Source organism: Bacillus sp. FJAT-25509 (assembly GCF_001420605.1).
In the GTDB taxonomy this organism is placed as follows: domain Bacteria; phylum Bacillota; class Bacilli; order Bacillales; family Bacillaceae_G; genus Gottfriedia.
In genome coordinates, this window is sequence record NZ_LJIZ01000007.1 from 1 (window position 1) to 57,671 (window position 57,671).

The following is a 57,671-nucleotide window of genomic DNA, read 5'->3' on the forward strand; positions in this document are numbered from 1 at the left end:
CAATCATCGGTATTACAACTGTATTAATCGTAATGATGTTTGGACAAACTCGTCTATTCTATGCAATCAGTAAAGACGGTTTATTACCAGGTAAATTATCAAAAGTTAACAAGAAAACTGCAGTTCCTGTAACAAGTACTTGGGTAACTGGCGGGCTAGTTGCTTTATTCGCTGGCTTAATTCCATTAAACAAATTAGCTGAATTAACAAATATCGGTACTCTATTCGCTTTCTCTGCTGTTTCTCTTGGTGTACTAGTATTAAGAAAAACTCGCCCAGACTTAAAGCGTGGATTCAAAACTCCTTGGGTACCAGTAGTACCAGTATTAGCTGTTGTATTCTGTGTATATTTAATGCTACAACTTTCAACATTTACTTGGAAAGGTTTCGTAGTTTGGTTAGTAATCGGTTTAGTAATTTATATAACATACGGATATAAAAATTCTAAACTAAACGGTAAAAATAAGATTGATAAAGATTCAAATCAAACTGCATAAGTAATTAAATGAGGCTGTCTCAAAAGGTCGTTAAATGTCGACATTTTGAGACAGTTTTTTTATTTTTTGGGGGATTTTTATAAAATTGTAAGCTTTAAAGGAGAGATTTTTTCTTTAGCCCTCTTGTTCTTACAATCTTGTCCTAGTCTTTTAACTAGATTTTTCACAGTTAGCTTAAAATTCATTTTTTTATATTTATTAACAATTTTATGTTTCCAATAACACTAGTAAGTTTTTTTTCAGAAGTTAAAAATATTATGAGCTAATTTTTTCGAAAAACAAATTCAATTCATTAGTTTATTAATTAATGTTCGATATTAATTGACTTACAAACTGATTAATAAACAACAGTTAGGATACTCTTAGTAAAGGCTATTTGATTAGGATTTATTGCAGACTTTTTTTGATGAATAAGTTGATTGGAACGGAAGGTTGCTCGACTCCTATGGGATAAGCGGGAAGGCTGAGACCCCGCCGGCTTGCCGAGGAGGCTAAAGAATCTCGCCCCATGGAAAGCGAGCATCCTGTAGTGGAAATCAACATCACTCTACTCCTTTTACGAAAATTTAGTTATTATTTGACAAGGTTGTTTTTCAACAGTGTGAAAAAAATCCCACTATAATAATCTATAGTGGGATTTTTTTGTTAGTTACATATTTCCCTCAACAAACTAGAATAATGATAAATATCCACAGCTACAAACTTTACAAAAACAGATTTACTTTATGATATGATACGACTTAAGAAATTTTATTTTCGAATGAACAGGAGCTGTTAAAATGTTCCCATTAAAAAATTATTATGAATCATTTATAAAAAAAGATCTAATTGGAGTGAAAAGAGAGATTGCATTAAAACGACTAAGTAATTTACTTGCTTGTCAAAAGATTAGTAAAGATACGAAGGAAGTTGTACATATTCGTTATTTTACTTGTACCGAAACACTTCAGCCTACTGACACTTATTTAGGTACAATTGCTGTGAAGTTTCAAAATGGTTATGTAGTTGAAACAGCAATTTCACTTCCTAAGGAAAAATAATTCATTTATTAAAACTTACTTCTAGGTAAAAGCCTAATTACATTATAGACTAGTTTCATAGTTGGCAAAAAAACATACGATACATTATCCACCTCTCCTAATTGAAATTTTTCAATTAGCCGCATGACCCTAAGGGAGTTTTCCCTTAAATATCGTATGAAGGAGGTCACATGTATGAGTACTGGACATCACGGACACCATCTTAACGGTTTTGCTTTAATCGTTGTTCTATTTATCCTATTAATCATTGTTGGAGCAGCTTGCTGGTCTGGATATGACGGATATGGATATGGACATGGACATCACTGGTAATCATTAAAAACTATAAAACTCCTGTTAAGTTTTAACAGGAGTTTTTTTATTTTTAAAAAAGCTTGTACTTAATTATGAATACTCAAGTATACCTCTGTTAATAATATGTTAGGTTTCAATTATTAATGTAGAGGAGGTTATGTATGAATAAACAACGAGCTCAAGAAATTGCTTCTTCACCTGAAATGGCTAATGTGACATATAATGGAGTGCCAATTTACATTCAACATGTTGATGAAACAAATGAAACTGCTAGAATCTATCCGCTAGGTCAACCAGATCGAGAGGAAGAAGTTTCAATCAATAGTTTGTCAGAACATTAATTCTAGAATAACAAAAACAAACCTCTTAGCCTGAGGTTTGTTTTTGTTATTACGTATTACCAACATAAGCTCTCAATTAAACTGCATTTAAGACATTCTTGTATCGTATCTTTCTTCAAAAAATCGTGGTCACAATTTTTTTGAATCGTTTTCAGTTCTATTTTTAAGTGTTGCATATATTCTTCCAATAGTTTTATCTCGTTTATGATTTCTTCTACCCTATTCATATAAGGCTCACACCCTTATTGATAGATTTCCCCGCCTTGTTTTCTAAATTCAAGTGCTTTTTCTTTCATTCCTTCTTCAATGATTGAACCATTCTGAAGTTCTTCTTGTTTTACTATATCTCGAATATCTTGTGAAATTCTCATACTACAGAATTTTGGACCACACATTGAACAAAAATGCGCTGTTTTAGCTCCTTCGGCAGGTAATGTTTCATCATGATATTCAATTGCTCTTTCAGGATCAAGAGAAAGATTAAATTGATCACGCCATCTAAATTCAAATCTAGCTTTTGAAAGTGCATCATCTCTTTTTTGTGCACCAGGGTGTCCTTTTGCTAAGTCAGCTGCATGCGCCGCTATTTTGTATGTAATAACTCCTACTCTTACGTCTTCTTTATTTGGAAGACCTAAATGCTCTTTCGGAGTTACATAACAAAGCATTGCAGTACCAAACCAACCAATCATTGCTGCACCGATTGCTGATGTAATATGATCGTATCCAGGTGCAATATCAGTCGTTAGCGGTCCTAAAGTATAAAATGGCGCTTCCTGACAAATTTCTAATTGTTTATCCATATTCTCTTTAATTAAGTGCATTGGTACATGTCCCGGTCCTTCAATCATAACTTGAACATCGTGCTTCCATGCAATTTTCGTTAACTCACCAAGTGTTTCTAACTCAGAAAATTGTGCTTCGTCATTTGCATCGGCGATTGAGCCTGGTCTCAGTCCATCTCCTAAAGAGAATGTTACGTCATAACGCTTCATAATTTCACAAATTTCTTCAAAATGAGTATACAAAAAATTCTCTTTATGATGAGCTAAACACCATTGAGCCAAAATAGACCCTCCACGAGATACTATTCCTGTCACTCGTTTTGCCGTTAATGGAATATAGCGTAATAATACACCCGCGTGAATTGTAAAATAGTCTACACCTTGTTCCGCTTGCTCGATTAGTGTATCTCTAAACACTTCCCAGCTTAAATCTTCAGCGATTCCATTAACCTTTTCAAGCGCTTGATAAATCGGAACTGTCCCTACTGGTACTGGAGAGTTTCGGATAATCCATTCACGTGTTGTATGAATATTCTTACCAGTAGAAAGATCCATCATCGTATCCGCACCCCAGCGAGTAGCCCATGTCATTTTTTCTACTTCTTCTTCGATTGAAGACGTAACCGCTGAATTACCTATATTGGCATTAATTTTCACATGAAAATTACGACCGATGATCATTGGCTCACTTTCAGGGTGATTAATATTCGATGGAATGACAGCTCTTCCCTTAGCAACTTCATCACGAACAAATTCAGCCGAAACATTTTCTCGAATCGCAATAAATTCCATTTCAGGTGTAATAATTCCTTTTCGAGCATAATGCATTTGAGTAATATTTCCATTCTCCTTTGCTCGTAACGGTTTTCTTTTTAACCCTTTAAATACTTCAACATTATGTTGATCTGACTCTTTTCTATATCCATTATCTTCAGGCTTTATTTCGCGCCCTTCATACTCTTCAACATCATTTCGTTCAATTACCCAGTTTTGTCTAATCGCCTTAAGTCCATTTCGAATATCAACTGAGCTAGCTGAATCTGTGTAAGGTCCGCTAGTGTCGTATACTCTAACTGGAGCATTTTCTTCTTCTCCAAAAGTGCCAGTTGTTGGGCTTAATTGAATCTCACGCATTGGCACCTTAATGTCAGGTCTAGATCCTTCAACATATACCTTCTTACTCCCTGAAAAACTAGACATGATGGAAAAATTCATTTCATTTACAGAATTGTTCATTTGATTTCATTCCCCTTTTTAATTAGTTTAAAAAGGACGAAATCCAATCCATTTAAAGCATGAAAAAAAGCCGGAATCTTATGTTTAAGACCCGGCTAAGTGTTAGCAAAACTACATTAATAATTATGTAATCATTAATGAAAATTTCTAACTTCCCCACGCTGGTATGAACCAGATCAGGTCCTGAGGGTTAAGAAACTTAATCACGTTTCTCTCTCAGCCCAATTAATTGGACACCCCTAGTCAATCTATTAAATTGTTCAAACTAAATATAAACCCATAAATTTAAAATGTAAATGTTTTTATTCCCCTAAATTTTTACAGAAACTCCAAACAAAAAAAAATTTGGTTTTTTTATACTACTAAAAACACTTGATTCCACTATACTTCAAGCCCAATTTTTGGTAATAAAATGGGACTAGTAAAAATAAATTTAGTATTGAATATTATTTTTTATATGCTATGCTAAGATTAATTTTCATACATATTCATCACTAGGGGATCCCTTGATAAGGGCTGAGAATAAGGTAGTTACTTTTAAACCCTCAAAACCTGAACAGGCTAGTACCTGCGTAGGAAAGTGGCGCATTTTATACTTTTTTCGCGTGCAATGTAACCACTTTCTTTTTTTTAGGAAAGTGGTTTTTTTGTTTGAAAAAATTTTGCAAATGAAAGAGGCTGGGCCATGGAACTTATTGCAATTACAGATGATCAGCACTCAGTCGAAGTACTTGCTACAAAAATAATTCAAATAATCGATGCAGTCGACTATGTGCATATTCGTGAAAAGTCGAAAACGGCAATCGAGCTACTATCACTCTTAAATCTACTAAAAATAAACAAAGTAGATATGAAAAAAATTGTTTTAAATGATCGTTTAGATATAGCTATTTTCTCTAACCTATCAAATATTCACTTACCGGGACATGGTCTTCCACTTGTTGATGTAAAAGAATATTTTCCTAATTTACGAGTAGGAAAATCAGTTCACACACTTACTGAAGCAATACAGGCAGAAAATGATAAAGCTGACTATATTCTGTACGGTCATTGTTTTGAAACAGAGTGTAAAAATGGATTAACACCTAATGGGATTGAACTAATTCCAGAAATGAAAAAAACGTTAACTATACCAATCTATGCAGTCGGCGGAATATTACCTGAACATATCCAGGTTCTAAAAGAGAACGAAATTGATGGTATAGCTGTCATGTCTGGCATATTTTCTGCCCGAAATCCTCTAGAAGCTGCGCTGCAATATTTTGAAAGGTGTAAATTCGCTTATGAACAAGAAATTTGATGTTGTAGTAATTGGTGGTGGAATAATAGGTTGTTCCATTGCTTATTATCTAGCGAAAGAAAACATTAATGTCGCAGTTCTTGAAGAACAGCAAGTTGGACAGAAAACAACTAAGGCAGCTGCAGGAATGCTTGGTGCCCATTCAGAGTGGGATCAGTCCGAGTCATTTTTTACTTTTGCTAGAAACAGTCAATTAACTTATTTTCAACTTCAAGAAGAATTAAAAGAGTTATGTGGAATCGATATTGAACTAAAAAAAGGTGGCATTTTCAAACTAGCTTATACCGATTTAGAAAAAAAACAATTAACTCCACTACTCACTCAAACTTCGGCACTTTGGTATAACCATGAGGAGTTAAAAAAACAGATACCTGGTGTCCATCCAAACATAATTGGAGCAGCTTATATTGAAGACGACGTGAATGTATTACCTGTTTCTGTCTGTAACGCGTTTTGCAAGAGTGCTCAAATTTTAGGTGCATCTATATTTGAATATACTCATGTATTTCAGATTCAAAAAAATGATTCACATTATTTAATTAAAACTACAAATGGCAATTTTGAAGCAAAAACTCTTGTAGTTGCAAGTGGTGTTTGGAGTAATTCATTGTTTGGGCAGCTTGGATTACATCATGAAATTATTCCCGTTAAAGGTGAATGCATCGCGGTCAGAAGTGAAAAGGTTGCATTAAAACATACTCTTTTCCATGAACAAAATTATATTGTTCCAAGGAATGACGGTCGCCTTGTCATCGGAGCTACGATGATCGATAACGAATGGAATGAGAACCCTAGCTTAAGGGGGATTGAGTCATTAATACAAAGCGCTAAAAAAATGCTTCCCGAAATTGAAGACATGAAAATTGATTCATTTTGGGCAGGATTACGACCGCGAACTCTCGACTATAATCCCTTTATTGGAATTCATCCCGAAGAAGATCAAATCTTATTTGCGACCGGCCATTTTCGAAATGGTATTTTGCTTGCACCAGCAACTGGAAAATTAATTCGAGATTTAATCCTTAAACGAAAAGTCGATCGTAACTGGATCGAAGCATTTAAAATCAATCGTTAATTTTTATGTTTTGGAGGTGTAAACACTTGGAAATAAGATTAAACGGAAAGAACATCAACATTTCCAGCAAAACCTGTACAATTCAGGATTTGCTTAATGAATATCAATTAGAAAACCGAATTGTTATTGTCGAGGTTAATAAAGAAATTATTTATAAAGAACAGTATTCATTAACTCATCTCTCTAACGGAGATTCTGTAGAATTAATACATTTTGTAGGTGGTGGCTAATCATGTTAAAAGTAGGAAATCATACATTTCATTCAAGATTATTATTAGGAACAGGAAAATACCCTTCATTTGAAGTCCAGAAAGAAGCTGTTGAAGTATCGAAAGCCGAGATCCTAACTTTTGCTGTTAGAAGAATGAATATTTTTGAGGAATCTCAACCAAATTTTCTAGAACAACTAGATTTAACAAAGTATAAATTATTGCCTAATACTGCTGGTGCAAAAACTGCCGAAGAGGCTGTTAGAATTGCAAGATTGGCAAAAGCATCTGGCTTATGCGATATGATCAAGGTAGAAGTAATTGGGTGTGATAAATCATTATTACCTGATCCAATCGAAACATTGAAAGCATCAGAAATGCTATTAAACGAAGGATTTGTTGTATTACCTTATACTTCCGATGATGTTGTGCTAGCAAGAAGACTAGAAGAACTTGGTGTACATGCGATTATGCCAGGTGCATCTCCTATCGGTTCCGGAAAAGGAATTATTAATCCACTTAATCTTAAATTTATCATTGAGCAATCGAATGTACCTGTTATAGTAGATGCCGGTATCGGGTCGCCAAAAGATGCAGCTTTTGCAATGGAGCTAGGTGCTGATGGAGTCCTTTTAAATACTGCGGTTTCTAATGCAAAAGATCCTGTAAAAATGGCAGTTGCGATGAAGCTTGCTATTGAAGCTGGAAGACTTGGTTATGAGGCAGGAAGAATTGAAGAAAAAAATTATGGTGAAGCTAGTAGCCCAATCACAGGGTTGGTGAATTCTTGACAAACCGCTATGCAAAGCAAGAATTATTTTTAGGAAAAGATCGTCAATCAAACTTACAAAAAGCCAGTGCCATTATTATTGGTGTTGGTGCATTAGGCTCATCAATAGCAGAAATGCTTGTAAGAGCAGGCATTGGAAATATAACAATTGTTGACCGTGATTACGTTGAATGGAGTAATTTACAAAGGCAGTCTCTTTACACAGAAGAGGATGCTAGAAATAAACTACCTAAAGTAATTGCAGCTAAATATCGACTTCAACAAATTAATAGTGAAGTTTCGATTACTAGTTTAATAAAAGATATTACTAGTCTTAATATTGAAGAGTTGATTAAAGGCCAAACAATCATTCTCGATGCAACAGATAATTTTGAAACTAGAATGGTTGTGAATGATGCAGCAATTAAGCATGGGATCCCCTTTATTTTTGGTGCGTGTGTTGGAAGCTATGGCCTCTCGTTTCCAATTATTCCAGGGAAAACTCCTTGTCTTAACTGTTTATTAAATCATATACCAACTTTAAATATGACTTGCGATACAGTAGGAGTAATCAGTCCAATTGTGCAAATGATTGCTGCCTACCAAGTAACCTATGCCCTGCAATATCTTACTAACCATGAACTTTCACCAATCTTACAATCGATTGATGTTTGGAAGTATGAAAAGTCAGATATAAACATCGAAAAATTAAAAAATAATAATTGTGCAACATGTGGCTCTATAAGAAGTTACCCATTTTTAAAAGATGATGACCATATGAAATCATATGTTTTATGTGGAAGAGATGCAGTCCAATTAAGAGTATCATCTCCTAAAATTCCAACACTAACTAACCTTTCTGAAAGATTACAAGGGTTAGTAAATGATTTGATCGTAAATCCTTATTTATTATCATGTACTTATGAAGATCATCGCATTGTTTTATTTAAAGACGGTCGAGCAATTATTCACGGTACAAAAGAAGCATCTGTTGCTAAAGAACTCTATCGCAAAGTTTTAGGTTGAAATAGAAAAATACCCTTTCGAAGACTAATAATATAATAGTCTTTGAAAGGGTCAATTATAAACCTTCCAACATTAATACAGCAACTATCATGGAAGGAAATTATGGCACCTCAACTATAAATGGCACAATAAACACATCTCCATTTTGTTTAAACTGTCCCCATATTTTATATAATCCTTTTTCAGGAAAACTAGTCATAAACTCTGCGTCAGGTCCACTTGATTTTTCATTCATTGGATGGACATGTAAGTAAGTATTTGTATCCCCACTAATCGCAACAACGTGACCAATAGCACCCAAATAAGGCTGTAAATCAGTAATACCTTTTTTGGTTTTAGCATCTTTAATCGTAAATGTCATTTTAACTTCATTATTTGTCATCAATTTATCAAATTTTAAAGTAACCTCTTTTCCATCAATTACTTTTGTTAATATTTTATCTGGTATTAGCGAAACCGGTTTGGCTTGCTCACCTGCCACTTGTACTAATTTTGTTTTTACGTTTTTATCAGAGCCCTCAGGTATAAAATCTGCAAATAATTTATATTCACCACCATTTGGAAAATCCGGTGTGACTGTAAATAATCCTTTCCCTTTATATACTGGATGCACATGATCAAAAAATGATAAATCCTTACTTACAACAATTAAATGCATTAATTTTTCGTGCTCGAGCTCAAATTTGTTTACTGTTTTCCCCATCAAATCATTGACTTGAATGTTTAAGTTTACTTTTTTACCACTTTCAGGATTACCGTTAAACGTAAATTGTACTTTGGTTGAATCTTTTTCTTCTTTTGTTTTTTCATGATTCATACTTTCATGAGTAGAAGCTGTATGAGTCATATTTCCACAGCCACTTAAACCGATCACAGTAATGAAACTTAGTAATAATAAAAAGTATTTCATCCAATTTCTCCCCTGTATAGTTATTTTTCGTCAAATAAAAAGCGAACCAATAAGTTCGCTTTTTTATTTAGATAATGTCATACCCTTGATCTTCAATAGCCTCTTTCACTTTATCAATTGTTTCTGCGTTTGAAGTATTGAATGTTACTTCTTTATTTTCTAAACTTACGATAATATTATTTGTACCAGACACTCCTTCTACCGCTTTCATAACTGCAGCTTTGCAGTGCCCACATGTCATACCTTCTACTTTTAAAATTGTTTCCATTACTAAATCCTCCTAAATTTTTATACGTTTTAATCGTAATGCATTTATGACTACCGATACGGAGCTAAATGCCATTGCTGCACCTGCAATCCAAGGCTGCAATAACCCTAAAGCTGCAATCGGTATACCTAAACTGTTATAAAATAACGCCCAAAATAAATTTTGGCGGATATTATTCATTGTTTTCTTACTTAAGCTAATCGCTTTCGGAATATGTGATAAGTCGCCACCTACTAGCGTAACATCCGCTGTTTCTATCGCTACATCAGCACCAGTACCGATTGCCATTCCAATATCAGCTTTTGCAAGAGCTGGAGCATCATTAATCCCATCTCCAACCATCGCAACAATTTTCCCTTGTTTTTGTAATTCTGCCACTATATCTGCTTTTTTCTCTGGAAGAACTTCAGCAAATACATTTTCAATCCCAACTTGATCTGCAATCGCCTGTGCAGTGTGTTTATTATCACCAGTAACCATAAAAACTTCTATTTTTAAATCCTTTAATGCTTTTATCGCATTTCTTGAAGATTCTTTAATTGTATCGGCTACAGCAATAATCCCTTCAAGCTTATCGTCAATTGCTACTAACATCCCTGTCTTTCCTGCAGATTCAAATACAATTAATTGTTCATCAACTGAAGAAAAATCGATATTCTTTTCATTCATTAACTTTCGAGTACCGATATATACCTTTTTATTTTCAATCATGGCTTCTACCCCATGTCCAGGTATGGCAATAAACTCTGTAATATCAGTTAGTTTCAGTTCCTGCTTAAGAGCGTATTGAACAATTGCTTGTGCTAGAGGATGCTCTGACATTTTCTCTACACTTGCAACGAGCTTCAATAAATCCTCTCGATGATTTAAATTAATGATATCTGTTACTTCAGGCTTTCCTTTTGTAACAGTTCCTGTTTTATCAAGAATGATTGTATTAATTTTTTGGGTAGTTTCTAAAAATTCTCCGCCTTTGTATAAAATTCCGTTTTCGGCACCTTTTCCACTTCCAACCATAATCGAAGTTGGTGTAGCAAGCCCTAAAGCACAAGGACATGCGATGACTAAAACAGCTATTGCTACTTCAATTGACTTAGGCAAATTTTGAGGATCGATTACAAAAAACCAAATGATAAATGTTAAAATGGCTATGCCAATTACAATTGGAACAAATATATTCGAAATTCGATCTGCTAATCTTTGAATTGGAGCTTTTGAACCTTGTGCCTCTTCAACTATTTTCACAATATTTGCTAATGCAGTATCCTTACCAACCTTCTCAGCTAGAATCGTTAAAATACCATTGCCATTAACAGTTGCTCCAACAACTTTATCATCAGCCTTTTTATCAACTGGTAAAGACTCACCAGTAATCATTGATTCATCAACTGTAGAAACTCCCGAAACAATAACACCATCCACTGGAATTTTCTCACCTGGTTTAACAAGTAGTAGATCTCCAACTTTTACAGCTTCCAATGGTACATAAATTTCATTTCCATTTTCTAAAATGATTGCTTCCTTAGCTTGTAATTCCATTAGTTTAGAAATTGCTTCAGTTGTTTTTCCTTTAGCAATATGTTCAAAATATTTTCCAAGTAAAACTAATGTTATTAATACTGCACTTGTCTCAAAATAAAGATGCGGCATATACATACTATTATTTATTGTCTTAATTGACTCGACTAAGCTATAAAAGTAAGCAGCCGATGTTCCAAGGACAACAAGAACATCCATATTCGCACTATAATTTCGAATTGCTTTAAATGCTCCAACGTAAAAATGCCAACCTATAATAAACTGAACCGGAGTTGCAAACAAAAGTTGAAACCATGGATTCATTAATAAATGTGGCATCCATATATTTGTACTAAATGGCAGATGAGATACCATCGTATACAATAGTGGAATTGAAAGTAAGATTGAAACGATTAATTGAATCCGTTTGTTTCTTGTTGTGTCTTTTTCTTTAACTGCATTTTCTTCTTTTATAGCTGCTGCATAACCAATATGACTAATTTTATCTATTATCGATTGAAGTGATCGTACTTCAGGTAAATAAGAAATCGTTGCTATATTCATAGCCAGATTGACATTGATTTGAACGATTCCATCCATTTTCCCTATTACTTTTTCGATTCGAGCTGAACAAGCAGCACATGTCATTCCCTCAATATTTAAGGTAACTTTTTCAACTGCAACCTCATAACCAATCGTATGGATTTTTTCTATTAAATCAGAAGTTTGATATTGCCCTTTATCATATATAATAGTAGCTTTTTCTAATGCAAGATTCACATTCGCTTGTAAGCCATCCATTCGATTTAAGCTTTTTTCGATTCGGGTTGCACATGCGGCGCAGGTCATACCCTCTATACCAAGGGTTAACTGCTTTGCATCATTCATTCTAATCAACCCCCTTTACTTTACGTAACGCTTAATAACCTCCATTAATTCGTTTACCGATTCTGCGCCATTGTTTTCTTTAACTGCCTTAACCATACAATGATTCGCATGTCTTTCAATTAATGAGAAACTTACCTTTTTCATAGCAGCTTCAACTGCCATAATTTGCGTCAAAATATCTATACAATATCGGTCCTCTTCGACCATTTTTTGAATACCTCTTACTTGCCCCTCTATTCTACGAAGACGTTTCATTAAATCGTTAATTTCGTCTTCACTTCTTGGAACCATTTGATCATCATGGCAATTTTCCATTTTATCACCTCACCATTATTATATACTCATAGGGGGTATAGGTGTCAATTTTTTTCACTTTAAAAAAGTATAAATTGGCAACGAGGAATCGTACTCGACGTGGTAGCCAATTTTAGGAATAAAGTATAAGTGCAACTACGCCTCTAACTTCACCTAAAAGGCTTGTCAGTCGACGAGTTTTCTTTATTCTATTTATTTTAAGTTGTCCATATGATGATAAAAAGCGAATAGTTAGGGGGTATCATATATGTTCACCAGTTGGGTATGTATTTGCATAATGCTCTTTATAACAATTATTTCAATCCACCTTAAACCAACAAAAAATGACCAGATGCATCAAATGATGTATATGATGATGATCAGTATGACTACTGGTTTAACAATAGGTGTGCTCATTACACTTTCATATCACCAACAATTTTTCCATTCCTTACTCATTTCGATGGGCGTATCTGCACCTATTGGATTACTTATCGGTTTTCGATTACATTTCCTTGCGCTAATTGAGGGGATCTTTACTGGAATGATGGCCGGTATGATGGGGAGCATGATCGTCGTTATGATTTCAATAACAGAAGCACATGCTTTATTATTAATTTGTTTATTATTATTAACTTGTTCAGCCCTATTTTGTTCTACTATGTTTTTAAGTCAGCGATTCCCAAAACTACTATCATCATTCTTTCCAGTAATTATTATTTCTAGCCTATTGCTCATCTTAACTGTGTTTTATTCTTTTACTCATTTTGGAACTACTACGGTTTCCCAGAGCTATAAAATTAATGTGTTAAAATAATAACAACGATTAAACATCTAAATTAAAAGCCCGTATCATAATTACTACGTAATTGTCGATACAGGCTTTTTTAAGTTGCTTTAACATAGCAAAGGAAAAATTGGTACTTGAAGAAGAGAATCAGATTTATTTTACCTATGGAGGGTATACAAAAGAACAGAATAAATGTGGTTTAAAACCAATACACATAAAAAAAGGGACTTCAAAAAAAGAAGTCCCCTAAAAAAAAAGAAAGAAAAATTATCAGTAAAAAGATATCATTTAAACCTTAAAATTAGCTTAACTTTATCACCAAATTGTTTACTTCAAGTTGAAAATTCCCTTACCAGTTTCCATATTTATAGGTAATGATGAATGTTCATGAACAATGACCCAAGTTTCATTCACTTTTTTTAAACCAAATGTGAACCGATTAGTCATTTGACGAAGTTTCTCACCAGATTCTTCTTGGTGAGCAGCAAAAGTAACCGCACAATGTGCAAATGCCAGATTTGAATTTTCTTCAACTACTAGATCATTAAATTCAACTTTAAGTAAAACACCGTCCTCACTCAAACCATTAAACCACTCTACTACATTTTCATTCCATGAAGAAATACCTTTGCTCTCCCAGTTCCCCCAGCAATCATATAGATGAATTTCAGGAGCATACAAGGATAGAAATCTTTCAACATCCTTTTCGTAAACTGCTGTTTTGTAATTTTCAAGTACGTCTTGAACTTTGAAAAAACCATCTGACATTAAGTGCATCCCCTTTACTAATTTCAGAAATGTAAGTATGAACTATAGATACATTCTCTATTCAAACAGTTTTCCCTTCTTCCAGTAAAATGACAAATAGTAAAGTAGAAACCACTCATCGTCATCGGCCACCAGTGTTATTAAACTAAGAGGTTGCGTTAGTTTGATTAGTACTGTTCTAATTTAATTAATTAAAAAATGACACAATAATCGCACCAGTACCTACTTAGTGCTGTAGCCTCATAGTAATTTTAGATATCGTAAACCACATAGAAATAAACATCAATATTGCAAAAAAGTCAGAAAGAATAACACTGCGACCTACAAATAAATGTTCATAATGAAATAATGGGGTATTATAAATGGCAATAATTATTGATAGTGCGGCAAAAATAAGACTAAGTTTGTTCTTAATCATTTTATAGAAAAAATAAAAAAGGGTAGCATATGCCCAAAACTGTGAAATAAACCAAGCGTGTGATAGCCTGATCCCTGATTTAGTATGGAAAAAAAATAAAACTAAAACTAATAAAATAATAAAGGCAATAACTGGAGCAAATTTGACTATATTAATAAGTCTAATAAAACGATTATTTAATGTAACCTTTTTTGAATTTACTTTGAATAAATCATCTTTTATAACTAAGTAATTAAAATAAATAAACACTAAACTGCAAGTAAATATTAAAAACTGCATGAATTAAACACTCCCGTTTTTTACATCAACTATTAATAGTATCATAAAATTGGTAAATTTTGTTAAATTTACGATAAAAATATCCTTTATTTTTTGGCATATTAATAGAAAAAAAGATAGTAGGAAAAAACCTCCTTACTATCTTTACTACTGATATATGTGTGCTTTTAATCTAACGAGGTATCTTTATAATCATTTATTTATCGAAACTTTATAGCCAACAATTTCAGCAAAATACTTTAAATGAATTTGTTCTTTATTAATTTCATCTTTAAAATATCGTTCATGGATCAATACTTTTGCGATATACTCTTTTCGAATGTGATCTTTCGCATCTTCAAGAGCAGTAACTGCTTCAACTAAATCTGCCATTTTATTTGCGATTTTCTTTGCATTATATGATTGAGTATTAGCATCTAAAGTAAATGTATAATGAACAATTTCATTTAATTCCTCCAGCTTTTTCTTTACGATTTCACTTTCATCTACTAATGTTTGAGGTGTTTCCACTAATTTTTCTTCAATATATGATTTAAAGACTTGATAACCATTCATTTTTTTAAACAGTCTCAAAATCTCTAAACCTAAAATATTAGCTGTTCCTTCCCAAACTGTAAGTACTTGAGCATCTCTTAAAAGTCGAGGTGTAACAAAATCTTCTATATAACCATTTCCACCATGCATTTCAATCGCTTCGTGGGAGAAATGAATTGCTTCTTCTGCAGTACGCATTTTTAATATAGCAATCAAAATCCTTACTAATGTTTGTTCTTCGGTTGTTCCATTTTCATTACCAACCACTCGATCATATAAGGCCACTAAATTAAATACTGCACTTGTTTGTACTTCCTGAATGGTTGCAAGTTTTGCTAATGTCTCTTGTATCATTGGAAAATTCGTTAATATTTGTCCAAATGCCGGTCTATTTTCAGCATATTTTTTCGCTTCCACATAGGCTCTTCTCATAATTCCAACAGAAGCTACAGCATTACATATTCTAGATAAATTCAATGCTTCCATCATGTAGTTAATTCCTCTGGAAGGATCTCCGATTAGAAATGCTTTCGCTCCATTAAATTCAACTTCTCCTGACGGAACCGCTCTTACACCTAGCTTATCTTTTAAGCGACGAATCGTGAATCCATTATTTGTACCATCATCATTCTTCCAAGGCACTAAAAATAAACTTAATCCCTTACTCCCAGAAGGAGCTCCCTCAATTCTTGCTAAAATCGTTGTAATCCCACATTGACCTGCATTACTAGCAAAATATTTTTCTCCATAAATGCGATAATAATCTCCTTCTTTAACTGCTTTAACTACATTAGCTCCAACATCTGAACCACCTTGTCTTTCAGTTAAAAAAGTTGCTCCTTCATATAATTCTATTTCTCCAGTCGATAGTAAATGAGGGAGATATTTTTCTTTTATTGCTTCATCTGCATATCTTTCAACTAAAAACGTAGCAGCCATTGATAATGTTACCGGACAATAAAAACCAGCTTCAGTCTGTGATAATAAATAACCTTGGGCATAGGAATAAATGTAATTCCCCTTAATACTAAGCTCTGGTATTGGCTTATGAATATAGCTAACAATCCCTCTATTATAAGTATCTTCTACAGTTTGTTTATAACCTTCATTTACCCAAACATGTGAAATATCATTTCCATATGCATCATATTTGATTAAACGTGGTTGACCTTCTCGGTCTGTGTGTATTGCACGCTGATCAAACTCTTTCGCGCAAAGCTCACCAAATTCTTCTAATTCTCCATTAGCCCATGCAAAAAAATCTTCTTTAAAATATTTTCTTAAAATTATTTGTAAATTAAGATCTTCTTTATAAAAATTCATGTACTTCTCCCTCCAAATATTTTTACTGAATCTCTAATAAATTCCGCTCAAGTCTACCCTTCATTTGAATAATTTCTTTTTTTAATTGGATTAGATCGTTTATTTTTTTATCTAGCTCTATTATCTTCTGATTTCCATATTCAATTGTTTTTTGTAATTGTTTTTCACCTGTTCGATCAATCGTAAATAAATCAATCATTTCTTTTATTTCTTGTAAATTAAAGCCTAAATTTTTGCCCCTTTGAATTAAATAAAGACGTGTACAATCCTTTTGAGAGTACCTTCTTCTACCACTTTCAGTATAGGTAGGCATTAATAATCCGATTTCCTCATAATATCTAAGGGTTCTATGAGTCGTATTAAATTCATTCGTCATCTCTCGAATCGAATAAAACTTCAAAATGCCCTCCTCCTTCTAGCTATAGATTTATTATAAATCTTACGTAACCGTAAGTTTCAAGATGGATTCCTTCGACAAAAAATCCGAGGATAAGTGACTTTTTAAAGTATTTATTCTTAATGCCTCCTACTTTTCCTGCCTTTTTTTGGTATAACGTTTTAAAGTTCTGCAAAACATAACTTTATCTGTAGCTTAAGGCTTAACAAATAGAATTAGTTCCATAATAGTGAACTAGAAGGAGATTACAATGAGGAAAACAATTGCAGATTTACTGATCGATTCATTGATTCAAGCGGGGGTTACTAGAATTTATGGTATTGTTGGCGATTCTTTAAATGCTGTTTTAGATTCAATTAAGAGCTCTAAAAGAATTGAATGGATCGGCGTTCGCCATGAGGAAGTTGCAGCTTTTGCTGCAGGTTCCGATTCACTTATGAGTGGAAGTATCGCAGTTTGTGCGGGAAGCAGTGGACCGGGAAACCTTCATCTTATCAATGGATTATACGATTGTCATCGAAGTCGTATTCCTGTACTTGCAATTGCGGCTCAAATTCCAAGCATCGAAATTGGAAGTGAATATTTTCAACAAACTCGACCTGAGCAATTATTTAAAGATTGCAGTCACTTCTGTGAAACAGTATATAGAGCAGAGCAAATGCCTCGTCTAGCAACGATTGCTATGCAGCACGCAATTGCTAGAAAGGGTGTATCTGTACTTGTATTACCTGGAGACATAGCTGCGCTAGAAGATCGACAAACTGTACCAGAACAAGTTATTCATGTTACGAATCCACTGATTAGTCCATCTAAACCTGAATTGGAAAAACTCGCTGGGTTCCTAAATGATGGTAAGAAGGTTACTTTACTTTGCGGAGCAGGCTGTGAAGGTGCACATTCTCATTTAATGCTTCTTTGTGAAAAGTTAAAATCTCCAATGGTTATTGCGCTTAGAGGTAAAGAATTCTTAGAATACGATAATCCATATAATGCAGGTTTAACTGGTTTAATCGGCTATTCATCCGGGTATCATGCCATAATGGACTGTGATGTACTATTGATGCTCGGCACAGATTTTCCATACCGACAATTTTATCCAGATGATGCAGTTATTTTACAAGTAGATGTTCGAGCTGAGCATTTAGGACGACGCGCTGCACTTACTTATGGACTATGTGGAGATGTAAAAGAGACAATAAGTCAGTTATTACCGCTCTTAACAGATGTGAAAGATTCAAGCCATCTTGAAAAATATGTTTCAGCATACAAAGATGTACGTGAAGATTTAGATAAATTTGCTGTCGGAAAACCTGGACGCACACCAATCCACCCTCAGTATTTAACTAAAGTTGTAAGTGATCTTGCAAATGAAGATACGATCTTTACATGCGATGTCGGAACGCCAACATTATGGTCTGCAAGATATTTACAAATGAATGGAAAAAGAAGATTACTTGGATCATTTAATCACGGAACGATGGCTAATGCCATGCCTCAAGCAATTGGTGCTCAAGTTTCTCAACCTGGACGTCAAGTAGTCGCATTATGCGGAGATGGTGGATTATCAATGTTATTGGGTGATTTATTAACGATCCATCAGCATAAATTACCTATAAAAATGGTTGTATTTAACAATAGCGCACTAAGTTTTGTGGAATTAGAAATGAAAGCTGCTGGTTACCTAGAAACTGGAACAACTTTAGAAAACCCTAACTTTGCGTCATTAGCTCAATCGATGGGGATCGAAGGAATTCGTGTAGAAGATCCCGCTGATTTAGAATCTGCAGTGCAACGTGCGTTTGAGCACAATGGACCGGCATTAATAGATGTTTTAGTTAACCGACAAGAATTAGCAATGCCTCCTAAAGTGAGTATTGAACAAGCACACGGATTTACACTATGGACATTGAAAGCAGTATTAAATGGTCATGCTAATGATGTAATTGATCTTGCTAAAACTAATCTTTTAGATCGATTCCATCTATAACAAAAGAACCCGTTCGAATTGAACGGGTTCTTTTGTTTATTTAGAAAATTAGTAGTCAATTTTCCATACCCACAACGGGTTTATGAGTCACTTAAATATCTTGATGATTCAAAATAACTTACTCATAAGCAATATCAAAAAGCCCGTTTATTAAAACGGGCTCTTCCTTAAATTTGTTCAGTAAGTTTTCCATTTTCAATATAAACAACACGGTCACATAAATCTAGCATCCTTTTATCATGAGTGACCATTATCGCAGCTTTTTGTCTTTGTTTCACTTCTTTAGACAGCATTTCAACAACAGATCTTCCTCTTTCAGAATCAAGACTAGCTGTAGGTTCATCCGCAAAGATTACTTCTGGATCATTCATTAGTGCTCTTGCAATGGCTACTCGTTGTCTCTCTCCACCTGATAATTTTTCTGGATAGTTTCTCATCCTCTTTGATAATCCTAATTGTTCGAGGAGTTCATTCGCTTTCTTCTCTGCAATTTTGTTTTTTATTCCAGCTAATTCGGCAATTAATAGAAGCTGATCTTTAACTGTTAAATACGGGATTAAATTAGACATTTGAAAAATAAATCCGATTTTAGATAATCTAAATTCATTTAGTTTATTTGCTGGGAGATTACTAATATCAGTATCATCAATTAAAATTCTCCCACTAGTCGGAGATAGTAATGCTCCAGCTATTGAAAGGAAGGTACTTTTACCAGAGCCTGATGGACCTACAACTGCTACTAGTTCACCAGCCTTTACTTGAATGGAAACTTGATCTAATACAGTTGTTGCTAAAGAATCTCCGTCATTATATATTTTGCTAATATTATCTAGCACTAATTTATTACTCATTAAAAGGCCCTCCCGATCGCTTCAATCGCATCAATTTTTACTACTTTTAATAAAGAAATTAATGAGCCAACAATTGCTACAATTAAGAATAATAATGAACTTCCAATGATTAACTGAGCATCAAATACAAAAGGTAAGCTTGCTGGTAATACTTTAGATAATCCAAATGTGATCGAAATACTTACAATTAGACTTAAAAGTGTAAGTGTTAAAACTTGAAAAATAATATTCTTAGCCAAATAACTAGTTTTTGAACCAATTGCTTTTAGCACGCCAAATTGATTTATTTTTTGAATCGTAATGATATAGAAAAAGACTGCTAACACAAATGCTCCGATAAAGAATAGAAATACAATCATCATTAGTAAAGAGCCCTGTTCTTCTTTATAACCAGGTATGCCTTTTAATGCTTGGCTTTTATTAATTACTTCTACTCCTGAGACTTTTTCATTTACCTTTTTTGCAGTACTTGCGTTCGTTTTTAACGCAATTGCATTAAATGAATTCTTGTTATTCACCATAGACCACTCTTTGTAATTCATATGAATCACCGGTGCGTGACTATATGATTGGTTCTCCGTAAATCCAACAATTTTAAAATCTTTTCCCGAGATTTGATCAGAAATCTCGTCACCAAGCTTGATTCCTTTTTCTTTTAAAGAAATATCTCCTACAACTTCATTCTTTGTTGAATTATTAATCATGTCACCTTCTATTACCTTTGGTGCCGCTAAACCATTCACATCAATTCCAAATAAGGTAGCATCAATTTTTTTAGATGTTCCATCCTTTAGAAACGTAGTCATTTGAACTCCTAAAGTAGTAGAATTTTTCTCATCAACAAACTTCTGAACTTCATTTATTTGACTTTCTGTTAACATTGAATGATTAATTTGTTTACCTGATTCTTTTTGTAAAACAAAATAGTTTGAGGCCATACTATCAATAGAAGAAGCATTATCAAAAGATAATCCTTTCGCTAATCCTGAAACGAATAATACTAGGAATGATATAAGGATCATGATTAGACTAATTAATAAAAAACGTAACTTTGCGTGTTTAAACTCCCTTAATGCAAGAAACACCTGTCATTCATCTCCTTTAACATACTAAATTTTAAAGAGTGCAAAAAGTAGAATCACTCTTTGTAATTTAAAGTATAGGAATGTTAGATGAACAACAGGTGAACAGTCGATTACAAATATAAATCAGAACTCTTTAATATTAGGTATAGTTAGATGAAATTTGGTTCCTTCGCCAACTTTACTACTTACTTCTATGTGGCCATTATGTAATTCAATAATTTGTTTAACAATCGCTAAACCTAAGCCACTACTGGATTCCTTTCGATTCCTTGCTTTATCAGCAATAAAAAATCGATTAAATATTTGTTGTAAATCATTTTCGGAAATGCCAATTCCAGTATCTTGAAATTCAATTTGAACATACTCTTCATTACTACTCAGTTTTATTGAGATGGATCCACCTTCATGATTAAATTTTATGCTATTCGTCATTAGATTTGTCCAAACTTGATGCAGTAGATTCTTATCAGCATACACAAAAGTTTGAAGTAATTCCAAATCAATGGCCAAGTCTTTGTTTCTCCAACTCCATTCAGTTGTAAAAACCACTTGTTTAATTTGTTCGGCAACATCAAATGTTGTTTTTTGCAATATACTTTCTTCCTTATCTAATGAGGCTAACGTTAATAATTGTTTACTTAACAAGGACATTCTTTTACTTTCTTCCTCTATGATCGATAAATAATGATTCTTTTGCTCTTCGGTTAATTTTTCAGTTTGAAGTGACTGCGAAAAACCTTGTATCGATGCAAGTGGTGATTGGATTTCATGAGATACATTTGAAACAAACTCCTGACGCATCGCCTCAATTTGTCCTAATTTTTGTGACATATGCGAAAAGTGATTAGCAAGTTTTCCTATTTCGTCTTGGCGTTTAATTTGCAATTGAACATTATATTTTCCTTCTGCAATCTTTTTAGTTGCTTCAGTTAATTTAATAATCGGTTTAACAATATATCTTGTACTAACTAAAACGAATATAATACTTAATACGATTGTCAGTAAAAGGAGTATGGAAAAGAGTATACGCAATTCACCAAATTGAAGCTGTACATTTGGTCGCATAAAAAGAGCCAAATGATTAGTACTCGATTTTATAGGAACACCAACTGTATTACTCAATGTATTATCAAAAAAACCAGTCACAAATAATGATGTTGGAAATTCGGCAATACCATGATATACATTTCCATTTAAAACCGAATCAATTACTTTACGATCAAATTTCTTTTCTCTAAAAGACCCTCCATAAAAGGATTGTTTTCCTTGAGGATCTACTAATAAAATTTGATAACCTAATTTACTAATACTTTTTAAGTAATTGCTTAATTCGATATCATTATTTTTTTCATAAAAAGTACCAACATCTAAAGCCATTTTAGTTAATTTTTTATCATTATAAGGCTTTAGATTATAGTGGTAATACACATTTGAAAAAAAGAAAGCCAATAAACTGCTAAAAATCATAACACCGAGGATTGTAAGAACAATTCTTATGTATAAAGTTTTCACTTTCTGGTGACCTCCAATTTATAACCAACACCTCGAACAGTTTTTATACTAAAGTCATCCGTTAAATTAGAAAATCTTTCACGTAAACGTTTAATATGAACATTTATTGTTCGATCATCACCCTCAAAATCAGCACCCCAAATTAATTGGATCAACTCATCACGAGTAAATATTCGATCCGGATAACTTGCCAATTGAGATAATAATTCAAATTCCTTCATTGGAAGCATAAGTAATTTTCCATTACAGTAAACTTCATAGCTTTTTCGATCGATAACCGTTTCGTTCAGTTTTATTTTTTGAGCACTAATCATATTGTATCTTCTTAGCAATGCCTTAATCCGGAAAAGTATTTCTTTTGGTTCAAAGGGCTTGGTCAAATAATCATCTGTGCCTACTGCAAACCCTTTTTCTTTATCAGAAAGCTCGCTTTTTGCAGTTAACAATATTACCGGAAAATCATAATACTCTCTTATTTCCTCACAAAGCTGGTAACCATCTTTACCTGGCATCATTATATCTACAATCGCTAAATTAATTTGTTGATTTTCAAGCAATCTAGAAGCTTCATCTCCATTAGCCGCTTCAAATGTCGTATAGCCTTCAGTTTGTAAATACATTTTCAGTAACTCTCTTATATGAGAATCATCATCCACAATTAAAATTCGAATCATAATTTATCCCCATTCTTTATAATTAGTACAATTATTTAAAAAATCATATCATATTTTAATTTTAATATCCTTTTTCTATTTTACATTGGCAAAATGCGGATTTTTTATAACGTGAATAAAAAAAGTTTTGTAATATAGTTTGTCCCCCATACATTTCTTTAATTTTAAACATAAAATTAATATATAGTTATAATGGCTGTTTTCGTAAATCTTGTTGCCGTTTTAGAGATGTCTAGTTGAATTTACTTTAGGAGGCATCTCAAATTTTCACTTTTTCTGATACTCCTACAGAAACCCCACACCTTGTTTCTGATCAGCTTCTTTATTTACTCTGTGCTTTAAAAATGATCGGTTTATAAACAACAACCATTTCGAAAAGAGTCAAACATAATAGAATTGTGTTAGAAATAGTAAGATTTGCCCCTATTTTCAATATTATTATTTCAACATAATAAAAACCCCCAAAAAAGTTCCTTTATGGAACTTTTTTACTTTTACACTACTTCTTTAATTTGAAAACATAAATAATAAAAGAACTGTCCAACAACAGTCCTTTAGTTATGTATTTTAATAACACCTATTAAGAAGTTAGACATTTCGACTGCCTTCTCAAACTCTTTTTCTTCCACATAATAATCATACAACTCCTTACCATATCGTTTCATGAATATAGTATGATTGCGTGACTTAAAATATGGAAAAGCAGTTTTTTCTATGTACTGTATATATTCTTTCGTTTTATTTTCTATCGAATAGATTAGTAATGTAAAAAGGATTTGATAATGTTGATTCTTTAAATTTTTTGCGATTGTTAGACCTTTTTGGGCACTATTTAATAAGGCAGATTTGCGCATTAATTTACCTTCAAATGAGCTTTTAAGATAATTATTCAGTCGTTGAAGATAAATTACTGTTGGCTTTTTTTCCAATTGTAATGCTGCTTTATAATACTTTTGCGCTTTTTCATAATCTTTTCTTTTAAAATATTCCAAAGCAAAATTATTTAACAACATCCCTGTTTTATCTGGTGCATTGAGCGTTTCACTATCATGAATCAGATTTTTGTATGATTGTTTCAATTTTTTAAAGTCTAAGTGCCCATCGTTGCTTGATTGTAAAAGCATAATTGATTCAGCATTTATGGCACGTAAATAATTACTTGTATCTTTAAAATATTTAAGCGATTTTTCTGCATATACATAAGCCATTACCTTAGAATCGACCCATCCATATGCTACTGCTAAATGATAGTAGTATTCTGGATTACCGTACTCGTTTATATCAATCTTCTTTAAAGTTTGTATTGCTTTATGATGATTCTCTGTACTTGAATTATTGTAATTATTTAAATAATAAATTCCAATTACATGCAAAAGAAGATTTCTTTCAAAAGGAGGTAGGTCTTTATAGTTTCTTTGTATATTTAGAACAATTGTATAAGTGTTTTTATAGTCATTCATTAAGAGATAATATCTTGCTAGTAGCAATTGATACCAAGCATCATATTTTGGAGAATTAATAAAAGGGCTTTCTTCTAAATCTTTTTTATATGAATCAATTTCCTTCATTCTTAATTTAATAATTGCTGTCTGCCAGTTTAGTAGTTTATTTTCAAGATTTTCAAAGTTAGCAATTTCTTTTCGAATATCAATTTGTAATCGTTCAGAAAACAAGGTAATAATCTCAGATGAGTAGGATGTATTCCCTCTTTCTATTTTTCCTACGTGCTTGGAAGAACAGATTCCTTTTCCTAGTTCTTCTTGAGTTAGTCCAGCTTTAGTACGATAAAATTTTATAACTTCCCCTTCGATCATTGATTGCTCCTCCTATCCTAAAACTTATACTAAATATACAATAGTTCAACTTAGTTTCCATCATGCTATTCACACAATTTATGAGGATAATTTAATGTAAAATTAATAATTATTACTTAGTATTCATTTTAAAAAACATAGGAAAAATTTAACAGGAAATAAGAAAACCATGAACAGGCAAACTAGTTCATGGTTTAATTTTATTATTCGTAAACACCTACAGAAGTATATGCATCCATAACAGCCTTCGTTTGAGCAGAAGGTACTCCATTTTTATCAGGGAAGAAATCACGTGATGCCTGAATTACTGCTGCTCTCATTTCTTTAAAGTTAGAATCAGCTGTTAGATATTTTAAAGCTTGATAGTAAATTTTTTGTCCATTATTTACACCAACTCCAGTGATCGTATAGCCATTATTTGTACCACCTTGAGTAATTAAATATGCAGCTTTGTTGTTGATACCACTATTAATATGCACTCCACCATTATCTTCAGTACCTAAATATCGATCTTGATAAGTATCTGGATAGTAACCTGAAGGCATATATTTCGTGCTTACACGTACTGAACCTGGGTCGCTTAATGAACGTAGACCACCGTCACCTGGTTTAGTTGGAGTGTAAACATCTTCACCCATTTCCCACTCGTTTACTTTTGTTGTATAGATTTGAACGAATGTTCCAAAGATGTCTGCTAATGACTCATTAAGTGCTCCAGACTCTCCTTGATATGTTAAATCAAGTCCAGACTTTTCAATCACACCATGTGTCATTTCATGTCCGATTACATCTAATCCACCAGAAAGTGCACCTAAAACAACACCATCGCCATCTCCGTATAACATTTGTTTTCCATTCCATGCTGCATTATTCCATTTTGCTCCCACGTGAACTGTACTAATTAAAGCCATACCTTTATCATCTAAACTGTTACGTTTGAATACATTTTGATAATATTTGTTTACTTTATCAGCATTAACATGAGCTGATACCGCAGCAGGATCATAGAAGAAGTTAGTTGGGCTATTTGTTGTTACTTCAAAGCCAGTAAATCCTAAAAGTGCTGATAAAATGATAAATGAATTTTCAGGCATGCGATGAGCATCAAATGTTGCTAGTGGTACGATAGTAGGTTTTGTTGTAGAACCAGTAACTGATCCACCATATAAATAGCTAGAACCAGTTGATGCGTCTTTTCCAACTGGGAAAGTTTGCATTTTACCAAATACGTCCAAGCCCTTTCCAGTAGTAACTGTAAGCTTTGACACATCAATATTATCAATTGCATTAAAGCTATTAATGATTTCACCACTTGTAGCGTCTACAAAATAATGGAAATATCCTGGTGCTGGAACAGAAGTTGAAGCCTTAACTAAATACGCTAAGTGATACTTCCCTTCATATGGATAGATCGTTAATTGTGTATCAATTCCATCATAATTTTTAACAACTCCGATTTGTGAATCAATACTTTCTTTCGCAGTTGCTACAGCATCGTCCTCAGAAATTGTAGCTTCAGTCGGAATAATTGCGCGAGATAATGTTTGATTTACATCACCAAATGATGCATATACATTGTTATTTGTGTCTAATGCTACAGTTTGTCCTGAACCATAAATTGGAATTCCTTTATATTGTTCAATTGTTCTTACATGGTAAGTATCAGTCACACTGTTAGCTTCTTCACTAACAATCTTAAATTGTTCCCATGGAGAAGCTGATCTTGCAAGACTTTTTACCTTTGAATTCAGGTACGCTTTTACTACCTCTTCCTTACTTAAAGCTTGATTTACTGTAGCTGCACTAGCTTTTACATTTACAAATGAAGGTAAAGTTGTTAATCCCCCACTAAAAGCCACAGTTAATGCCATTACTGCTGGTATTGCTTTTTTTCTCATTCTTTTCTCTTTTTTCATTTTCAAAACTTTCACCCCTTATTTAATTTTGTTGTGACTGCAATTTTCATTATTGAGAATATTCGAAATTAAATCAATACGTCAAACCCGGGTTCTTTTTATAGTGGTTTTACAGCTTTTCATCCTAAAAATGACTAATTCTGACAAAAAACTACCACAAATCGACTCAAAAATAACCCGGTTTCAATTTTCTGACAACTGAGCAATAATGAATTTCAACAGGGCTTTTGCAAAGGAGTGAAAATTTGAAACAAGCAAGGAAAAAAGTCTCCATCATCGTAAGTTTATGTTCTATTCAATTTTACTTGGCAATGCAAACAGTTGGTCAAACGGAGGCAACCTTTTCTAGTCAAGCATCTTCAGAACAAGTCGTTTCAGCAGCCATTGTGTTTCCTAAAACAATCCAACAACTAGAACTAGCCGCAAAAAATCATTCAACAAGAGCTAATCAATTATATGATTCGATCATGAAGATATCTATTACTGGTACAGACACTGAATTATCAAATTTACTTACTACTGTTCTCAATGAGGAACATGAAATAAATAATGAGATTAAGAGTTTACAAAGTATTCAAGAGCAGTTGAACTCTTATCACAATCAAATTCATGAACTTCCAGAAACTGAACAAAGTAAATATGAATACGAGAGAAAAGGCTATCAGGTTGTTAACCAACTAATCCACCAATTAAATGAGTCAATTAATCTACAAAAGATAGCGTCAATTAAATCTACAATTCAAACCCAGCTCAATGAAAGTAATGAAAAGATTAATAACGATATTAATGAACCTAAAAATAGTACAGGTGCAAGTCAGAGCCAAAGTTCTGATAGTTCAGATACAGATTCAATACTGAGTCAGGATTCTAAAGATTCTAATTCCGAATCGATCCAGAGCCAGGATTCTAATCATTCCAATACAGATTCATCTCCGAGCCGGGATTCTAATCATTCCGATACAGATTCATCTCTGAGCCGGGATTCTAATCATTCCGATACAGATTCATCTCTGAGCCGGGATTCTAATCATTCCGATACCGATTCAATTCCGAACCAGGATTCTGATCATACCAATACGGATACAAAGTCAGATTAAATTTCTAATAATTCAGTAAATAAATTTCAAACGAATAGGTGATCTCTCATGTTGAAGAAAATTTTATCAATTGTAGGTACTATTTTTAAAAGTATTTCTATTATCATCTTGTGTTTCTTAGCTTTTATTGTGATTTCATCAAGGTTTACAGGTGGAGATTCTACCATTTTAGGCTATCAATTAAAAGCTGTTTTATCTGGATCAATGGAACCTACATTTCATACTGGTTCAATAATTGCTGTTAAGCTAGGTGCAAATCCATCATCATATCAAAAAGGCGACATTGTTACCTTTCAAATGGACAATAAGCTGATCACCCACAGAATAGCTGCCGTCCATCATAAAAATGGTGAAACTTCATATAAAACAAAGGGTGATAACAATAACGCCCAAGACTTATGGACTGTGTATCCTCAGAATATTGTAGGAAAATATTCTAATTTCACGGTTCCATATGTTGGCTATGCATTAAATTTTGTAAGCTCAAAAGCTGGATCAGCACTATTGTTAATTGTTCCAGGTATCCTTTTAACTCTTTCAGCGCTACGCAATTTATTCCAATTAAGAAAAGAGTTTGAACAAAAAACTGCAGGATGAAGTTGGTTAGATCTCTTAAGTACAAAATAAAAGCTTAAGAGTTTAATAAATAAACCTTAAGGGGGAAATGAAATGAGTTTTACTAAGAGAATTGGTCAAGTTGTAATGAGTGGAGCAGTCGGTTTGTCATTAATTAGTGGAGGTACTTTTGCATATTTCAGCGATACAGTTAAAACTGATAATACATTTGCAGCAGGTACATTAGACTTAGGGATGAACCCTAATGCTGTTGTTAACATAAGCAATTTAAAACCTGGTGATGAAGTATATCGTGAATTTACGTTAGAAAACAATGGAACTCTAGATATTAACAAAGTTTTATTAAACACTAAATATCAAGTTGAGGACGCAAAAAATAATAACACAGAAGACCTTGCTAAGCATATTAAAGTAACGATTATGTACAACACAAGCAGTGCTACAAATGAAATCGTTGAAACTACATTATATGACTTACAAAATCAAACTCCTGATTTAACGGCAATTAACCAATTTGTAGGTAGTACAAAAGATCCAGACGGCATTGCAGCAGGACAAAAAGAAAAGATTTTTGTATTATTCGAGTTTGTTGATAATGGAAAAGACCAAAACCAATTCCAAGGGGACAAGCTAAAAGTTGATTGGACATTTAATGCTCAAACTGGTGATGGTAAATACTACGACGACACTGATCCTAACAGCAACTAATAAAAAACAAAAAGCCACCTATTTAAATTAGGTGGTTTTTCTATCTTTCTATTAAACCAAGTAAGTCATTCATAACATTTAAATTTTCTTTAACAATTAATCTTTCTTCTCCGCTCTCAATTTATAAATTCTTAATATGTAAAAAAAAGAAGCTGTAAAAACAACTTCCTAAAATTGATAACTTTTTCTAGTTTTTTAATTCCTCTACACTCTTAACAATGTCATTTGCCGTTAACTTATAAAATTCCTTTAAATAGTCTTCCTTGCCAACTTGCCCAAATTGTTCTTTAATCCCGATTCGTCTCATTTTAGTTGGACAATGCTCACTTAATACTTCTGCTACCGCACTACCTAAACCGCCTATAACATTATGATTTTCAGCCGTGACAATTGCCCTTGTTTTGTTAGCATATTTTACGATTAAGTCTTTATCTATTGGCTTTATTGAAAACATATCGATTACACTTGTTTCAATTCCTTTTCCCTGAAGTATGTCAGCAGCCTTCAACGATTCAGCGACCATAATGCCACTTGCAATGATTGTTACATCATCACCATTTCGAAGGACCTTACCTTTACCGGATTCAAATGTTTCGTTTTCATCATAAAGTTTGACAGCTTTTTTACGAATTGTTCGGATATAATGAATCCCGTATTCCTTCTCAACTTTGCGGAGTAAGTACCCAAGTTGATTGGCGTCACTTGCTTCATATACATTTGCATTTGGAATTAAACGAGCAAGTCCTAAGTCTTCAAATGCCATATGTGTCCCACCATTATGCTCTGCAGTAACCCCCGAATCAGAACCTAATATTTTTATATTCAATCTTGCATATGCACCTGAAACGAACAATTGATCAAACGCTCGACGAGTAGCAAATTGCGCAAATGTATGAACATAAGGAATTTTTCCAGTGAGTGATAGACCAGAAGCTACTCCCATCATATTCGCTTCCATAATCCCACAATTTATTAATTGTTTTGGTATTTCACCAATAATTTTACTTGTAGTAATTGCACTCATTAAATCAGCTTCTAGGGCAATTACATTTGGATTTTTCTGCGCCATTTCAAGTAGTGTATTGGCATACATTTGTCTCATTTCTATACGATCTAATTCATAACTCTTAAATGGTGTTTGAATCATGAATTCACGACCCTTCCTAGTTTATTTCCTAGTTCAGTAATTGCTCCTAAAATAGCTTCTTCATCCGCTTGGTTGGGCCGTATATGATGGTTATCAGCTTTCTCTTCTAAATATTTAACACCTTGACCTTTAACCGTATCTAAAATAATTGCAATTGGTTTGTCGCTCTGAAATTTCCCCTTCATAATCGAGGCATAAATTTGTTCAATTGATTTTCCATCGACTTTTAATGTGTAAAAACCAAAAGCCTTAAATTTTTCTACAAAATCAAATGGATCAATAATATCCTTAGTTAACCCATCAAGCTGTTTTTTATTGTCATCAACAAAAACAAATAAGTTGTTTAATTTATGGTGCGCAGCAAATTGAAGTGCCTCCCAACACTGCCCTTCATTAAGCTCTCCATCACCTACTATGCAATAAGTATAATTATCCATTTCAGAAAGTTTATGAGACAAAGCCACTCCAACTGCTGCTGATATACCCTGTCCTAAAGATCCTGTTGTCATATCAATACCAGGCGTTAAATTTCGATCGGGATGGGAAGGGAGTGTAGTCCCATTTTGATTTAAAGTGTATAAAACCTCTTCAGGAAAATATCCCTTTAAAGCCAATGTTGCGTATAGTCCAGGTCCACCATGACCCTTTGATAGTATAAAGTAATCTCTTTCCTGCCATGAAGGGTTTTTGGGATCGACCTTCATCACTTCACCATATAAAACTGCTAAAGTCTCAATAATTGATAAGCTTCCACCATAATGTCCAAAACCAAGATTATATAGTTCTTTTAAAGTTAGATAGCGAATTTCGTCACGAAATGCTTCTATTTTTTGAAGATTGAATTTCAATCGAAATCCTCCTTTAATCAATAAAATACAACATACATCATTTTCATAATTTAGCTCATTTTAGATCTTAGTAGATTCGTATTGTGACATATTAATTAAGCCTCGATGTTTGCAGATTTACTGTTGTTACGATCTTTTTTGAATAATCCAAACAACACAGCTATTGCAACTAAACCTACTACTGTTACCGTTACACCGGTTGCTCCAAATGACTTAGCAATATGCCCTAAAATGATACCTGATGTAGCAAAGTCTGCATCAGAGAATGTCGTACTTGCAAATCCTAAGTCACCTAGAACTGGTAATAAAAAGACAGGCAAGAACGTAATTAACAAACCATTTGCGAATGATCCAATCGTTGCTCCTCGTATCCCCCCAGTAGAATTACCGAATACTCCAGCTGTAGCTCCAGTAAAGAAGTGGGGAACAACCCCTGGTAAAATGATAATAGATCCTGTTAGACCAAGGAAAACCATTCCTACAATTCCTCCGAGAAAGCTACAAAAGAAACCAATTAAAACTGCATTTGGTGCATATGGGAAAACAATAGGACAATCAAGTGCAGGTTTTGAATTAGGAACTAATTTATTTGATATCCCTTTAAATGCTGGTACAATTTCAGCCAAAACAAGTCGCACACCAGATAAAATAATAAAGACACCCGCAGCAAAAGTAACTGATTGAATTAATGAATAAACAAGATAATGAGTTCCCCCACTTAGTTCCTTCTCTATATAAGTAGGACCAGCAAAAAGTGCTATAACAAGGTATATAATTGTCATTGTTAACGCAATCGTAACGGAACTATCACGTAAAAATCCTAATCCTTTTGGAAATTTTATCTCTTCTGTCGATCGTGATCCTTTGCCGACTACCTTTCCAACTAAACCGGAAAGAACATAACCTAAACTTGAAAAATGTCCAAATCCTACATTATCGTTACCTGTAATTTTTCTCATAAACGGTTGGCTTAAAGCTGGGAAAACAGCCATAATTAAACCAAGTGCTAGTGAACCAACGATTACAAGTGGGACACCTTTTAATCCTGAAACTACTAAAATAACAGCTAGCATACAAGCCATATATAATGTATGGTGACCTGTTAAAAATATATATTTTAGTCTAGTAAATCGAGCAATAATAATGTTTGCAACCATACCAAAGAACATAATATAGGCAGTGAATGAACCATATTTTGATAGTGCCATTGCTACGATTGCTTCATTATTTGGAACTACACCTGAAACATGAAACGCTTCTTGAAACATCTTACCAAAAGGGTCTAGTGAGCCCACGACAATTCCAGCCCCGGCAGAAATTACGATAAATCCTAAAAAAGTTTTAGTTGTCCCTTTAATAATCTCGCTTGTAGGCTTTTTCTGAATAATAAGTCCAACAAGTGAAATTAGTGCTACTAAAACTGCCGGTTGACTTAATACATCCATAATTAATTTCAGAAACCTTGCTTCCACGAACAAAACCTCCTATAAATAATATTTGATGTAAATTAATCCTTAAATTTAAAATAAGCCTTTTGATTGAAGAACTTGTGTTAACTTCGTACGAAGACCATCCATATCGATAATGCTATCAATCACAACAACCTCACCTAAATGCCCCATACCTTCTGCTATGTCCTTTGCCGCGATAAAAACATCTGCTGAGTCAGGCGTAGCAGAACTAAGATCTGAATGTTCTACTTCAATCCCACTTACTCCTAACTCATTTAATATTTGAACAATATTCATCTCTAACATAAAGCTACTTCCTAATCCTGAGCCACATACTGCTAAAATTTTCATAACGAACCCCTCCATTTTTTTCAACTAATCTATTAAACTTGAAGATCAATTAACTGCTGAATAGTGTTCAAATAATTCCACTAATACATTTGAAGATTCTGCTTCCTTCAGAAGTTCAATATTCTCTTTTTCACTAAGTAACTTTGTCAGCTGCGAAAGAGCTTTCAGATGTGTTTTATTGTCTATTGCTGCAATACAAAACAATAGTCGAACAGGATACTTTTCATCATTTAAAAAGAATACTGGCTTGTTCAGTTTTAAAAAACTCATTCCTACTTTGTTTACTCCCATTTCTGGTCGAGCATGTGGAATGGCAACCTCAGGACCTATTACTACATACGGCCCCATCGTTTTTATATTTTCTAGCATCGCATCTACATATGACCTATTAATTGCTCCATTCTTTAACAATGGATCGGCCACAACTTTTATGGCATCTTCCCAATTTGAAAGATGATTAATCATTTGAATTGTTTCCTCTTTTAATAGATCTTGTAACACAGGTTGTCTCCTCCTAGATATATCTACTTTTTTATGAAAAGTAATTTGACTTAAAGCAGCTTTCAACCCCACTTCGTCGTAAACATTCGCATACTTTTCAATCGTTTGAATTAGTTCATTCATTGAAAGATCATAATATTGAATCCCAAATAAATACTGGTAAACTTCATTGACAATGCTATTTTTTTCACTAGGTGTCATAATTGGTTTAACTCTAAAACATGGTATCTTTGTATCTAAATCAACTGTGGAAAACATTAGATCATATTCATTGAAATTTCCTTCTTTAAATTCCTGTAATGATAATATTTTCTCTACGATAATTTCAGAAAAAAGTGCCTCAAGTTGGTGCTTGACCATTAATGAGGAACTAATTCCACTTGGACAAACAACGATTGCACGTTTCTTTTGCGGAAGAACCTTTTTGGGTTTCTCTAAAAGTGCACCAAAGTGAATCGTAATATAGCCAATTTCCTCCTCGGGTATCGTGATACTTAAAAGAGTACCGATTGGAGAAAGCAATTCTTTTACAATTGTAAAAAGTTCTTTATGCTCATTCATAATTTGAGAAAGTAGAGGATTAAAAATAGGAATTCTATATTTCATGCGAAAATAAGCTGGTTTTAAATGTTGATACAATGTACTAACTACTTCATTCTTTTTCTCAAAAGCAATACAAGCCTTTGATTCAAAGTCGAACACTAATTGTTCACTTAGCTTAAAAAGTAAGCCACGATCATCATCTTGAACTTGGTTTCTCCCTAAAGATAAACCTAATAATTGAATTGTAAGATAACAAATTTCTGGATCATTTCCATCAATTTGAAGAAGTTGACTAATCTTCTCTGCTACTAACCACATTGAATCTTGCTTTAGAATTTGGATTTCATCAGGATGAAATAAAACAAACTTTTTTTCTGTCTGACGATAAAAATAATAAATAAGAAAGTAAACAAATTGCTTTAAACGTTCCTCTACAAATTGAAGATTGAAATCTTTTTCAATTTGTATTAGCACATTATGCATATCAACGAATTCATAAAGTCTATCTCGATCCTTTAAAATATAATTTATAATTTTTTCACCATATGGTATTTGTAAAAGCCGAGATAGGAATTGCATAAGTAAAACTCTCTTATCAAATTCTGTGCCTTCTAAGTGATAACCATTTTGTCTTGAGTATTCAATTTTTACTAACTGAGTACCGATTATTTCATTTAACTTTTTCACATCGGAGATTGTTGTATTTTTACTAACTCCCAATAGTTGAGTTAAATGAGCTGTTGAAAGTGATTCCTTACGGATAATTAAATACAAGTAGATTACTATTTGACGCTCATCTTCTGTAAAAATAAAATCTTTCTTTAATTCTTTGTTTTTTTGTTCTTTAAAAAACTGAGTAACATCTTCTGGCATTTTAATGTAATGAATACCTTTGTACTCAATGGGAGGCAATCCTTTTACTTTTAACCAGTAATTAATTTTGTCCAAATCATATGAAACCTGCCTTCTTGTTAACTGCGTAGAATTCATTACCTGATTCATTGTCGTATGATTTAAATTAAGTAAGTGGTCCAATAGTATTGCGGGGCGTTTCTCAATGATCATTGGCTTTACCTCCTGTTTTTATCATATTATAAACCGCTTACATTCTGTTTAGAGATTGGGAACAATAGATGTAAGATAAAGGTTACAAAGTTGTGCTGAAGTAAATTTATACCCATAAATCTATTTGTTATACGATAGAAAAAACCCATTATCGAAACAAAAGTAATTTGATTACTTTGCCTTCAATAATGGGAAAAGATTATTAAAATAAAAGTTAGCAGTAAATCTATTTACTTTCTACTTACAAACTAAATCTTTCTTTAATTAATTTAGCTACTTCTTCTGCACTCATATTTGTGTTAGTTATCTTTAGATAATTTTCTTTCTGAATTTCCCCTTCTATTGAATTTAATCTGTATTTATCCATTGTCTTTATTAAATTGTCTTCAGACCATTCAATATCTCTTTTTGTTGGTTTATGCTCTAATCTGTGAGGAGTTTTATTTCGTACAAGTCTCTCATCTAGTTCTGCTTCTAGTTCAACAAAATAGGTTGTTGCCCCTTTTGACTCAAATATAGTACAAACTTTCTCGACATAATCCCAATCAGACTTTTGATCCAGAGCCCACACATATGTAAAAATAATTCCATATAAGTTACTTTTTGATACCTCTTCGAATATTTCATTTCGAAATAAATTAACTAATCTACTCCCTTCCTTTGTTCCATAATCAAAGAACTTACTAACTAAGTCGATTGTCATGTGATTATGAAACAATTTCAAATCTGTTATTTTTTCTAATTCATGTCCTACAGTCATTTTCCCCACAGCCTGAGGACCGAATACTAATACAAACTTCATGGATTTCTCTCCCAAATATATTAATTTTTTTATAATCGCCAACGAATATAACTGAATTTTTTGATTAGTATATCACACTTGAAAATAATTAACTTGATAATAAACTTCAGCATACTTAAAAAAACAGAACAATCTGAATGAATTGCATAAGAAATAGTAAAAAAGCAGAAACAAAGAAAAGGAAAATATTCTACGTATATTATCTGTTTACTAAAAATTTACGAAGTTATCAAAAATTTTTTATTACATTTGGGAACTAATGTGTTAAAATCAGCATATAATTTAAAAAACTTTCCCTAGGGAAAAACTATTTGATGTGTACAATAAAACAGGTGGTGGGAAACATGTCACAAGAATCACAAGAAAAAGTCATATATAAAGAAGCCGGATGGAGACAGGAACATACACAACCTAGTTTGCAAGAGGTTCATCGTTCATTATCTGTTCCAAAGAAAGCTAGTAATTTTCGTAAGTTTCTAGCATTTGCTGGCCCAGGATATTTAGTTGCAGTTGGATATATGGACCCTGGAAACTGGGCAACTTCAATAGCAGGTGGATCTGCATTTAATTACAATTTATTATCTGTTATTTTAATTTCTAATCTTATGGCCATCATTCTACAATCATTAGCTGCTAAATTAGGTATCGTTACCGGTAGAGATTTAGCTCAGGCATGTCGAGACCACTTCAGTAAACCTGTATCATTTATGCTTTGGGTGCTTTGTGAAGCCGCAATTGCTGCATGTGACTTAGCTGAATTAATAGGGTCCGCCATCGCTTTAAATCTATTATTTGGTATTCCGTTGTTTTATGGAATTTGTTTGACAACTTTAGATATATTCATTGTTTTACTTTTACAAAATAAAGGATTTAGGTATATCGAGGCTTTTGTTATTTCATTAATCATATTAATTACTGGTAGTTTTGTTTTTGAATTGATTATGTCTCAACCTGATGTAAAAGCTGTATTTGGTGGATTTATTCCAAGTTCTCAAGTTATTACAGATCCAAAAATGCTTTATATTTCTTTAGGAATTTTAGGGGCAACTGTTATGCCTCATAATTTATATCTTCACTCTTCAATCGTTCAAACTAGAAAGTTTGATGTATCTGATGCTGGTAAAAAAGAAGCAATTAAATTTGCTACAATCGATTCGACAGTTGCATTAATGATTGCATTGTTTGTGAACGCAGCGATCTTAATATTAGCTGCTTCAACTTTCTACAAATCGGGTCATACAAATGTTGCATCAATTGAAGATGCATTCCAGCTTCTTACTCCATTACTAGGAACGACTTTAGCAAGTACATTTTTCGGATTGGCATTATTGGCTTCAGGTCAAAATTCTACTTTAACAGGTACTCTAGCTGGGCAAATTGTAATGGAAGGCTTTTTAAATATTAAACTAAAACCTTGGATAAGAAGATTAATAACTCGTTTAATTGCCGTTACACCAGCTCTTATCGTCACTTATTTTTACGGGGCAAAAGGAACTGCGGATTTATTAATACTAAGTCAGGTAATCTTATCTTTACAGTTATCTTTCGCGGTTATACCACTAGTCATGTTCACTAGTGACGCTAAGAAAATGGGTAAATTTGCTAATAAAACTTGGCTTAAATCAGTGGCTTGGTCGATTGCTTCAGTTATTGCAGTATTAAATGTGTATTTACTTTGGGCAACATTCTTTAAATAATAAATTGAAACAAAAAAGATTGAACAATTGTTCAATCTTTTTTTACTTTCACTTTTAAAGAAGCTTTGCTTATAGAGAATCTATCTGGGTATTTGATGCACTTTAATCTTTAAACGTAAAAAACAGAAAAAACCCAAATGATTTTTCTGTTTTTTATGATTTATGACCATCTAGATTTTGATGATAATATATACTAGCTTGTCTAATAAAATCTAATTCAAATTCTGGAATTGTATATGTTTTTGGCTTTTGATCTTCGGGTAACGATTTAAATCTTTCCCAAGATTTTTTCATGCCCTCTTTAATTTCTGGATCATTTTGACTATAACGACTATTCATTTCCATCAAAAACTTAACAAGTTCTTGCGCTTCAACACTTTCAATTGTATATCCTTCATGAACTAGCTCTGTTAATTTGCTTCTAAAATATTGATAATCATTTAAATGACGAACATGGTTTCCTTCAGTCCATCCTCGCTTCGCTAATTTTTGTAAAGTAGCTTTAGTATATGACTGCTTGGCGATGTTCCTCATCACTTTTCGGTCTTCAGTTGATAAATATTTATTTACCCAATCAGGCTTCAAATTAAAATGTGCTATTTGAATCAACTCTGTAACACTTTCATAATCAATTGAATCAGATTTTATCGATGTTTCTACCTGCTCAATCACATTAACAATCTGATCAATTTGATCTTTTTTAGCTTTCAACATTGCTTTTTGTTCTTTTAACTTCTTTGATAAATCTAAACTACTTTCCGTTAAAATCGATTGAATATCTTTTAAAGTAAAACCTAAAAATTTGAAGGTAAGTATTGATTGAAGATGAACTAAATCATAATCTGTGTATAACTTAAAACCCGATTCGTCGGTATTTGTTGGTATTAATAAACCAATTTTGTCGTAGTATCGTAGTGTTCTAACAGAAATAGAAGTTTTTCTGGCAAATTCGGTTATATAATAATACTTACTATCCACGATCTCTCCTCCTTTCTTTTCACAGTTTATACGGTTACGTAGCGTCATAGTCAATCGTATTAATTAAAGAAGGGCGTGTGGAATTCTCCAGGCTGCAAAAAAGGATGAACTGCAATTAAATTTCGAAAACCGCAATTAAAATTAGCAAATCTGCAATTAAATTCCTAATAACCGCAATTAAGACTAAAAATTACCCATACCAGTTAAGGTATTATGACATGAAAATCGTACAATATTGGCTATTCCAAAGTGGAAAACCTGCAAGTATACCCTAATTCTTAGTATATTGGATAAAATCTACTTATTATTTATAAAAAAGGGGCGATCATATCAACTACAAATAAAAAGTGTAGCCATGATCCCCCCACATAGTTCATACAATTAAAAAGGCCGCTCCTTAGTCTGTTAACCCGGCATATGGAACAACCTACAATTTCAGATCTATCGCATAAAACCTAAACTTATTTTAAAAATTTATCAATAATTGAGATTTGATCATTAGTATTTAAAGCAGGTGCATGACCAACTTTAGGTATTGTTTCCATTTGGAACTTTTGCGTTTCCTTCATTTTTGATGCTACATCAAGTGGCAAGACGTCCGAAACTTCTCCCCGAATGAGTAAAATCTTGGACTGAATAGCCTCCCAGTAATTCCATAAAGTTAAATCCTCAGTATGCTGAAATTGTAATGCAATTTTAGGATCATAATCTGGGCCTATTCCACCCTCATCTCTTCTACGGCAAGAATTTTGCGTAAAGTCATTCCATTCTTCTTCACTTGAAACACCAAAAGAATGATAAATTAATTTATAGTAATTTTTCAATTCAGTAAATGTTTTAAATTGCGGTGGTGAACCAACATAGCTAATAATTCTCTTAATTCCTTCAATATCTTGTGGTTGGTTTTCTGAAGCACCTGCCCCAATATCATTTAATACTAAATGGGAAATACGATTTAGATGTTCCGGCGTACCAGAAAGTCGCATTCCAATTGCTCCACCCATCGAAGTTCCTACCCAACGAACTTGTTCAATTTCTAAACGATCTAATAAACCAATGGCTATATTTACATAGTTTTCAAAACAGTAATCTTGCTCAGGAGAAGTACTCCACTGACTTAATCCTCGTCCAATCGTATCTGGGCAAATTACATGATAGTCCTTAGCTAAATGACGAGCTAAAATATCAAAATCCCTGCCATTTCTAGTTAAACCATGCCAACAAACAACTGTTGGATTTTTTCTTTCTCCCCATTCTGTAAAATGAAGTTCCATTCCATTAATCGATTCAAACCGAGATTCAGGATAAAAAATATCAATCACTCCATTCATTTTAGTGTCCACTTTATGTAATATTCGATTTTTATAAAAATATCCCTATAAAAACTACCGATAAAAAATGAAACGATTCGGGTCTATTTATATAATAATAATGACAAATACAACACAATCATGAATATTAAAAAAGAAAATAGAATTGATACAAGAATAATTGAATTATGAGTAGGTAAAAATTTTCCATTTTGAATTTCTTTCCGCTTTTTACTGTACAGAATAGTAGCTAATACACCCGTAATAAAACCAACAATACATGCATATATGCCAAGAAAAATTGCTAATGTATTAATGAATTGGTTATCACTAATTTTAATTGTAAAGTGTAGTGAAGTTGTTAAAAATCCTACACCAGTAATTGAGATCGCAGTACGCAGCCATGCTAAATATGTCCTTTCGTTTGCTAGATGCTGTTGTGCATATTTAACACTTTCATCTGAGAAATCCTTTACTTTATTTAAAGAAACCATATTAAATTACCCCTATCAAAGATTTATAGAGTGATAAACTTGTAGAAAACATATCTAAGTTTTAGTTTAATCTTTAAAATTTAAGATTTAGTAAAATTGAGGTTACGTTTAGATAAAATTGAAATGGGGTAATGTAAATCTATATTATTTACTAAGGAGTTAACAGAAGACTTCTATATAAATAGAAGAAATAACGTCATAAGACTGGGCTATCAAAAATAAAACGGTCAAAAAGATGGTAATTTCCGTCCATCTTTCTGACCGTTCAAGCTAACTATTTTTCTGTTTGCTGAAATTCATTTTGAACCTTTTCCAAAAGGTTTTTATCGGTAATTAAACGATAGCCCGTTAGAGCCAATGCTTTTGCTCCCGTAACTAGAGCATGATCACCAAGTGGCGACCTCGCAGCTTCACGGAATTCATTCGTATGAGCAATTAAATCATCAGGTCCAATTTTAATATATGCGTGAGAAGTCGGAACAACGTGGCTTACGTTTCCGGCATCAGTAGATCCAAGCCCGCCGCTTTTGCTATTCACTACTTCACCCAATAGGCTTAGTTCTTCACCTACAATCTCATCAAGAGATTGATTGATAATAAAATCATGGACTTCATTTTGAAATCTTTCAATTTTCACAGTACTGCCAGTTGCAATTGCTGCTCCTTCGGCAATATTACGAATCTTAGTGGATACTTCCTCCGTTCTTTTCCAAGTACTAGCACGGATGAAAAATCTTGCTGAAGCATACTCTGGAATAATATTTGGTGCATCGCCTCCATGAGTGATAATTCCGTGTATGCGAACATCACTAGTAAGCTGCTGACGAAGGGCGTTAATTCCATTGAATAACTGGATTACTGCATCTAAAGCATTAATTCCATGTTCTGGAGACCCAGCAGCATGTGCTGCTCTTCCATAAAAATGGAAGTCTAAAGGATCTACTGCCAAAGATGGAGTCGACAAACCAGTTTTACCACTTGGGTGGAGCATAAGAGCTGCATCAACGCCTTCTAGTAATCCATTTTTTACAAAACTCCCTTTTGCACTTCCGTTTGGTCCACCCTCTTCTGCTGGTGTTCCAAATATGACAACCTCTCCTCCGATCTCAGAAATGACTTCAGCAAGAGCGATTCCTGCTGCTACACTCGTTGTTCCAATAATATTATGTCCGCATGCATGACCAAGACCAGGTAGTGCATCATATTCTGCTAAAAAAGCGATAGTTGGGCCTTGCTTAGATGACGTTTTTCTTGCTACAAAGCCTGTTTCATGCCCTGCAATATTACGTGTGACATCGAAACCAGCTTCTACTAAAATTTTAGAATGTGTTTCTGATGCAAAAAATTCTTGATTGCCAATTTCAGGCTTCTCATGAATCTTGTGGCTAATTTCAAGATAAACTTCCTTCGATTCCTCAATACTTTTCACAATTTGCTCTCTTTGTGTTTCAATTTTGACTGTCATTTAAACTTTTCTCCCTTCCATTCTTTTAAATAAGCATGAACTAGTTTTATAGATTTTTAATTTTATCAACCGAAATAACTACTGGAACCGTAGCACCTTTGTCACGTTTAATAATGTAATCATGAACTTCTTTTGATTGATAAGCCTTTACAATCTTTGCAAAGTCCTTGTCATTTTTATTCTTCGTACGAGATGCAATAACATTGATATACGGCATAGCTGCTTTATCATTAGGATCTTCTTTATAAAGTGGGTCCTTTGCAGGGTCTAAGCCCGCTTGAACGGCGAATCCATTATTGATGATCGCTGCTGCCACATCATCCAATGATCTAGCTGTTTGCCCTGCAGCAATCGGTTTGATTTTTAAATGCTTAGGATTTTCTTTAATTTGTTCAATACTTCCTTTAGGGTCAAAATTATCTACTAAACTAATTAACTTTGAAGATTGTAATAGTTTAAGTGCACGGCCAGCGTTCGTAACATCATTTGGTATCGTAATCGTTGCTCCATCTGGAATATCACTTAGCTCTTTAAATTTATGTGAGTAAATCCCCATTGGCGCAATCACTGTCGAGCCAATCGCTGAAATATCTAAATTATGATCGCCTTTAAATTGGTTCATATAAGTAATCGTTTGAAAAGAATTTAAATCAAGGCTACCGTCATTAAGTGCTGTGTTAGGCTGAACATAATCTGAAAATGATATAATTTTCAATTTAATCCCTTCATTTTTCACTTGTTTTTGTACAATATTCCAAAGTTCATAATCATCACCGTTAATACCAATCTTAACTGTTCTCTCTTTTCCATTACCTGATGATACATTAGAACCACATGCTGATAATACCGAAACCGTTAATAATAATGCTGCAAAAATAGTAAAAAACTTTTTCATCCTCTTTTCCTCCTTACGTATCTTGACCACGTATTTCCTAAACTTTGTATGAGTTGAACAATAACTACTAGTAAAACAACTGTAATGACAATAACCAATGTTTCAAAGCGCTGATAACCATATGTAATAGCTAAGTCACCTAATCCCCCAGCACCAACAGCACCAGCTGCCGCAGTCGATCCAATCAATCCAATCGTTGCTGTTGTAAATGATAGAATCAACGATGGAATCGCTTCAGGTAAAATAAACTTCACGATGATTTGAAACTTTGTTGCTCCCATTGAATAGGCTGTTTCCAGCACTCCCTTATCCACTTCTAGCATGGAATTCTCAATCAATCTTGCCAAATAAGGTCCTACAAAGATTGAAAGCGGAACAATTGCTGCAACTACGCCAATGGACGTTCCCGTCAATAATCTAGTAAACGGTATAATGGCAACTAGTAAAATAATAAATGGTACAGATCGAACAATATTTATAATGGTATTTAACAACGTAAATAAAGGTTTGTTTTCCATTATATGACCTGGCCTTGTTACAACTAGGATAATACCTAAAGGTAATCCTATAATTGTGCCAAAAATAAATGACCCTAGTACAGTTAGAAATGTATCTTGAGTTGCCTGCAAAAACTGCGGCCAAAAGAATTCCCAATTAAGCTCCATTTAACTCAACCTCCCTTACATCTATCCCCTTTTCCGAAATAAATTTAATAGCTTTTGCGCTTTCCTCTTTTGTTCCTTCTAGTGCCACAAGCAAATTCCCATAAGGTCTTTCTTGTAGCTCTGTAATCGATCCATAAAGAATGTTTAAATGAATATCGAATTTTTTAAGAACCTCCGATAATAGTGGATTGGCTGCCTTTTCACCTAGGAAGACTAATTGATAATATTTCCCCTTTGATAATTTTTTCGATAACTTAGACGGCACCTCATTTTGTAATACAGTGTTAACAAAATTCTTTGTAATACTTTTTTGTGGATTCGTAAAAACGTCGTAAACATTACCTTCCTCGACAATTTCACCATCATCAATGACAGCCACTTTATCACATAAATCACGAATTACACTCATTTCATGGGTAATAAGAAAAATTGTAAGATTATAGGATTTATTTACCTTCCTTAAAAGCTCTAATACATTCTTTGTTGTTTCAGGGTCTAATGCAGATGTAGCTTCATCACATAGCAACAGATCTGGGTCTGTTACAAGTGCCCTTGCAATTCCAACTCTTTGCTTTTGTCCCCCCGATAAGTGCCCCGGAAATACATCTTGCTTCCCTGTCAGTCCAACAAATTCAATTAATTCCATTACCTTTTCCTGAACATCCCGTTTCTTCTTTCCTTCAAGGTATAGCGGCATTGCGATATTATCAAATACCGTTTTGGCTGAAAGTAGATTGAAGTGTTGGAATACGACACCAATTTTTCTACGTGTCTTACGTAACTCTTCATCATTTAATGTCATTAAGTTCAATCCATCTATCAGAACTGATCCTTCTGTTGGCTCTTCAAGTCTATTTAAACAACGAATCAATGTACTTTTTCCCGCTCCGGAAAAGCCAATGATTCCATAGATCTCACCTTTCTCAATTTTCATATTAATATTATTTAAAGCTTTAATTGGTGGCCTTCCAGGATAAACCTTGGAGACATTTTTAATCTCAATCAAATTTCTTCCTCCAATGCAAGTTATTCCAAACATTATAACTAAGTAAACACATTTGAAAACTAGGTTTTATAATTATATTTTCTCCTTTTTCTCCTATGGCAACTCATCAAAAAACCCCCCTTCTTATCCAATAAGACAGATAAGAAGAGGGGTTATAATATATAAGCCACTTTACTTCTTATCTTTCAAATCGCTTAAACGATTTGCAGGAATTAGCACGGTATTTGTTTCGGAACAACAAACCCGTTGCCGAGGTATCGTAGGGCCAGTCCCTCCACCTCTCTGGATAAGTAATAGAATTTATTAAGTTTTTAAATTATTGAGTTCATGTTATCTCTCTTTTTATAATACGTCAAGAATTATTTTTAAATTTTTTAGAAAAAATTGTGTTTGAAAATAGCATTTTTTTTACGAGTATTGTTTGAATCAGGTCTTAGGTCCTTTATATTCAAATCAAAAAACTATTTCATATTCCGTTTGAAATAGGTCTATATACTTATTTTTTTGAGTTTTTATTAGTATTTCATTTAAAAGAAGGCAAAAAAACAGACAAGTCTTCTTTGATAAGAGAACCTGTCTGCTTTTTGAATCATTCCTACCATAATGCAGGCTTTACTACCATAAACCATAGCATAACCATCAAAAGAACGATGTAAATCCAGATTGATCGACGAAGCTTCTGAATTAGCATTCTCTGGTCATGGGTTGGTTCACTGAATTTCCGAATGGTCGGTGAAAAGGCTCTAGCTAGGAAAAATAATGAACTCACCAAAAGAAGAATCGTCATCACAATCCAAGATGTCTTCCACGACCAATGACCCACTAGTACCAACAAAACCCCTGATCCAACCAATACATGCCCAGCATGCTTTGCCAATCTGACAGCAAACCGGAATACATCCAAATAAATCTGTTGTATCGCAGACTTTGAGGTATGCAGCTTTTTGAGTATCGGAATCAATACAAAAAAAGGGCCAATCGATAGGATTACACTAGCAATATGTATATAAAGAAGAAATCTATACAGCATGAAAATTATTCTTGGATGAGACGGAACTCATGAACCCATACCCTCATTTTTGGCAACCAAGGCATCCCAGGGTGGATTGAAAGGATCGATTGTTTATACTCTTCTACTGTCGCATAGCCTTCTTGCTTAGCATCCTCATCTGTCAATTCACCAAGGGATTGAGAATAAACTTTTTCAACAACATACTGATTATTTTGAAGGGTCATCACTTCCCCAACATCTGCATATCTTCCGTTTCGGCGAGTAGCAGTTTTTTGTCCTGCCAATACTTTTTCAACATCCTCTTGAAGCGTAACAAGGCGTTCAATTGTACATGTTTTTGGCGGTAAAGCGTTCGTTTCATTCTGATTTGTCATCTAATTCATTCTCCATTTCAATTTAAATTTATCGTAAAGACTTAAAAAAAAACGACTAGTTCCATTTTAATTAAATTAGTACAAAATTAGCAAATTTTTATGAAAGATATTTGAAACAGCAATAAGTTACACAAGCATAGCATAAAATAACACCCTTTAAAACCAACGTTGCCTCGATCTACTTTATTGGGTTCAGTCTAATCAAATATGTGCTTTTATCTTCCCTAAATATTCTCTTCTAAAATAAACTTAGATAGATTGATTGCTTTCGCATAATTCTTAGTTTCTATGTAGTTGTTATATAATTTTTCGACATATGTTTTAAAAACAACCATATTACTTACTGACTGTAAATAGATTAAGGCTGTCTTCTCCATAAAAATATAATACTGATCGAGTTTATCCTCTATAAGATAGATTAAAAGTCGGAATAATATTTTGAATAAACTGGAGTCCAATTTTTCTGCAATAGCTTTTCCTTCATTAGCTTTTTTAAGCAAATCATTTTTCTGTAGTAAATTCCCCAAAAAACTACTTTCCAAATAGTTATACAAGTATTTAACGTATTTATAAGAAGACCGATCTACCATATCAAGTGTCACCTTAAATAATATTTGCGCGTTTTCAAAATCTTTTCTCTTTAAGTATAAATCTGCTAAGTTATTTTGCAGTAAGATTTTTCGATCAAGTGCATTCACTCTTTCAGAGGCTTCAATAAGGTTATGATATGATTCCAAAACTTCCTGAAAATCAAAGCTCTTTTCGTTTCCTTTTATTAGAAGTAAGATTGCCTCCGCATCAATTGCTCTTAAGTAGTTATACGTTTTCTTGAAGTACTTCAATGCTTTTTCTGCGTAAACATATGTCATGATTGATTTAGGATTAACCTGGTAGTAGCCTAGTGACAGGTAGATATAGTATTCTAGATTCCCAAACTCACTCTTATTGATATTTTTTAATACTTGAATAGACTTTTCGTAGTTATCCGTTTTTCCATATAAAATGCCCCATACAAGCCATTTCAAGTTCTTTTCAAAAGGGGGAAGATCTGGATGTTTTTTTTGAATATCCTTTAAAATGGTTTTTGTCTTTTCAAATTCATTCTGCAGGAGATAATATCTTGCTTGAAGTAATTGGAAGAGCGGAGCATATTTAGAAAAATTAATGATATAATTTTTTTCAATATCTTTTTTGGCTTTCTCCACCTCGATCATGTTTTGCTTAATGATTGATGTATGCCAACTATTTAACTTCTTTTCTATGTTGTTAAAGTAGTTAAGTTCATTTTGTATATCAATTTTTAAGCGCTCGGAAAATAACTCAATTATTTCTTTAGAATATTGAGTTTCACCTCTTTCAATTCTACTAACATGAGTGGATGTACAAATGTCTTTTCCAAGCTCCTCCTGAGTTAGGCCTGCCCTTTTGCGATAAAATTTTATGATTTCCCCTTCTTGCATGAATTTCTCCCTCTTTAAAACTTAATGATAATATAATTATGTAGTTCCTAGAAAAATGTAGTAGCTATACTAAAAGAGCTTTATTCCTTATAGAATTTATCAAATCTTCAAATTATTTTACCATAATCTTACTTTTAATTCTTAAAGAACATTATTTAATTTTTTACTTGTCCTTTTTCCATCATCTTTCCAGTTACATCAATGAAAAAAGCATTGGTGATTATGATTTTCCTCACTAACCTATTAATTTCTCCTAATCTGTAATTCGAAAAGTTAGAAGCAAGGAATGTGATACATGCCAATAAAAAAACAGAAAAACTCTCAAAAATAGTTTTTCTGTTTTTTACAGTTAACCTTTATTCAACTAATCCATGATTTAATAATCGTAAACCAAATTTTCAAAGCAGTAAAACCAATTAAAACTGCCAGAATTCCTCGTAAAACCTGCGTTTTTGTTTTTTTGCCTATTTTTGCACCTAATGGTGAGGCGATTAAGCTTGCAATTACAACAATAATAGTAGGCAACACTTCAACTTGACCAGTAGAGATTTTCCCGATCGTTACGCCAATTGAAGAAATAAATGTGATTGCAAGTGAAGAAGCGATTGTCACACGAGTTGGTATTTTTAAGATTGTTAACATGATTGGTACTAACAGAAATGCTCCTCCTGCACCAACAATCCCTGCACTAGTGCCCACAACAAATGCTAGGCCAGCCGCAAGCCATACATTAATTGAAATTTGACCATCTGCTGACATCTCGACGTTTTTTCGAGGAATAAACATTAATACGACCGCAATCATTGCTAAAATTCCGTAAACAAGATTAATCCCATGCTCTGAAAGTAGATTTGAACCGAATCCACCAAGAAAACTTCCTATTAGGACACTTATTCCCATACTTAATATTACTTTTTTGTTTAAAAAACCGCTTTTACGATAGCTTAATACTCCACCTAAAGTTGCAAATACTACTTGGACAGCACTTATACCTGAAACTTGATGAGGAGTAAAAGCAGCAAATCCTAATAATGGAGGAATAAATAAGAGCATTGGATAATTTATAATTGCTCCACCAATTCCTACCATTCCTGAAATAAAGGACCCAAAAAAACCAACTAAGAAAAGTACTAAAATTAAGGTCCACTCCATTTTAAGTCCCCCTATAATAGAAAAGGAGATGTAACTCTTAACTCTCCTTTTCCACTTAATCTATTTACTTATCCTTTTTTAATCCAAAATTTTAAAACATTGTCTTCTTCTGTATAATTTAATAATTCGTGTCCACCTGATTTAGCCCAAGCTGCAAGGTCATTTTTAGCACCTTTATCAGTAACATGAATTTCTAGTACTTCGCCTGCTTCAATCTCTGCAATTGCTTTTCTTGTTTTTACAATTGGAATTGGACATGCTAAGCCCTTTGCATCTAATAATTTTGTAGATTCCATATTATTTTCCTCCAAGTTTCATTATCGTACTGCACAGCGATTTGGACCGATTTCCATTTCTCTCTGTTTTTCTTCATTTAAGCTAATTTTACCCATATTTACTTCACGGATTTCTTGATATGAGTTTGGTTGTGGTGGTAAGTTCTCAGTTACTAACTTTCTAAATTCACTTTCACTCTCAATGTTCAACCCATGATTCTGATCAAACAAATATCCGAGTTTTTTATAAACACTACCATCTTCGTTCAGTTCACTAATCACCATAAAGTGTGATGGAAGCACGGTTAATTCAAGCGATAAATTTCTGTATTTTTTATATAGGGTTTCACGTAAGTCCCTTACCCAATCCTCTGCCATACCAGCAAGATCTGGTCTCCCAATTGAATCGATAAATAAAATATCACCTGAAAGTAAGAACTTTTCATCAATAACAAATGAAGTCGATCCGATTGTATGACCTGGTGAATAAAAAGCCTCAATACTGATTGCTGTTTCACCAATCATTACCTTATTCCCATCTTCTAATGGACTATATTCAAAAGTAACCTCTGTAGCATCCTTTGGAGGCAACCAGTAAGTTGCTCCTGTAATCTCAGCAATTTTTCTTCCACCAGAAATATGGTCTGCATGAAGGTGAGTATCAAATACATTTGTGATTTTTGCGTTCTTTGTATTTGCAAAATCAATGTAGATATCCGTCATTCGAGTGGAATCAATTATAGCAGCCTCATTACTTGAGATAACCATATAGGATAAACATCCCTTACCAATTCTGACAAATTGATACAGTTCTCCACCGTTTTTCAAATCTGCAATTTTTACTGGTTCTAGATGTTCACTCCACTCTTTCATACCGCCTTGAAGGTAAGCTACGTCTAGTCCCTCGTCTGAAAGCATCTCTGCAATCATGATGGAAGAGCCTTCTTTAGCACACACAACTAAAACATCTGTACTTGTAGGAATCTTATCTAATATATCTTCAACTCCATCAAGTAAATCAAAATAAGGTATATTTAAATGTTCAAAATTTGAACCTTCTATTTTCCAATCATTATAATCGTCAGTATTTCGGACATCTAAAATGAATAGTTCTTCTTTATCAAATATTTTTTTTGTAATCTCTTTTGCAGACATTGATTTGACTGCCATCCTCAATACCCCCTATAGTATAATTTTTTTCAAAAAAATTAGATTAACCTTTTATGCTCACTGTTTCCCCAGACCACTCAGTCATTCCAGGTACTACATTAAACACGTTTGTAAAACCACTCGAAACTAATAATTGAGCAGCAAAATCACTACGGTTACCTGTTCTGCAAATGATATAAATTTCGTTATCTTTATCTAGCTCTGACAATCGGTTCTCTAATTCACCTAAAGGAATCGATATCGCATTTGGTATATGATTAAATACATATTCTGCTTCTTCTCTTACATCTAAAACGATTATATTTTCATTTTGTAGCTTCTCGTTTAAATCATCGTTCGTAACTACATTTTCAAACTTTTTTTCAATTGTATTTTCATCTGAAGATTTTCTTAAATAATGAAGCAATACTTCTCCATTTTCGATTGTTCCTAAGTATTGATTTCCCGTGCTATCCGCCCAAGCTTTAATGTCTGCTTTAGATCCTTTATCCGTCGCTTGAACCTCAATTACTTGCCCATTTTCTAATTCCTTCATTGCTTTTCTAGTTTTCACAATCGGCATTGGACAAGCTAATCCTTTTGCATCCAATTTCACGTTTGATTTAATCAGTTCCATCTGACAACCTCCATACTTAAAATACCACTTGGGGTATCTATTTAATCAAAAAAATTATTCTACGTTGCCGAACCAAGAAAGCATTCCGCCTGCCATGTTTTTAACGTTAAACCCTTGAGATTGAAGAAATTCCGTTGCACGACCACTTCTAGCTCCTGAACGACAAACCATAATATATTCTTTTGATTTATCTAATTCGTGTAGTCGAAATTCGATTAATCCAAGTGGAATATGAATAGCTTCTTGGATTTTCCCTGCTGCAACTTCATCTACCTCACGAACATCGATAATAGTTACATCTGTTCCAGTTTTCAATTCATTTTCAAGCTGAATCGCAGTAATTTCTTTCATGTTATTCAAATCCTTTCAAATTTAAATGAATAAATTAACCTGACCTTCTTCTGCTTCACCAATATAAGCTGCAACACCTGCATATTGAATATTTTCTAATAACTCTTCGGTTTGTAGACCTAACAGATCCATTGTCATTGTACATGCTACTAAATTTATATCTTGCTCTTGAGCCATTTCAATTAATTGCGGTAAAGGTAGTGCATTATGCTTTTTAATAATATCCTTAATCATTTTTGGTCCAAAACCAGCAAAATTCATTTTAGAAAGACCCATTTTATCAGCGCCTCTAGGCATCATCTTTCCAAACATCTTTTCAATAAAACCTTTTTTTGTTGCTACATGCTCACCTTTACGCAAAGCATTTAATCCCCAAAATGTATGAAAAATAGTTACTTCATGATCAAAAGCTGCTGCACCGTTTGCAATAATGTAGGCAGCCATTGCTTTGTCATAATCTCCACTAAATAAAATAATATTAGTTTTCTTAGTTGTCATATTCTTTCTCCTTATCGTTCTTTATACCCACTAGGGTATGCAACAAAACAAAAAAATATATTTATATATACTATTACCCCTATGGGTATAGGATATTAAAAATAAAAAATGGTGTCAATTTATATTTTATCTACTTTTTACAAGTAAATTTACTGCTTCTTTCACTAGATCTTCGGCATCCTGCCCGTTTTCATTCGCATTTCGGACACAATCAACTAAGTTTGAACTTACTACTACTCCAATCGTACGATCCAAAGCTGATTTAACTGCTGATAACTGTGTAATAACATCTTTACAGTCTTTGTCTTCTTCCATCATTTTTAAAATTCCACGAATCTGTCCCTCAATTCGCTTTATTCTATTTTTTACTGGATCATCATATTTCATTAAATCACCCCTAACTAAAGAAAACTAAATAAAGCCTAAGCATTTATTTTAGAATATATGTGCAATATTCTTACTTAGAATATATACCCCTTAGGGTATAATGTCAATCAATTAATTTTATATAAATTAATCTTCTTTTAGTGAGTGAAAAGTAGATATGAACAAAAAAGATCACAATAATGTGATCTTTTTTTCGGGTTACTTTGAAATTTTAAGATTTTACAGTCATTTCAATCTCAAAATAAGTACCGACTTCCATAACTGCTTCGTCTTTATGGATAAAGTCATTTTTCTCTTTTAAATAAATATAATCTTTAGACCATTCGCCAATATTTTGAATTATATCTTTTAAAGCATTAGTGAATACGACTACTTCCTCATTCGTCGTCGTTGGATGAACACTCATACGAATCCAACCAGGCTTAACACTAATATTTCCATTATCAATTTCATCTGTAATTGCTTTAGACATTTCCTTTGTTATATTTAGTAGCATATGTCCATAAGTACCTGCACATGAACAGCCACCTCGCACTTGAATTCCGTAACGATCATTTAATAATCTAACGACTAAATTATGATGAATATCTTTTAAATAAAAGGAATAAAAACCTAAACTTGGATTGCTTGAATCTTCAAGTAACATTACATTTTCACTTGTTCTAAGCTCCTCTAAAACGATATGTGCCAATTCTTCTTCACGACTTAAAATATTCGCTGTACCCATTGCATTTTTTACCTTAATTGCAAGAGCTGTTCTAATTGTTTGCAGAAACCCTGGAGTACCTCCATCTTCTCTTTCACGAATATTGTTAATGTATTTTTTCTCACCCCATGGATTTGTCCATTCAACAGTTCCTCCGCCTGGATGATCTGGAATTTTATTTTGATACAGTGAAGAGTCAAATATTAAAACACCACTGCTACCAGGTCCTCCTAAAAACTTGTGTGGAGAAAACAGAATTGCATCCAGCTTTTCCATTGGATCATTAGGATGCATGTCAATGTCAACATATGGTGCAGAAGCAGAGAAATCCACAAAACAAACGCCATTATATTCATGCATCAGTCTAGCTAGTTTATGATAAGGTGTAATTAATCCAGATACATTAGAACAAGCACTGAATGATCCGATTACTCTTCGTTTATTTTTATAAAACTCAAGTCGTTCTCTTAAAGAATCTAAATCAACTACGTTGTTCGCACAATTAGGTACAACTTCCACATCACAAATCGTTTCTAACCACGAAGTATGATTGCTATGATGCTCCATGCTTGTTATAAAAACAACTGGTCTTTCTTCCTCAGGTATACTTAAGCGGAAATGGAAATTTTCATGTATTTTCAGCCCTAAAATACGTTGAAACTTATTCATAACGCCAGTCATTCCTGATCCATCTGTTATGATTGTGTCGGAAGCGCTTGCATTCACATGTTCCTTTATGATCTGTAATGCTTCATGATAACAATTCGTCATCGTGCTTCCAGTTATATTTGATTCCGTATGCGTATTTGCAACATATGGCCCAAAAGTTGAAACTAATTTTTCTTCAACAGGTCCATATAACCTACCGCTCGCAGCCCAATCTAAATAAATAATTTTCTTTTCACCAAATGGCGATAAGAATGTTTTTTCATTTCCAATAATCTCTTTTCTAAATTGTGAAAAATACTTTTCTAAATTCAATTTTATCGCTCCTAATAAGAAAATGTTTTGTGCTTTTTAATCGGAAGGCTCTGTTTAGTTATTATGATAAAACCGAGTATTCCAATACCCAATAGGGTATTATATAAAATGCACTGAAGCCAGTCCGCTCATGACGGAATGGCTTTATTAAAGTAATTAATTAATTTTTAAACAGAACCAATTAAAAAGAAAATATCTTGCGTCAAAATCTAAATAGAAAACTTATTTACATATACAAATATATGTCAAATTATTCTGCATTAAAAGAATTTTTTCACTTTTAAAATATTAGTAAAATTTTACACTATCTATTTTATTTAAAAAGAGACCCTTTTTGATAGTACTCTTTCATCATTTTTTCTGGGACCATACTACCACCTGTCCCCCAAATAACATGGGTACTATTCTTCATTTTTTTCAACAAATTATTTTTTAGTAAATAATTATGGCCCTCATTAAATAATTTAATTGGACCGATCATACCAGCTAGCGCTGACGGTTCTAAATAAAGATCCTCAGTATCAGCTAACTCTTTTAACATTGTATATAGTTTTTCATCACTAATTGTATAGCTACCACTTAAAAAAGGCTCAATGATTTTTCCCACAAAGCCAGATGGTCTCCCTACAGCTAGGCCATCTGCATCTGTTTTATTATCAATACCGAAATCTTGTACAGAAACTTGATCATGAAGTCCAGTCATTAATCCAATCAACATACATGGAGAATGAGTTGGCTCGGCAAAGAAGCAATGAACATTATCTTTGAATAATAGTTTCAAACCAAATACAACACCACCAGGACCTCCTCCAACTCCGCAAGGTAAATAAACAAATAGTGGATGATTTTCATCAATTGTAATGTCTAATTCTTCAAATTGCTTTTTTAAACGTGAAGCTGCTACTGCATATCCTAAAAATAAATCATTTGAATTTTCATCGTCTACAAAATAACAATTAGGATCTGCTTCTGCTTGTATTCGACCTTCTTCTACTGCTTTACTATAATCCGCCTCGTACTCAATGACATTTACGTTTTTACTTCTAAGTAAATCTTTTTTCCATTGCTTTGCATCCGCTGACATATGTACCGTTACTTTAAAACCTAACTTTGCACTTATTATTCCAATACTCATACCTAAATTACCTGTAGACCCTACTGCAATTGAGAAGTTTGAGAAAAACTCTCTAAAAATATCACTATCTATTTTTGAGTAATCATCATCAATCGTTAATAATTGATGCTCTAAAGCTAGGCTTTCGGCATGCTTTAATATTTCATAAATGCCACCTCTTGCTTTTATTGACCCTGATATTGGTAAATGGCTATCACATTTTAAAAATAATTCTCCTAATATAGTTTGTTGAAAGTTTTTCTCTAACGATTGTTTCATAGAAGGAATTTTTACTAAAGGAGACTCAATAATGCCATTTGTATCTTTTGTTTCTGGAAAAACTTTTGAAATATATGGAGCAAACCTTTTTAATCGTTCATCTGCATCGTTTACATCCTCTTGAGTAAGTGGTGACTTTTTAATTGCTTTTTGAAACATCTCAAAATTTGGATTCAACCAAAGATATTCCTCTAATTCAATCAGTTTTTTTAAGATTGGATCATTTTCTATATATTCCTGAATATCAATTCTTTCCATCTATTTTCCTCCTAGACTTTAACAGTTTATATGTAGTTTAGCAGATATTATTACAAGAACAATAACGTTGTTTTCAAAAAGAGTTTCTAGAATAACTTTGATTGTTAATCTTTTGTAAATTCCCATCAAAAGAGATTGGTTTAGATTTTGATTCAAACTATACTATTTTTATGTATCAGTTGTTGGAGGGAAATATGAATCCTTATGATAAAAATAGTAAGTTATATCTTTTGTTAGAAATACTTATTGTTTCTACTAAACTAGGTTTAACTTCTTTTGGTGGACCGATTGCTCATTTAGGTTATTTTCGTGAAGAATATGTAAGAAGAAAAAAGTGGATTGACGATCCAAACTATGCTGACTTAGTCGCTTTGTCACAATTTTTACCTGGACCAGCAAGTAGCCAAGTTGGTATTGGTATTGGTTTAATACGTGCAGGGGTCTTAGGTGGCATTGTCTCGTTTATTGGATTTACATTACCTTCAGTCATCGCACTTATATTATTTGCACTATTATTACAAGACTTCGATATAAAAAATTCAGGTTGGATTCATGGACTAAAACTGGTTGCGGTACCGATTGTTGCACAGGCTATTTTAGGTATGGTAAAGAACTTGACGCCTGATTTAAAAAGGAAAGCTCTTGCTTTGTTTGCATTGATTGTTACATTAATATGGCAAACAGCATTCTCTCAAATTGTTGTCATTTTAATTTCTTCAATTGTAGGTTATTTTCTATATCAAGATAATGATAACAGTGATAAAACTACACTCACTACGAATATCTCAAAAAAGTTTTCTGTGTTTTGTTTAGTTATATTTTTTATTTTATTGGCAATATTGCCTTTAATTAATTCCTTAACACCATCAAAATGGATCGCTATATTTGATAGTTTCTATAGAGCAGGATCAATGGTATTTGGTGGAGGCCATGTTGTTCTCCCTCTCCTTGAACGTGAGTTCGTTCCTACTGGATGGCTAAGCAAAGAAACATTTTTGGCTGGATATGGTGTCACGCAGGCTGTACCTGGACCATTATTTACGTTTGCAGCCTATTTAGGAACTGTTATGTTGGGCTGGCGAGGAGGTTTAATTGCAACGATTGCCATCTTTTTACCTGCTTTCCTACTTATTTTAGGTACTCTCCCATTTTGGTCTAGTATGCGTCGTAGTTCGAAATTAAGGAGAGCTTTATTAGGCGTAAACGCAGCAGTAGTTGGGATTTTAATTTCAGCTTTTTGTAATCCAATATGGGTCAGCTCTGTATTTTCGATTTTTGACTTTGTAATCGTAGCAATCTTATTTAGTTTGTTAGTAATTATGAAATTACCACCATTGGTTATTGTACTTGTAGGAGCAATTAGCGGAGAAATTTTATCTAGAATTTAAATTAACTTTGGTTGAATAAAGCCGTTCAAGCATTAGAAGAACAGCGTCTTGCCATTTTTAATAGAAGGGCAAATCCAATAAAAAAGCAGAAAAACTTATACAATGTTTTTCTGCTTTTTTATTTTCAATTATTTTAATAATACAGCTATATTTCTCGCAGTTCTTTCAATATTTTCAAATGCGTTCTTCATAACATCTTCAATCGGTAAGATTGCAGGAATTGTAGGAAAAATGGCATCGATTCCGTGTTTATACATTTCCTCTATTCCATCACCTATACTTCCACAAATGGCAATTACTTTTGCATTAGATGGGGCACAAGCAGCCGCCCCAACAGGTGCCTTACCAAAAATTGTTTGTCCATCCATTCTGCCTTCTCCTACAATTATGATGTCAGCATCCTTACAGATTTCTTTAACATTTAATTGTTCAAGAACCAGTTCGATCCCTTTTTTGATTGAAGCATTTGCGAATAGCATTAGGCCTGCACCCATGCCCCCACCAGCTCCACTACCGGGGAACTCTGAGACAGATTTATTTAGATAATCCTCGGCAATCTGATAGAAATTTCCCATTGCTTCATCCATTGTAGCTAATTGTTCCTCAGAAAGTCCTTTCTGTGGTCCAAATATATAGGTTGCTCCATTTCTACCAATCAATGGATTAACAACATCTGCCGCAATCGTGATTTTCACATTATCTAGTAGTGGTGGCTTGTTTTCATCAGACATTGAAGCTACTTTTAGCAATGCCTCACCATTACATTCAATTTCCCCACCATTTTGATCGAAGAATTGGTAGCCTAACGCTTGAGCCATCCCAATCCCACCATCATTTGTTGAGCTACCTCCAACACCAACAATAAGCTCAGAAGCTCCACGCTCAATAGCATAAAGAATTAATTCGCCAACACCAAAAGAAGTAGTTTGTAATGGATCACGTTTTTCAAGTGGTACAAGATGCAAACCACAAGCTTCAGCCATTTCGATAAATGCCGTTTTATTATCCTTAGAAAATGCAATTTTAGCTTGAACAGTTTCATTAAGTGGGCCTGTTACATTAATGGTCTCTACTTCTCCACCATTTGAAGCGATTAAAGCTTGAACAGTGCCCTCCCCTCCGTCAGCCAATGGTAATAAATGATACTCTGCATTCGGGAATACGGTATGAAAGCCTTTATGAATGGCATTAGCTACATTCGTTGCATCCAAGCTTTCTTTAAAGGAATCCGGTAATATAACTACTTTCATTTG

Annotated in this window: 57 protein-coding genes and 3 riboswitches; of the genes, 16 read left to right on the top strand and 41 right to left on the bottom strand. The window is 33.4% G+C overall.

Translation table 11 applies throughout. The annotated features are described in order from the left end of the window. The 4 genes from AN960_RS04595 to AN960_RS04605 all read left to right on the top strand — a co-directional run. Positions 1 to 497, top strand: a 497-nt coding sequence (locus AN960_RS04595; protein ID WP_156339614.1) for an APC family permease, incomplete at its 5' end; no start/stop codon positions are given. A gap of 779 nt (positions 498 to 1,276) precedes the next feature. Further along, complete coding sequence (locus AN960_RS04600; protein ID WP_056467548.1) at positions 1,277 to 1,537, top strand: hypothetical protein; 261 nt, start codon at positions 1,277 to 1,279, stop codon at positions 1,535 to 1,537. A gap of 174 nt (positions 1,538 to 1,711) precedes the next feature. After that, the gene (locus tag AN960_RS23890; protein ID WP_156339615.1) at positions 1,712 to 1,849 is read left to right on the top strand and encodes a YjcZ family sporulation protein; all 138 of its coding nucleotides are present in this window, start codon (positions 1,712 to 1,714) and stop codon (positions 1,847 to 1,849) included. Between the two features lie 143 nt (positions 1,850 to 1,992). Then, positions 1,993 to 2,172 carry a small acid-soluble spore protein H gene (locus AN960_RS04605; RefSeq protein ID WP_056467551.1) on the top strand — a complete coding sequence of 60 codons (180 nt, stop codon included), beginning with the start codon at positions 1,993 to 1,995 and terminating at the stop codon, positions 2,170 to 2,172. Positions 2,173 to 2,414: 242 nt separating this feature from the next. Here the strand turns inward: AN960_RS04605 and thiC are convergent, their stop codons facing one another. Beyond that, positions 2,415 to 4,193: a phosphomethylpyrimidine synthase ThiC gene (thiC, locus tag AN960_RS04610; RefSeq protein WP_056467554.1), complete on the bottom strand. Its 1,779-nt coding sequence runs from the start codon at positions 4,191 to 4,193 to the stop codon at positions 2,415 to 2,417. A gap of 136 nt (positions 4,194 to 4,329) precedes the next feature. Then, a riboswitch (TPP riboswitch) is annotated at positions 4,330 to 4,444 on the bottom strand. Positions 4,445 to 4,679: 235 nt separating this feature from the next. Beyond that, positions 4,680 to 4,789, top strand: a riboswitch (TPP riboswitch). A gap of 89 nt (positions 4,790 to 4,878) precedes the next feature. Between thiC and AN960_RS04615 the strand changes: the two genes are divergently transcribed. From AN960_RS04615 to AN960_RS04635, 5 genes are read left to right on the top strand one after another with little or no spacing between them, the layout of a single operon-like run. Further along, complete coding sequence (locus AN960_RS04615; protein WP_056467557.1) at positions 4,879 to 5,493, top strand: thiamine phosphate synthase; 615 nt, start codon at positions 4,879 to 4,881, stop codon at positions 5,491 to 5,493. Next, positions 5,477 to 6,568 (top strand): glycine oxidase ThiO, encoded by a 1,092-nt coding sequence (gene thiO / locus AN960_RS04620; protein ID WP_056467560.1) that lies wholly within the window; start codon positions 5,477 to 5,479, stop codon positions 6,566 to 6,568. The genes AN960_RS04615 and thiO overlap by 17 nt, the downstream gene beginning before the upstream one ends. Positions 6,569 to 6,594: 26 nt before the next feature. After that, positions 6,595 to 6,798, top strand: coding sequence for a sulfur carrier protein ThiS (gene thiS, locus AN960_RS04625; protein ID WP_056467563.1), 204 nt, complete (start codon positions 6,595 to 6,597; stop codon positions 6,796 to 6,798). Between the two features lie 2 nt (positions 6,799 to 6,800). Further along, complete coding sequence (locus tag AN960_RS04630; RefSeq protein WP_056467565.1) at positions 6,801 to 7,568, top strand: thiazole synthase; 768 nt, start codon at positions 6,801 to 6,803, stop codon at positions 7,566 to 7,568. Next, positions 7,565 to 8,572, top strand: coding sequence for a ThiF family adenylyltransferase (locus AN960_RS04635; protein ID WP_056467568.1), 1,008 nt, complete (start codon positions 7,565 to 7,567; stop codon positions 8,570 to 8,572). The genes AN960_RS04630 and AN960_RS04635 overlap by 4 nt, the downstream gene beginning before the upstream one ends. Before the next feature lie 100 nt (positions 8,573 to 8,672). Here AN960_RS04635 and AN960_RS04640 read toward each other — a convergent pair whose 3' ends face one another. The 4 genes from AN960_RS04640 to AN960_RS04655 form a co-directional block, all read right to left on the bottom strand. Then, on the bottom strand, positions 8,673 to 9,482 hold the full coding sequence (locus tag AN960_RS04640; RefSeq protein WP_056467571.1) for a DUF8832 domain-containing protein: 810 nt from the start codon (positions 9,480 to 9,482) through the stop codon (positions 8,673 to 8,675). Between the two features lie 67 nt (positions 9,483 to 9,549). Then, positions 9,550 to 9,750, bottom strand: a complete 201-nt coding sequence (locus AN960_RS04645; protein ID WP_056467574.1) for a cation transporter — start codon at positions 9,748 to 9,750, stop codon at positions 9,550 to 9,552. A 12-nt stretch (positions 9,751 to 9,762) separates the two neighbouring features. Continuing rightward, the gene (locus AN960_RS04650; protein ID WP_056467576.1) at positions 9,763 to 12,156 is read right to left on the bottom strand and encodes a heavy metal translocating P-type ATPase; all 2,394 of its coding nucleotides are present in this window, start codon (positions 12,154 to 12,156) and stop codon (positions 9,763 to 9,765) included. A 15-nt stretch (positions 12,157 to 12,171) separates the two neighbouring features. Further along, positions 12,172 to 12,471, bottom strand: a complete 300-nt coding sequence (locus AN960_RS04655) for a metal-sensing transcriptional repressor (RefSeq protein ID WP_056467579.1) — start codon at positions 12,469 to 12,471, stop codon at positions 12,172 to 12,174. A 247-nt stretch (positions 12,472 to 12,718) separates the two neighbouring features. Between AN960_RS04655 and AN960_RS04660 the strand changes: the two genes are divergently transcribed. Further along, positions 12,719 to 13,267: a hypothetical protein gene (locus AN960_RS04660; protein WP_056467583.1), complete on the top strand. Its 549-nt coding sequence runs from the start codon at positions 12,719 to 12,721 to the stop codon at positions 13,265 to 13,267. A 300-nt stretch (positions 13,268 to 13,567) separates the two neighbouring features. Here AN960_RS04660 and AN960_RS04665 read toward each other — a convergent pair whose 3' ends face one another. The 4 genes from AN960_RS04665 to AN960_RS04680 all read right to left on the bottom strand — a co-directional run bounded on the left by AN960_RS04665 (position 13,568) and on the right by AN960_RS04680 (position 16,962). Then, the gene (locus tag AN960_RS04665) at positions 13,568 to 14,008 is read right to left on the bottom strand and encodes a YybH family protein (RefSeq protein ID WP_056467586.1); all 441 of its coding nucleotides are present in this window, start codon (positions 14,006 to 14,008) and stop codon (positions 13,568 to 13,570) included. Positions 14,009 to 14,234: 226 nt separating this feature from the next. After that, a complete protein-coding gene (locus tag AN960_RS04670; protein WP_056467589.1) occupies positions 14,235 to 14,705 on the bottom strand; it encodes a hypothetical protein in 471 nt (156 codons plus the stop codon). A 192-nt stretch (positions 14,706 to 14,897) separates the two neighbouring features. Then, positions 14,898 to 16,562 carry an acyl-CoA dehydrogenase family protein gene (locus AN960_RS04675; RefSeq protein WP_056467592.1) on the bottom strand — a complete coding sequence of 555 codons (1,665 nt, stop codon included), beginning with the start codon at positions 16,560 to 16,562 and terminating at the stop codon, positions 14,898 to 14,900. A 22-nt stretch (positions 16,563 to 16,584) separates the two neighbouring features. Further along, positions 16,585 to 16,962 (bottom strand): MerR family transcriptional regulator, encoded by a 378-nt coding sequence (locus tag AN960_RS04680; protein WP_056467594.1) that lies wholly within the window; start codon positions 16,960 to 16,962, stop codon positions 16,585 to 16,587. A 247-nt stretch (positions 16,963 to 17,209) separates the two neighbouring features. On the opposite strand from AN960_RS04680, the gene poxB reads away from it, so the two are divergent. Next, positions 17,210 to 18,946, top strand: a complete 1,737-nt coding sequence (gene poxB / locus AN960_RS04685; RefSeq protein WP_056467597.1) for a ubiquinone-dependent pyruvate dehydrogenase — start codon at positions 17,210 to 17,212, stop codon at positions 18,944 to 18,946. Between the two features lie 167 nt (positions 18,947 to 19,113). Here poxB and AN960_RS04690 read toward each other — a convergent pair whose 3' ends face one another. From AN960_RS04690 to AN960_RS04715, 6 genes are all read right to left on the bottom strand, one after another. After that, positions 19,114 to 19,797 carry an ABC transporter ATP-binding protein gene (locus AN960_RS04690; RefSeq protein ID WP_056467600.1) on the bottom strand — a complete coding sequence of 228 codons (684 nt, stop codon included), beginning with the start codon at positions 19,795 to 19,797 and terminating at the stop codon, positions 19,114 to 19,116. Continuing rightward, positions 19,797 to 20,882 (bottom strand): ABC transporter permease, encoded by a 1,086-nt coding sequence (locus AN960_RS04695; protein WP_056467602.1) that lies wholly within the window; start codon positions 20,880 to 20,882, stop codon positions 19,797 to 19,799. Before AN960_RS04695 ends, AN960_RS04690 begins: the two co-directional genes overlap by 1 nt. Positions 20,883 to 21,005: 123 nt before the next feature. Further along, positions 21,006 to 22,394: a sensor histidine kinase gene (locus AN960_RS04700; protein WP_056467605.1), complete on the bottom strand. Its 1,389-nt coding sequence runs from the start codon at positions 22,392 to 22,394 to the stop codon at positions 21,006 to 21,008. Beyond that, positions 22,391 to 23,068: a response regulator transcription factor gene (locus tag AN960_RS04705; protein WP_056467608.1), complete on the bottom strand. Its 678-nt coding sequence runs from the start codon at positions 23,066 to 23,068 to the stop codon at positions 22,391 to 22,393. Before AN960_RS04705 ends, AN960_RS04700 begins: the two co-directional genes overlap by 4 nt. Positions 23,069 to 23,622: 554 nt before the next feature. Further along, entirely contained in the window at positions 23,623 to 24,882 is a 1,260-nt protein-coding gene (locus AN960_RS04710; protein ID WP_056467611.1) for a helix-turn-helix domain-containing protein, read from the bottom strand. Between the two features lie 203 nt (positions 24,883 to 25,085). Then, positions 25,086 to 26,780: a M4 family metallopeptidase gene (locus AN960_RS04715; protein ID WP_082459378.1), complete on the bottom strand. Its 1,695-nt coding sequence runs from the start codon at positions 26,778 to 26,780 to the stop codon at positions 25,086 to 25,088. A gap of 263 nt (positions 26,781 to 27,043) precedes the next feature. Between AN960_RS04715 and AN960_RS04720 the strand changes: the two genes are divergently transcribed. The 3 genes from AN960_RS04720 (at position 27,044) to AN960_RS04730 (ending at position 29,179) form a co-directional block, all read left to right on the top strand. Continuing rightward, a complete protein-coding gene (locus tag AN960_RS04720) occupies positions 27,044 to 27,895 on the top strand; it encodes a DUF4047 domain-containing protein (RefSeq protein ID WP_056467615.1) in 852 nt (283 codons plus the stop codon). 48 nt (positions 27,896 to 27,943) lie between these two features. After that, positions 27,944 to 28,492, top strand: coding sequence for a signal peptidase I SipW (sipW, locus tag AN960_RS04725; protein ID WP_056467618.1), 549 nt, complete (start codon positions 27,944 to 27,946; stop codon positions 28,490 to 28,492). A gap of 72 nt (positions 28,493 to 28,564) precedes the next feature. Continuing rightward, the gene (locus tag AN960_RS04730; protein ID WP_056467620.1) at positions 28,565 to 29,179 is read left to right on the top strand and encodes a TasA family protein; all 615 of its coding nucleotides are present in this window, start codon (positions 28,565 to 28,567) and stop codon (positions 29,177 to 29,179) included. 187 nt (positions 29,180 to 29,366) lie between these two features. Here AN960_RS04730 and AN960_RS04735 read toward each other — a convergent pair whose 3' ends face one another. From AN960_RS04735 to AN960_RS04760, 6 genes are all read right to left on the bottom strand, one after another. Continuing rightward, positions 29,367 to 30,326 carry a transketolase family protein gene (locus tag AN960_RS04735; protein ID WP_056467623.1) on the bottom strand — a complete coding sequence of 320 codons (960 nt, stop codon included), beginning with the start codon at positions 30,324 to 30,326 and terminating at the stop codon, positions 29,367 to 29,369. Further along, complete coding sequence (locus AN960_RS04740; RefSeq protein ID WP_056467627.1) at positions 30,323 to 31,174, bottom strand: transketolase; 852 nt, start codon at positions 31,172 to 31,174, stop codon at positions 30,323 to 30,325. Before AN960_RS04740 ends, AN960_RS04735 begins: the two co-directional genes overlap by 4 nt. A 95-nt stretch (positions 31,175 to 31,269) precedes the next feature. After that, positions 31,270 to 32,646 carry a PTS ascorbate transporter subunit IIC gene (ulaA, locus tag AN960_RS04745; RefSeq protein WP_156339617.1) on the bottom strand — a complete coding sequence of 459 codons (1,377 nt, stop codon included), beginning with the start codon at positions 32,644 to 32,646 and terminating at the stop codon, positions 31,270 to 31,272. Positions 32,647 to 32,694: 48 nt separating this feature from the next. After that, the gene (locus AN960_RS04750) at positions 32,695 to 32,976 is read right to left on the bottom strand and encodes a PTS sugar transporter subunit IIB (protein WP_056467630.1); all 282 of its coding nucleotides are present in this window, start codon (positions 32,974 to 32,976) and stop codon (positions 32,695 to 32,697) included. A gap of 45 nt (positions 32,977 to 33,021) precedes the next feature. Continuing rightward, a complete protein-coding gene (locus AN960_RS04755) occupies positions 33,022 to 35,085 on the bottom strand; it encodes a BglG family transcription antiterminator (RefSeq protein ID WP_056467632.1) in 2,064 nt (687 codons plus the stop codon). Between the two features lie 241 nt (positions 35,086 to 35,326). Continuing rightward, positions 35,327 to 35,887 (bottom strand): DEAD/DEAH box helicase family protein, encoded by a 561-nt coding sequence (locus tag AN960_RS04760; RefSeq protein ID WP_056467635.1) that lies wholly within the window; start codon positions 35,885 to 35,887, stop codon positions 35,327 to 35,329. 344 nt (positions 35,888 to 36,231) lie between these two features. On the opposite strand from AN960_RS04760, the gene AN960_RS04765 reads away from it, so the two are divergent. Next, positions 36,232 to 37,584 carry an Nramp family divalent metal transporter gene (locus AN960_RS04765; protein WP_056467637.1) on the top strand — a complete coding sequence of 451 codons (1,353 nt, stop codon included), beginning with the start codon at positions 36,232 to 36,234 and terminating at the stop codon, positions 37,582 to 37,584. Positions 37,585 to 37,737: 153 nt separating this feature from the next. On the opposite strand, the gene AN960_RS04770 is transcribed toward AN960_RS04765, so the two are convergent. The 19 genes from AN960_RS04770 to dsdA all read right to left on the bottom strand — a co-directional run bounded on the left by AN960_RS04770 (position 37,738) and on the right by dsdA (position 55,030). Continuing rightward, the gene (locus AN960_RS04770) at positions 37,738 to 38,562 is read right to left on the bottom strand and encodes a MerR family transcriptional regulator (RefSeq protein WP_056467640.1); all 825 of its coding nucleotides are present in this window, start codon (positions 38,560 to 38,562) and stop codon (positions 37,738 to 37,740) included. 461 nt (positions 38,563 to 39,023) lie between these two features. Next, entirely contained in the window at positions 39,024 to 39,893 is an 870-nt protein-coding gene (locus tag AN960_RS04775; protein ID WP_056467641.1) for an alpha/beta fold hydrolase, read from the bottom strand. Positions 39,894 to 39,976: 83 nt separating this feature from the next. After that, positions 39,977 to 40,366, bottom strand: a complete 390-nt coding sequence (locus tag AN960_RS04780) for a YidH family protein (protein ID WP_056467643.1) — start codon at positions 40,364 to 40,366, stop codon at positions 39,977 to 39,979. Positions 40,367 to 40,640: 274 nt separating this feature from the next. Then, positions 40,641 to 41,831 carry a M20 family metallopeptidase gene (locus AN960_RS04785; protein WP_056467645.1) on the bottom strand — a complete coding sequence of 397 codons (1,191 nt, stop codon included), beginning with the start codon at positions 41,829 to 41,831 and terminating at the stop codon, positions 40,641 to 40,643. A gap of 46 nt (positions 41,832 to 41,877) precedes the next feature. Then, positions 41,878 to 42,726, bottom strand: coding sequence for a MetQ/NlpA family ABC transporter substrate-binding protein (locus tag AN960_RS04790; RefSeq protein WP_056467647.1), 849 nt, complete (start codon positions 42,724 to 42,726; stop codon positions 41,878 to 41,880). Beyond that, positions 42,723 to 43,391: a methionine ABC transporter permease gene (locus AN960_RS04795; protein WP_056467650.1), complete on the bottom strand. Its 669-nt coding sequence runs from the start codon at positions 43,389 to 43,391 to the stop codon at positions 42,723 to 42,725. The genes AN960_RS04790 and AN960_RS04795 overlap by 4 nt, the downstream gene beginning before the upstream one ends. Beyond that, a complete protein-coding gene (locus AN960_RS04800) occupies positions 43,381 to 44,397 on the bottom strand; it encodes a methionine ABC transporter ATP-binding protein (protein WP_056467653.1) in 1,017 nt (338 codons plus the stop codon). Before AN960_RS04800 ends, AN960_RS04795 begins: the two co-directional genes overlap by 11 nt. A 175-nt stretch (positions 44,398 to 44,572) precedes the next feature. Further along, a riboswitch (SAM riboswitch) is annotated at positions 44,573 to 44,690 on the bottom strand. A gap of 302 nt (positions 44,691 to 44,992) precedes the next feature. After that, positions 44,993 to 45,427, bottom strand: coding sequence for a hypothetical protein (locus AN960_RS24755; protein WP_082459371.1), 435 nt, complete (start codon positions 45,425 to 45,427; stop codon positions 44,993 to 44,995). A gap of 5 nt (positions 45,428 to 45,432) precedes the next feature. Beyond that, positions 45,433 to 45,783, bottom strand: coding sequence for an ASCH domain-containing protein (locus AN960_RS04810; protein WP_056467658.1), 351 nt, complete (start codon positions 45,781 to 45,783; stop codon positions 45,433 to 45,435). A 224-nt stretch (positions 45,784 to 46,007) separates the two neighbouring features. Next, positions 46,008 to 47,243, bottom strand: a complete 1,236-nt coding sequence (locus AN960_RS04815; RefSeq protein ID WP_056467661.1) for a helix-turn-helix domain-containing protein — start codon at positions 47,241 to 47,243, stop codon at positions 46,008 to 46,010. 360 nt (positions 47,244 to 47,603) lie between these two features. Continuing rightward, positions 47,604 to 48,395, bottom strand: coding sequence for a sulfite exporter TauE/SafE family protein (locus AN960_RS04820; RefSeq protein WP_056467663.1), 792 nt, complete (start codon positions 48,393 to 48,395; stop codon positions 47,604 to 47,606). Positions 48,396 to 48,463: 68 nt separating this feature from the next. Further along, the gene (locus AN960_RS04825; RefSeq protein ID WP_056467666.1) at positions 48,464 to 48,691 is read right to left on the bottom strand and encodes a sulfurtransferase TusA family protein; all 228 of its coding nucleotides are present in this window, start codon (positions 48,689 to 48,691) and stop codon (positions 48,464 to 48,466) included. A 21-nt stretch (positions 48,692 to 48,712) separates the two neighbouring features. After that, complete coding sequence (locus AN960_RS04830) at positions 48,713 to 49,840, bottom strand: MBL fold metallo-hydrolase (RefSeq protein ID WP_056467669.1); 1,128 nt, start codon at positions 49,838 to 49,840, stop codon at positions 48,713 to 48,715. Between the two features lie 43 nt (positions 49,841 to 49,883). Continuing rightward, the gene (locus tag AN960_RS04835; protein WP_056467672.1) at positions 49,884 to 50,456 is read right to left on the bottom strand and encodes a sulfurtransferase TusA family protein; all 573 of its coding nucleotides are present in this window, start codon (positions 50,454 to 50,456) and stop codon (positions 49,884 to 49,886) included. A gap of 54 nt (positions 50,457 to 50,510) precedes the next feature. Then, positions 50,511 to 50,807, bottom strand: coding sequence for a rhodanese-like domain-containing protein (locus AN960_RS04840; RefSeq protein ID WP_056467674.1), 297 nt, complete (start codon positions 50,805 to 50,807; stop codon positions 50,511 to 50,513). Between the two features lie 21 nt (positions 50,808 to 50,828). Further along, positions 50,829 to 51,305, bottom strand: coding sequence for a DsrE/DsrF/DrsH-like family protein (locus AN960_RS04845; RefSeq protein ID WP_056467677.1), 477 nt, complete (start codon positions 51,303 to 51,305; stop codon positions 50,829 to 50,831). A 126-nt stretch (positions 51,306 to 51,431) separates the two neighbouring features. Continuing rightward, entirely contained in the window at positions 51,432 to 51,692 is a 261-nt protein-coding gene (locus AN960_RS04850) for a metal-sensitive transcriptional regulator (RefSeq protein WP_056467679.1), read from the bottom strand. A 211-nt stretch (positions 51,693 to 51,903) separates the two neighbouring features. Beyond that, entirely contained in the window at positions 51,904 to 53,379 is a 1,476-nt protein-coding gene (locus tag AN960_RS04855) for an aminotransferase class V-fold PLP-dependent enzyme (RefSeq protein WP_056467681.1), read from the bottom strand. A 313-nt stretch (positions 53,380 to 53,692) separates the two neighbouring features. Next, positions 53,693 to 55,030 carry a D-serine ammonia-lyase gene (gene dsdA, locus AN960_RS04860; RefSeq protein ID WP_056467684.1) on the bottom strand — a complete coding sequence of 446 codons (1,338 nt, stop codon included), beginning with the start codon at positions 55,028 to 55,030 and terminating at the stop codon, positions 53,693 to 53,695. A gap of 194 nt (positions 55,031 to 55,224) precedes the next feature. Between dsdA and AN960_RS04865 the strand changes: the two genes are divergently transcribed. Beyond that, the gene (locus tag AN960_RS04865; protein ID WP_056467686.1) at positions 55,225 to 56,418 is read left to right on the top strand and encodes a chromate transporter; all 1,194 of its coding nucleotides are present in this window, start codon (positions 55,225 to 55,227) and stop codon (positions 56,416 to 56,418) included. Between the two features lie 128 nt (positions 56,419 to 56,546). On the opposite strand, the gene AN960_RS04870 is transcribed toward AN960_RS04865, so the two are convergent. Next, the gene (locus AN960_RS04870; protein WP_056467688.1) at positions 56,547 to 57,668 is read right to left on the bottom strand and encodes a glycerate kinase; all 1,122 of its coding nucleotides are present in this window, start codon (positions 57,666 to 57,668) and stop codon (positions 56,547 to 56,549) included. Between the last annotated feature and the right edge of the window lie 3 nt (positions 57,669 to 57,671).

Coding starts and splice junctions, on each gene's coding strand:
- AN960_RS04600 (WP_056467548.1), top strand. CDS start 1,277: ATGTTCCCATTAAAAAATTATTATGAATCATTTATAAAAAAAGATCTA.
- AN960_RS23890 (WP_156339615.1), top strand. CDS start 1,712: ATGAGTACTGGACATCACGGACACCATCTTAACGGTTTTGCTTTAATC.
- AN960_RS04605 (WP_056467551.1), top strand. CDS start 1,993: ATGAATAAACAACGAGCTCAAGAAATTGCTTCTTCACCTGAAATGGCT.
- thiC (WP_056467554.1), bottom strand. CDS start 4,193: ATGAACAATTCTGTAAATGAAATGAATTTTTCCATCATGTCTAGTTTT.
- AN960_RS04615 (WP_056467557.1), top strand. CDS start 4,879: ATGGAACTTATTGCAATTACAGATGATCAGCACTCAGTCGAAGTACTT.
- thiO (WP_056467560.1), top strand. CDS start 5,477: ATGAACAAGAAATTTGATGTTGTAGTAATTGGTGGTGGAATAATAGGT.
- AN960_RS04630 (WP_056467565.1), top strand. CDS start 6,801: ATGTTAAAAGTAGGAAATCATACATTTCATTCAAGATTATTATTAGGA.
- AN960_RS04640 (WP_056467571.1), bottom strand. CDS start 9,482: ATGAAATACTTTTTATTATTACTAAGTTTCATTACTGTGATCGGTTTA.
- AN960_RS04645 (WP_056467574.1), bottom strand. CDS start 9,750: ATGGAAACAATTTTAAAAGTAGAAGGTATGACATGTGGGCACTGCAAA.
- AN960_RS04650 (WP_056467576.1), bottom strand. CDS start 12,156: ATGAATGATGCAAAGCAGTTAACCCTTGGTATAGAGGGTATGACCTGC.
- AN960_RS04655 (WP_056467579.1), bottom strand. CDS start 12,471: ATGGAAAATTGCCATGATGATCAAATGGTTCCAAGAAGTGAAGACGAA.
- AN960_RS04660 (WP_056467583.1), top strand. CDS start 12,719: ATGTTCACCAGTTGGGTATGTATTTGCATAATGCTCTTTATAACAATT.
- AN960_RS04665 (WP_056467586.1), bottom strand. CDS start 14,008: ATGTCAGATGGTTTTTTCAAAGTTCAAGACGTACTTGAAAATTACAAA.
- AN960_RS04670 (WP_056467589.1), bottom strand. CDS start 14,705: ATGCAGTTTTTAATATTTACTTGCAGTTTAGTGTTTATTTATTTTAAT.
- AN960_RS04675 (WP_056467592.1), bottom strand. CDS start 16,562: ATGAATTTTTATAAAGAAGATCTTAATTTACAAATAATTTTAAGAAAA.
- poxB (WP_056467597.1), top strand. CDS start 17,210: ATGAGGAAAACAATTGCAGATTTACTGATCGATTCATTGATTCAAGCG.
- AN960_RS04690 (WP_056467600.1), bottom strand. CDS start 19,797: ATGAGTAATAAATTAGTGCTAGATAATATTAGCAAAATATATAATGAC.
- AN960_RS04705 (WP_056467608.1), bottom strand. CDS start 23,068: ATGATTCGAATTTTAATTGTGGATGATGATTCTCATATAAGAGAGTTA.
- AN960_RS04710 (WP_056467611.1), bottom strand. CDS start 24,882: ATGATCGAAGGGGAAGTTATAAAATTTTATCGTACTAAAGCTGGACTA.
- AN960_RS04715 (WP_082459378.1), bottom strand. CDS start 26,780: ATGAGAAAAAAAGCAATACCAGCAGTAATGGCATTAACTGTGGCTTTT.
- sipW (WP_056467618.1), top strand. CDS start 27,944: ATGTTGAAGAAAATTTTATCAATTGTAGGTACTATTTTTAAAAGTATT.
- AN960_RS04730 (WP_056467620.1), top strand. CDS start 28,565: ATGAGTTTTACTAAGAGAATTGGTCAAGTTGTAATGAGTGGAGCAGTC.
- AN960_RS04735 (WP_056467623.1), bottom strand. CDS start 30,326: ATGATTCAAACACCATTTAAGAGTTATGAATTAGATCGTATAGAAATG.
- AN960_RS04750 (WP_056467630.1), bottom strand. CDS start 32,976: ATGAAAATTTTAGCAGTATGTGGCTCAGGATTAGGAAGTAGCTTTATG.
- AN960_RS04755 (WP_056467632.1), bottom strand. CDS start 35,085: ATGATCATTGAGAAACGCCCCGCAATACTATTGGACCACTTACTTAAT.
- AN960_RS04760 (WP_056467635.1), bottom strand. CDS start 35,887: ATGAAGTTTGTATTAGTATTCGGTCCTCAGGCTGTGGGGAAAATGACT.
- AN960_RS04765 (WP_056467637.1), top strand. CDS start 36,232: ATGTCACAAGAATCACAAGAAAAAGTCATATATAAAGAAGCCGGATGG.
- AN960_RS04775 (WP_056467641.1), bottom strand. CDS start 39,893: ATGAATGGAGTGATTGATATTTTTTATCCTGAATCTCGGTTTGAATCG.
- AN960_RS04780 (WP_056467643.1), bottom strand. CDS start 40,366: ATGGTTTCTTTAAATAAAGTAAAGGATTTCTCAGATGAAAGTGTTAAA.
- AN960_RS04785 (WP_056467645.1), bottom strand. CDS start 41,831: ATGACAGTCAAAATTGAAACACAAAGAGAGCAAATTGTGAAAAGTATT.
- AN960_RS04790 (WP_056467647.1), bottom strand. CDS start 42,726: ATGAAAAAGTTTTTTACTATTTTTGCAGCATTATTATTAACGGTTTCG.
- AN960_RS04795 (WP_056467650.1), bottom strand. CDS start 43,391: ATGGAGCTTAATTGGGAATTCTTTTGGCCGCAGTTTTTGCAGGCAACT.
- AN960_RS24755 (WP_082459371.1), bottom strand. CDS start 45,427: ATGCTGTATAGATTTCTTCTTTATATACATATTGCTAGTGTAATCCTA.
- AN960_RS04810 (WP_056467658.1), bottom strand. CDS start 45,783: ATGACAAATCAGAATGAAACGAACGCTTTACCGCCAAAAACATGTACA.
- AN960_RS04815 (WP_056467661.1), bottom strand. CDS start 47,243: ATGCAAGAAGGGGAAATCATAAAATTTTATCGCAAAAGGGCAGGCCTA.
- AN960_RS04820 (WP_056467663.1), bottom strand. CDS start 48,395: ATGGAGTGGACCTTAATTTTAGTACTTTTCTTAGTTGGTTTTTTTGGG.
- AN960_RS04825 (WP_056467666.1), bottom strand. CDS start 48,691: ATGGAATCTACAAAATTATTAGATGCAAAGGGCTTAGCATGTCCAATT.
- AN960_RS04830 (WP_056467669.1), bottom strand. CDS start 49,840: ATGGCAGTCAAATCAATGTCTGCAAAAGAGATTACAAAAAAAATATTT.
- AN960_RS04835 (WP_056467672.1), bottom strand. CDS start 50,456: ATGGAACTGATTAAATCAAACGTGAAATTGGATGCAAAAGGATTAGCT.
- AN960_RS04840 (WP_056467674.1), bottom strand. CDS start 50,807: ATGAAAGAAATTACTGCGATTCAGCTTGAAAATGAATTGAAAACTGGA.
- AN960_RS04845 (WP_056467677.1), bottom strand. CDS start 51,305: ATGACAACTAAGAAAACTAATATTATTTTATTTAGTGGAGATTATGAC.
- AN960_RS04850 (WP_056467679.1), bottom strand. CDS start 51,692: ATGAAATATGATGATCCAGTAAAAAATAGAATAAAGCGAATTGAGGGA.
- dsdA (WP_056467684.1), bottom strand. CDS start 55,030: ATGGAAAGAATTGATATTCAGGAATATATAGAAAATGATCCAATCTTA.
- AN960_RS04865 (WP_056467686.1), top strand. CDS start 55,225: ATGAATCCTTATGATAAAAATAGTAAGTTATATCTTTTGTTAGAAATA.
- AN960_RS04870 (WP_056467688.1), bottom strand. CDS start 57,668: ATGAAAGTAGTTATATTACCGGATTCCTTTAAAGAAAGCTTGGATGCA.